At 64.3% G+C, this 45,037-nt stretch carries 38 protein-coding genes and 2 tRNA genes; 33 read left to right on the top strand and 7 right to left on the bottom strand.

Annotated elements, in window-relative coordinates; all coding sequences use genetic code 11:
• Nucleotides 1–246: 246 nt before the first annotated feature.
• The 30 genes from HUK82_RS02770 (at nucleotide 247) to recO (ending at nucleotide 33,843) form a co-directional block, all read left to right on the top strand.
• Nucleotides 247–331: transfer RNA gene (locus tag HUK82_RS02770), tRNA-Leu, on the top strand.
• An 89-nt stretch (nucleotides 332–420) separates the two neighbouring features.
• Entirely contained in the window at nucleotides 421–1,761 is a 1,341-nt protein-coding gene (gene tig / locus HUK82_RS02775; RefSeq protein ID WP_176612497.1) for a trigger factor, read from the top strand.
• Nucleotides 1,762–1,981: 220 nt separating this feature from the next.
• Nucleotides 1,982–2,620 (top strand): ATP-dependent Clp protease proteolytic subunit, encoded by a 639-nt coding sequence (locus HUK82_RS02780; protein WP_176612498.1) that lies wholly within the window; start codon nucleotides 1,982–1,984, stop codon nucleotides 2,618–2,620.
• 133 nt (nucleotides 2,621–2,753) lie between these two features.
• On the top strand, nucleotides 2,754–4,019 hold the full coding sequence (gene clpX / locus HUK82_RS02785; protein WP_176612499.1) for an ATP-dependent Clp protease ATP-binding subunit ClpX: 1,266 nt from the start codon (nucleotides 2,754–2,756) through the stop codon (nucleotides 4,017–4,019).
• A gap of 234 nt (nucleotides 4,020–4,253) precedes the next feature.
• Complete coding sequence (lon, locus tag HUK82_RS02790; protein ID WP_373318299.1) at nucleotides 4,254–6,629, top strand: endopeptidase La; 2,376 nt, start codon at nucleotides 4,254–4,256, stop codon at nucleotides 6,627–6,629.
• Nucleotides 6,630–6,829: 200 nt separating this feature from the next.
• A complete protein-coding gene (locus tag HUK82_RS02795; RefSeq protein WP_176612501.1) occupies nucleotides 6,830–7,114 on the top strand; it encodes an HU family DNA-binding protein in 285 nt (94 codons plus the stop codon).
• Nucleotides 7,115–7,213: 99 nt separating this feature from the next.
• Nucleotides 7,214–7,285 (top strand) — tRNA-Val (locus HUK82_RS02800).
• A gap of 394 nt (nucleotides 7,286–7,679) precedes the next feature.
• Nucleotides 7,680–8,045, top strand: coding sequence for an NADH-quinone oxidoreductase subunit A (locus HUK82_RS02805; protein ID WP_176612502.1), 366 nt, complete (start codon nucleotides 7,680–7,682; stop codon nucleotides 8,043–8,045).
• Between the two features lie 39 nt (nucleotides 8,046–8,084).
• Nucleotides 8,085–8,663: a NuoB/complex I 20 kDa subunit family protein gene (locus HUK82_RS02810; RefSeq protein WP_176612503.1), complete on the top strand. Its 579-nt coding sequence runs from the start codon at nucleotides 8,085–8,087 to the stop codon at nucleotides 8,661–8,663.
• A 10-nt stretch (nucleotides 8,664–8,673) separates the two neighbouring features.
• A complete protein-coding gene (locus HUK82_RS02815; protein WP_176612504.1) occupies nucleotides 8,674–9,321 on the top strand; it encodes an NADH-quinone oxidoreductase subunit C in 648 nt (215 codons plus the stop codon).
• A gap of 10 nt (nucleotides 9,322–9,331) precedes the next feature.
• Nucleotides 9,332–10,582, top strand: coding sequence for an NADH-quinone oxidoreductase subunit D (locus HUK82_RS02820; protein ID WP_176612505.1), 1,251 nt, complete (start codon nucleotides 9,332–9,334; stop codon nucleotides 10,580–10,582).
• A 5-nt stretch (nucleotides 10,583–10,587) separates the two neighbouring features.
• On the top strand, nucleotides 10,588–11,244 hold the full coding sequence (locus tag HUK82_RS02825) for a complex I 24 kDa subunit family protein (RefSeq protein ID WP_176612506.1): 657 nt from the start codon (nucleotides 10,588–10,590) through the stop codon (nucleotides 11,242–11,244).
• A gap of 2 nt (nucleotides 11,245–11,246) precedes the next feature.
• Nucleotides 11,247–12,572 carry an NADH-quinone oxidoreductase subunit NuoF gene (gene nuoF, locus HUK82_RS02830; RefSeq protein WP_176612507.1) on the top strand — a complete coding sequence of 442 codons (1,326 nt, stop codon included), beginning with the start codon at nucleotides 11,247–11,249 and terminating at the stop codon, nucleotides 12,570–12,572.
• A 6-nt stretch (nucleotides 12,573–12,578) separates the two neighbouring features.
• Nucleotides 12,579–14,648 carry an NADH-quinone oxidoreductase subunit NuoG gene (gene nuoG / locus HUK82_RS02835; RefSeq protein ID WP_176612508.1) on the top strand — a complete coding sequence of 690 codons (2,070 nt, stop codon included), beginning with the start codon at nucleotides 12,579–12,581 and terminating at the stop codon, nucleotides 14,646–14,648.
• A 40-nt stretch (nucleotides 14,649–14,688) separates the two neighbouring features.
• Nucleotides 14,689–15,690, top strand: a complete 1,002-nt coding sequence (gene nuoH, locus HUK82_RS02840) for an NADH-quinone oxidoreductase subunit NuoH (RefSeq protein WP_176612533.1) — start codon at nucleotides 14,689–14,691, stop codon at nucleotides 15,688–15,690.
• Nucleotides 15,690–16,178 (top strand): NADH-quinone oxidoreductase subunit NuoI, encoded by a 489-nt coding sequence (gene nuoI, locus HUK82_RS02845; RefSeq protein WP_176612509.1) that lies wholly within the window; start codon nucleotides 15,690–15,692, stop codon nucleotides 16,176–16,178. Before nuoH ends, nuoI begins: the two co-directional genes overlap by 1 nt.
• Before the next feature lie 86 nt (nucleotides 16,179–16,264).
• Nucleotides 16,265–16,972 (top strand): NADH-quinone oxidoreductase subunit J, encoded by a 708-nt coding sequence (locus HUK82_RS02850; protein WP_176612510.1) that lies wholly within the window; start codon nucleotides 16,265–16,267, stop codon nucleotides 16,970–16,972.
• A gap of 4 nt (nucleotides 16,973–16,976) precedes the next feature.
• Nucleotides 16,977–17,300, top strand: a complete 324-nt coding sequence (gene nuoK / locus HUK82_RS02855) for an NADH-quinone oxidoreductase subunit NuoK (protein WP_176612511.1) — start codon at nucleotides 16,977–16,979, stop codon at nucleotides 17,298–17,300.
• Between the two features lie 5 nt (nucleotides 17,301–17,305).
• The gene (nuoL, locus tag HUK82_RS02860) at nucleotides 17,306–19,249 is read left to right on the top strand and encodes an NADH-quinone oxidoreductase subunit L (protein WP_176612512.1); all 1,944 of its coding nucleotides are present in this window, start codon (nucleotides 17,306–17,308) and stop codon (nucleotides 19,247–19,249) included.
• A gap of 34 nt (nucleotides 19,250–19,283) precedes the next feature.
• Nucleotides 19,284–20,711, top strand: a complete 1,428-nt coding sequence (nuoN, locus tag HUK82_RS02865) for an NADH-quinone oxidoreductase subunit NuoN (protein WP_176612513.1) — start codon at nucleotides 19,284–19,286, stop codon at nucleotides 20,709–20,711.
• Complete coding sequence (locus tag HUK82_RS02870) at nucleotides 20,704–21,471, top strand: biotin--[acetyl-CoA-carboxylase] ligase (protein WP_246495155.1); 768 nt, start codon at nucleotides 20,704–20,706, stop codon at nucleotides 21,469–21,471. Before nuoN ends, HUK82_RS02870 begins: the two co-directional genes overlap by 8 nt.
• 356 nt (nucleotides 21,472–21,827) lie before the next feature.
• Entirely contained in the window at nucleotides 21,828–23,474 is a 1,647-nt protein-coding gene (locus tag HUK82_RS02875; protein ID WP_176612514.1) for a ribonuclease J, read from the top strand.
• Nucleotides 23,475–23,744: 270 nt separating this feature from the next.
• On the top strand, nucleotides 23,745–25,061 hold the full coding sequence (proS, locus tag HUK82_RS02880; protein WP_176612515.1) for a proline--tRNA ligase: 1,317 nt from the start codon (nucleotides 23,745–23,747) through the stop codon (nucleotides 25,059–25,061).
• Nucleotides 25,061–26,308 carry a lipoprotein-releasing ABC transporter permease subunit gene (locus HUK82_RS02885; protein ID WP_176612516.1) on the top strand — a complete coding sequence of 416 codons (1,248 nt, stop codon included), beginning with the start codon at nucleotides 25,061–25,063 and terminating at the stop codon, nucleotides 26,306–26,308. Before proS ends, HUK82_RS02885 begins: the two co-directional genes overlap by 1 nt.
• Nucleotides 26,301–26,987 (top strand): ABC transporter ATP-binding protein, encoded by a 687-nt coding sequence (locus HUK82_RS02890; RefSeq protein ID WP_176612517.1) that lies wholly within the window; start codon nucleotides 26,301–26,303, stop codon nucleotides 26,985–26,987. Before HUK82_RS02885 ends, HUK82_RS02890 begins: the two co-directional genes overlap by 8 nt.
• 63 nt (nucleotides 26,988–27,050) lie before the next feature.
• The gene (gene dnaE, locus HUK82_RS02895; RefSeq protein WP_176612518.1) at nucleotides 27,051–30,476 is read left to right on the top strand and encodes a DNA polymerase III subunit alpha; all 3,426 of its coding nucleotides are present in this window, start codon (nucleotides 27,051–27,053) and stop codon (nucleotides 30,474–30,476) included.
• A 90-nt stretch (nucleotides 30,477–30,566) separates the two neighbouring features.
• Nucleotides 30,567–30,905: a hypothetical protein gene (locus HUK82_RS02900; protein ID WP_176612519.1), complete on the top strand. Its 339-nt coding sequence runs from the start codon at nucleotides 30,567–30,569 to the stop codon at nucleotides 30,903–30,905.
• Nucleotides 30,906–31,177: 272 nt separating this feature from the next.
• Entirely contained in the window at nucleotides 31,178–31,963 is a 786-nt protein-coding gene (rpsB, locus tag HUK82_RS02905; protein WP_176612520.1) for a 30S ribosomal protein S2, read from the top strand.
• 159 nt (nucleotides 31,964–32,122) lie between these two features.
• Nucleotides 32,123–33,028, top strand: coding sequence for a translation elongation factor Ts (tsf, locus tag HUK82_RS02910; protein WP_176612521.1), 906 nt, complete (start codon nucleotides 32,123–32,125; stop codon nucleotides 33,026–33,028).
• Nucleotides 33,029–33,075: 47 nt separating this feature from the next.
• Nucleotides 33,076–33,843 (top strand): DNA repair protein RecO, encoded by a 768-nt coding sequence (recO, locus tag HUK82_RS02915; RefSeq protein ID WP_176612522.1) that lies wholly within the window; start codon nucleotides 33,076–33,078, stop codon nucleotides 33,841–33,843.
• A gap of 4 nt (nucleotides 33,844–33,847) precedes the next feature.
• Here the strand turns inward: recO and HUK82_RS02920 are convergent, their stop codons facing one another.
• Nucleotides 33,848–34,279: a hypothetical protein gene (locus tag HUK82_RS02920; RefSeq protein WP_176612523.1), complete on the bottom strand. Its 432-nt coding sequence runs from the start codon at nucleotides 34,277–34,279 to the stop codon at nucleotides 33,848–33,850.
• Between the two features lie 56 nt (nucleotides 34,280–34,335).
• Here HUK82_RS02920 and parC point away from each other — a divergent pair, with 56 nt between their 5' ends.
• Nucleotides 34,336–36,525 (top strand): DNA topoisomerase IV subunit A, encoded by a 2,190-nt coding sequence (gene parC, locus HUK82_RS02925; protein WP_176612524.1) that lies wholly within the window; start codon nucleotides 34,336–34,338, stop codon nucleotides 36,523–36,525.
• Nucleotides 36,526–36,642: 117 nt separating this feature from the next.
• Complete coding sequence (locus tag HUK82_RS02930) at nucleotides 36,643–36,852, top strand: (2Fe-2S)-binding protein (RefSeq protein ID WP_176612525.1); 210 nt, start codon at nucleotides 36,643–36,645, stop codon at nucleotides 36,850–36,852.
• Nucleotides 36,853–36,874: 22 nt separating this feature from the next.
• On the opposite strand, the gene HUK82_RS02935 is transcribed toward HUK82_RS02930, so the two are convergent.
• From HUK82_RS02935 to HUK82_RS02945, 3 genes are all read right to left on the bottom strand, one after another.
• Complete coding sequence (locus HUK82_RS02935) at nucleotides 36,875–37,594, bottom strand: arginyltransferase (RefSeq protein ID WP_176612526.1); 720 nt, start codon at nucleotides 37,592–37,594, stop codon at nucleotides 36,875–36,877.
• Between the two features lie 141 nt (nucleotides 37,595–37,735).
• Nucleotides 37,736–38,731 carry a porphobilinogen synthase gene (hemB, locus tag HUK82_RS02940; RefSeq protein WP_176612527.1) on the bottom strand — a complete coding sequence of 332 codons (996 nt, stop codon included), beginning with the start codon at nucleotides 38,729–38,731 and terminating at the stop codon, nucleotides 37,736–37,738.
• An 88-nt stretch (nucleotides 38,732–38,819) separates the two neighbouring features.
• The gene (locus HUK82_RS02945; protein ID WP_176612528.1) at nucleotides 38,820–40,289 is read right to left on the bottom strand and encodes an amino acid permease; all 1,470 of its coding nucleotides are present in this window, start codon (nucleotides 40,287–40,289) and stop codon (nucleotides 38,820–38,822) included.
• A gap of 159 nt (nucleotides 40,290–40,448) precedes the next feature.
• Between HUK82_RS02945 and glyA the strand changes: the two genes are divergently transcribed.
• Nucleotides 40,449–41,741, top strand: coding sequence for a serine hydroxymethyltransferase (gene glyA / locus HUK82_RS02950; RefSeq protein ID WP_176612529.1), 1,293 nt, complete (start codon nucleotides 40,449–40,451; stop codon nucleotides 41,739–41,741).
• A 32-nt stretch (nucleotides 41,742–41,773) separates the two neighbouring features.
• Here glyA and HUK82_RS02955 read toward each other — a convergent pair whose 3' ends face one another.
• The 3 genes from HUK82_RS02955 to HUK82_RS02965 all read right to left on the bottom strand — a co-directional run.
• Nucleotides 41,774–42,808: a M14 family metallopeptidase gene (locus HUK82_RS02955; protein ID WP_176612530.1), complete on the bottom strand. Its 1,035-nt coding sequence runs from the start codon at nucleotides 42,806–42,808 to the stop codon at nucleotides 41,774–41,776.
• Nucleotides 42,805–43,977: an acetylornithine deacetylase gene (argE, locus tag HUK82_RS02960; protein WP_176612531.1), complete on the bottom strand. Its 1,173-nt coding sequence runs from the start codon at nucleotides 43,975–43,977 to the stop codon at nucleotides 42,805–42,807. Before argE ends, HUK82_RS02955 begins: the two co-directional genes overlap by 4 nt.
• Before the next feature lie 46 nt (nucleotides 43,978–44,023).
• A partial coding sequence (locus HUK82_RS02965; protein WP_176612532.1) for a DEAD/DEAH box helicase occupies nucleotides 44,024–45,037 on the bottom strand: 1,014 nt, incomplete at its 5' end.

The raw sequence follows: 45,037 nt of genomic DNA on the forward strand, positions 1-45,037 counted from the left end.
GGCGGCGGCGGGTGTGTGGATGCATGGCGAGGCCGGGCTGCGGGCAGGCGCGTGGATCGTCGCGGAGGATCTCGACCGTACGCTGGGCGATGCGCGCCGCGCCGCGTCGCGCGATATCGCGCCGACGCCGTGTCCGGCGGAAGGCTGGTGACGTGAACGTGCGGCTGTGTCGCCGCCTGTCGTCCGGGCGACGCTTGCCGCGAGCAGGAGTCTGCGGTAAAGCCGCGCGCTTGTGGTCCCGGCCCTGCGGGCGTGGTGAAATTGGTAGACACGCCAGATTTAGGTTCTGGTGGCGCAAGTCGTGGGGGTTCAAGTCCCTCCGCCCGCACCATAGCCCGGACCAGAATGAATTGTTGAACCTGATGTGGATTGGCCCAGAGCGGTCCCATCGCGAGCAAGACCGAGAGGATGGCCTGGCCGATGCAGGTTACTGAAACGCTTTCCGAGGGCCTGAAGCGCGGCTTTACCGTGACCGTGCCGGCGGCGGAGATCGAGTCCAAGCGCGCCGCGCGTCTGAAGGAAGTCGGGGCGTCGATGCGCCTGCCGGGTTTCCGTCCGGGCAAGGTTCCGACGTCGATCGTGCGTCAGCGCCACGGCGCGGCGGTGCAGGGCGAGGTCCTGGAACAGACCGTCAACGACGCCACCCAGTCGGTGCTGAACGAGCGCGGTCTGCGCCCGGCGACTCAGCCCAAGGTCGATCTGGTATCCGGCGCCGAGCCGGATGCCAACGGCGATCTGGAGTTCAACATCGAGCTCGAGGTGCTGCCCGAGATCGCCCAGCCGGACCTGTCCGACCTGTCGCTGACGCGCCTGAAGGCAACGCCGAACGCGGAGACGGTGGACAAGGCCTTGGCCGATATCGCCAAGCGCCAGCGCAGCTTCGAGGACATCGAAGAGACGCGTCCGGCCGTCCAGGGTGACGTTCTGATGGTCGATTTCCTCGGCAAGGTCGAGGGCGTGGCGTTCGATGGCGGCACAGCCGAAGACGTGAACGTCGAGATCGGGGGCGAGGGCTTCATCCCCGGTTTTGCCGAGCAGATCGAAGGCATGAGCCCGGGCGACGAAAAGGTCATCACCGTGACCTTCCCGGCCGACTATCAGGCGACCGAGCTGGCCGGCAAGGAAGCGACGTTCGACATCAAGGCCAAGGGTCTGAAGCGCGCGATCGACCCGGCGCTGGATGACGAACTGGCCAAGAAGATCGGCTTCGAGGGGCTTGAGCAGGTCCGTGAGCTGATCACCAAGCAGGTCGCCGACGAGTACGAGCAGCTGTCCCGTCTGCGCATCAAGCGTGAGCTTCTGGACGCGCTGGCGCTCAAGACCGATTTCGAGGCGCCTCAGGGCATGGTCGAGGCCGAGTTCGCGCAGATCTGGGCGCGCGTCGAGTCTGACCGCAAGGCCGGTCAGCTGGACGAAGAGGACGTCGGCAAGGACGAGGACACGCTGCGCGCGGATTATCGCAAGATAGCCGAGCGCCGCGTGAAGCTGGGTCTTCTGCTGGCCGAGATCGGCCGCGCCAACCAGATCACCGTCTCCCAGGACGAGATGATGCGCGCGGTTCGGGCCGAGGCCATGCGCTATCCCGGGCAGGAGCAGGCTGTGTTCGAGTTCTTCGGACGCAATCCGCAGGCCGCCGAGAGCCTGCGTGGCCCGATCTTCGAGAACAAGGTCGTCGATTACGTGATCGAGCTGGCCAAGGTCGAGGACAAGGAGGTCACGCCGGAGGAACTGGCGGAAATTCCGCCGGCCGACCTGTCGTAATCTGACCGGCTGATCAGTTGGCAACGGGGCGCTTCGGCGCCCCGTTTTGAGTCCGGGGCGGGACCGTCACGCGAAAATCGGCTGTATTGTCGAGCCACGGGGTGGCAACGGCGCTTTTTGTCTCTATCTTGTCAAAAGACCGGCACGGTCGGCCGGACCTTCGTTGGCCCCGGAGAGCAGGCCGGCCGAGAGGCCGAATCACAGGATCGGGAAGAAGACTATGAGGGACCGCGACCCCGTCGAGATTTTCAACAACGCGCTGGTGCCGATGGTGGTCGAGCAGACCTCGCGCGGCGAGCGTGCGTTCGACATCTACTCCCGCCTGCTGCAGGAGCGCATCATTTTCCTGACCGGCCCGGTCTATGATCAGGTCGCGTCGGTAATTTCGGCGCAACTGCTGTATCTCGAGAGCGTCAATCCGTCGAAGGAAATCTCGTTCTACATCAACAGCCCGGGCGGCGTCGTGTCGGCCGGCCTCGCGATCTACGACACGATGCAGTATATCCGCAGCCCGGTCAGCACCGTGTGCATCGGGCAGGCGGCGTCGATGGGATCGCTGCTGCTGGCGGGTGGCGAGAAGGGGCATCGCTACGCCCTGCCGAACGCGCGCGTGATGGTGCATCAGCCCTCGGGCGGCGCGCAGGGACAGGCGAGCGACATCGAAATCCAGGCGCGTGAGATCCTGACGATTCGCCAGCGCCTGAACGAGATCTACCGCACGCACACGGGCCAGACCCTTGAGGATATCGAGCAGAAGCTCGAGCGTGACAGCTATATGTCCGCCGATGAGGCGCAGGCTTTCGGTATCGTCGATCAGGTGGTGCAGCGTCGCGCCGTCACGCCGACAGAAGGGGGCTGACCCCGGACGCCGGGCAGCCTTATGAGGGTGTCCGGTTTATGGCCTTGATGGCGGCGCGCCTCTGGGCCAAGATTTTTGATCCCGCGCTCGGGAGCGAGGCCGATCGGGGCTTCTGGCGGGGATAGGAGCGGTTATGAGTAGCAAATCCGGCGATTCGAAGAACACTCTCTATTGCTCGTTCTGCGGCAAGTCGCAGCACGAGGTCCGGAAGCTCATCGCCGGTCCCACCGTTTTCATCTGTGATGAATGCGTCGAGCTGTGCATGGACATCATCCGTGAGGAGCACAAGACGCACCTTGTGAAGTCGCGGGACGGCGTGCCGACTCCCAAGGAGATCTGTAAGGTTCTCGACGACTACGTCATCGGCCAGTTCGATGCGAAGAAGGTGCTGTCGGTCGCGGTGCACAACCATTACAAGCGGTTGGCGCACGCGCAGAAGAACAACGACGTCGAGATCGCGAAGTCGAACATCATGCTGATCGGGCCGACGGGCTCGGGTAAGACGCTTTTGGCCCAGACGCTGGCGCGCATCATCGACGTGCCGTTCACCATGGCCGACGCGACCACGCTGACCGAGGCGGGCTATGTGGGCGAGGATGTCGAGAACATCATCCTCAAACTGCTGCAGGCGGCCGACTACAATGTGGAGCGAGCCCAGCGCGGCATCGTCTATATCGATGAAATCGACAAGATTTCCCGCAAGTCAGACAATCCGTCGATCACGCGCGACGTCAGCGGCGAGGGCGTTCAGCAGGCGCTGCTGAAGATCATGGAAGGCACCGTAGCCTCCGTGCCGCCGCAGGGCGGCCGCAAGCATCCGCAGCAGGAGTTCCTGCAGGTTGACACCACGAACATGCTGTTCATCTGCGGCGGCGCGTTCGCTGGGTTGGAGAAGATCATCGGCGCGCGCGGGAAGGGGTCGGGTATCGGGTTCGGTGCCGATGTCCAGACACCGGAAGAGCGGCGCACGGGCGCGGTCCTGAAGGACGTCGAGCCTGAGGATCTGCTGAAATTCGGCCTGATCCCGGAGTTCATCGGTCGTCTCCCGGTCGTCGCGACGCTTGAGGATCTCGACGAGGCGGCCCTGATCGAGATTCTGAGCAAGCCTAAGAACGCTCTGGTCAAGCAGTATGCGCGTCTGTTCCAGATGGAAGGCGTAAAGCTGACGTTCACCGAGGATGCGCTCAAGCAGGTGGCGCAGCGGGCCATCGCGCGCAAGACCGGTGCGCGTGGTCTGCGCTCGATCATGGAGAGCATTCTTCTGTCCACCATGTTCGACCTCCCGGGCCTCGAGAATGTCGAGGAGATCGTGGTCAATCGCGATGTTGCCGAGAACAAGGCCCTCCCGGTCTATGTCTACGGCAAGGGGAACGAGCAGCCGGCGGAGCAGTCCGCCTGAGCGACCGCGGGCTTGCTCTCTTTTGCGCGCAGGTCGGAGGTGACTTGTCCCGGCTTGCGCGAGTTCCGATATACAGTAGCGTGACAGGCGCAGTGGCGATGTCACGGGCATATGCGCAGGCCAGAGTCGGCTGCGCGCGGCCGGATCGTCCAGCAGGAGGTCAGAACCATGACTGAATCCGAAAACCAGACTCCCGAAGGCAACGAACAGAGCGCGTCGACGGGCGACTCGCCTATGATGGCTGTCCTGCCGCTGCGCGACATCGTCGTTTTCCCGCATATGATCGTGCCGCTTTTCGTCGGGCGTGAGAAATCGGTACGCGCTCTCGAAGCCGTCACCCGGGAAGACCGCCAGATTCTTTTAGTCGCGCAGAAGAACGCCTCCCAGGACGATCCGTCCGCGGACGACATCTATCGTTACGGCACGATTTCCACGATCCTGCAGTTGCTTAAGCTGCCCGACGGGACGGTCAAGGTTCTGGTCGAGGGCGGTCGGCGCGCGCGGATTTCCGCGCTTCACGATGTGGACGGACATTTCGAGGCCGAGATCGAGGATGTCGAGGAAGTGCCGGCGCAGGGCAGCGAGGGCGAGGCGTTGGGCCGCACCGCCGTGTCGCAGTTCGAGCAATATATCAAACTGAACAAGAAAATCGCCCCGGAGGTGATGGTCTCGCTCAACCAGATCGAGGATCTTTCCAAGCTGGGCGATACCATCGCCTCGCACCTCAATCTGAAGATTTCCGAGAAGCAGGAAATTCTCGAGACGACTGCGGTGTCCAGCCGGCTGGAGCGCGTGTTCGCGCATATGGAGTCGGAAATTGGCGTACTTCAGGTCGAGAAGCGCATCCGCAACCGTGTCAAGCGGCAGATGGAAAAGACGCAGCGCGAGTACTACCTGAACGAACAGCTCAAGGCGATTCAGAAGGAACTGGGCGAGGGGGAGGACGGTCGCGACGAGACCGCCGAGATCGAAGACAAGATCAACAAGACTCGCTTCACCAAGGACGCCAAGGAAAAGGCACTGGCCGAGCTGAAAAAGCTTCGGGCCATGAGCCCGATGTCGGCCGAGTCGACGGTGGTGCGCAACTATCTCGACTGGATGGTGTCGATCCCGTGGAAGAAGCGCTCGAAAGTACGCAACGATCTGACCGAGGCCGAATCCGTGCTCGACGCGGATCATTACGGGTTGGACAAGGTCAAGGAGCGGATTCTCGAGTATCTGGCGGTGCAGAGCCGTTCGCAGAAGCTTAAGGGGCCGATCCTCTGTCTCGTCGGCCCCCCGGGCGTCGGCAAGACGTCTCTGGCGCGGTCCATCGCCAAGGCGACCGGGCGGCAGTATGTGCGGATGTCGCTTGGTGGCGTGCGGGATGAGGCCGAAATCCGGGGTCACCGCCGGACTTATATCGGCTCGATGCCCGGCAAGATCATCCAGGGGATGAAGAAGGCCAAGACCTCCAACCCGTTGTTCCTGCTCGACGAGATCGACAAGCTTGGGGCGGACTGGCGCGGCGATCCGTCGTCGGCGTTGCTTGAGGTGCTCGATCCCGAGCAGAACAGCACATTTGCCGACCATTACCTTGAGGTCGATTACGACCTGTCGGACGTGATGTTCGTCACGACGTCGAACAGCCTGAACATGCCACAGCCACTGCTGGACCGGATGGAGATCATCCGCCTGTCGGGGTACACCGAGGACGAGAAGGTCCAGATCGCGCGTCGGCATCTGATCGCCAAGCAGACGGAGGCCCACAGCCTTAAGCCCGAGGAGTGGTCGCTGAACGATGAGGCCCTGCGCGAACTGGTGCGGTCCTATACGCGGGAAGCGGGCGTTCGTAATCTGGAGCGTGAGATCGCCAATCTGGCGCGCAAGGTCGTGAAGGAGATCGTGACCGGGAAAGCGAAGAAGGTCGCGATTACCGCACGCAATCTGGAAAAATATGCCGGGGTGAAGAAGTTCCGGTACGGCGAGACCGAGTCCGAGGACATGGTCGGTGTCGTGACCGGGCTGGCCTGGACCGAGGTCGGTGGTGAGATTCTGACCATCGAAAGCGTGATGGTGCCGGGCAAGGGCGGCATCAAGCACACCGGCAAGCTCGGCGACGTCATGCAGGAGAGCGTATCGGCGGCCCTGTCCTACGTCCGCAGTCGCGCGGTGATGTTCGGCATCAAGCCGACCCTGTTCGAAAAGCGCGATCTGCACGTGCACGTCCCGGAGGGCGCGACACCCAAGGACGGTCCGTCGGCCGGTGTGGCCATGGCAACCTCCCTGATCAGTGTGATGACCGGCATACCCATCCGCCGTGATGTGGCGATGACCGGCGAAATCACGCTGCGGGGGCGGGTGCTTGCGATCGGCGGCCTTAAGGAAAAGCTGCTCGCAGCACTGCGGGCCGGCATCACGACGGTGTTCATTCCCAAGGACAATGAAAAGGACCTGGTGGAGATCCCCGAGGCGGTGAAGAAGCATCTCGAGATCGTGGCGGTATCGCATGTCGATCAGGTGATCGGGCGCGCCCTGGTCAGGCCGCCTGAACCCATTGAGTGGGAGGAGCCGGAGGACGTCGTGGCGACTCCGGCCTCCACACGTCCCGTGCCGATGCTGCCTCACTGACGGCGGGGTCCGCCGTTCGGTGCCCACCGGACGTGCGGACGCGTGCCGTCATGACCTGACCATAATGGCCGGTTTAAATGATCGGAGCCGTTTTTCGGTGCTGTCCTTGGTTGACGCGACGAAAAACGGCTTCATAGTGCGGGCACAAAGCGCTCCGGGACGTTGATGGCCGGGGCAGCTAGAAACTTGAAAGGCGAAAGATGGAGAAGCCACTCAACAAGCAGGAGCTGATTGCAGCTGTTGCTGAAAGCGCGGACCTGCCGAAGGCGAAGGCCGGCGAAGTCGTCGACGCGGTGTTCGGTGCCATCGAAGGCGCTCTGGCGAAGAAGCAGGAAGTCCGTCTGGTCGGTTTCGGCACGTTCGTGACCGCCACGCGCAAGGCGGCCAAGGGTCGCAATCCGCGCACGGGCGAAGAGATCGACATCCCGGCCTCGACGTCGGTCCGCTTCAAGCCTGGCAAGGGCCTGAAGGACGCCGTGAGCTAAAGCAGCTTGCTGCGAGAGGGTGTGGCTGCCACGCCCTCGGCGCGGGTCCGGATCGGGCCCGCGTTGATACCGTCTCTGACGGTATACCCCGTATACTGGGGGCGATTAGCTCAGCGGTAGAGCGTCTCGTTTACACCGAGAGGGTCGGCGGTTCAAATCCGTCATCGCCTATACGGACGTGGCCATTATCTCGCTTCTCGGCGTCATGATCGCCGATTGGCTAACCTACACGTGATGGATAGACACCCGATTCGCAGTGCGCGCAGGCGACGTTCAGTGAGTCAAAGCCCTGCCAGTCACGCCGACGGTCGCGGGTTCGATTTCCGTCATGTGCTCTATTTTCTCAGATAAATCAGAAGACTACACCGTGTTAGCGTCCACAGCGCATGAGAGCGTTGGCGCGCGCGCATGCCTTTGTGTCGTTTTCAGGGCTCACAACATTGTGGTTGCTGAAACACGTTCCGGTGCTCTGGCGGTGTGTGCCGGTTGGGGGTAGATTTGCATGAAAGCCGGGGCATTGATGAATGTCTTCCCGGAAAACCCCGCTCTGTCGAGGTCGTGGCCCATGCATGATGTGATCGCCTCCTATTTCCCCGTGCTGGTATTCGGTGTCATTGCCGTCGGCATCGCCGGGGCCATGCTGGGCGGCTCTTTGTTGGCCGGGCACCAGAAGCCCTACGCCGAGAAGACGTCCGCGTATGAGTGCGGGTTCGAGGCGTTTGATGATGCCCGGCGACGTTTTGACGTTCGGTTTTACCTCGTCGCGATCCTGTTCATCATCTTCGATCTCGAGGTGGCGTTCCTGTTTCCGTGGGCCGTGAGCCTGTCGCATGTCGGGTTGTTCGGCTTTTTGTCGATGCTCGGTTTCCTGGGCATGCTGACGGTCGGCTTCATATACGAGTGGTGCAAGGGTGCGCTGGACTGGGATTGATCAAACGCAGGCCGGAATGTCCTTGCAGGAGTTTGCGCGATGAATGGTGTGGGTAAAGCGGACAATGCCGCTGCGGAAGCGGTGGTGTGGAATCGGGAGGCGCTGTCGCCCGGTCCCGAACAGGATGCCGTGATCGACAGCGTCAATCGCCATATTACCGAGAAGGGCTTCGTCGTCGCCAGTCTCGACAAGATTGTGAACTGGGGGCGTACGGGCAGTTTGTGGCCAATGTCGTTCGGTCTGGCGTGCTGCGCGGTGGAAATGATCCACGCCTACATGCCGCGTTATGACCTCGACCGGATGGGCATCATTCCGCGCGGTTCGCCGCGACAGTCCGATGTCATGATCGTGGCCGGGACACTGACCAACAAGATGGCGCCCGCCCTTCGTCGGGTTTACGACCAGATGGCGGAGCCGCGCTGGGTGATTTCGATGGGGTCATGCGCCAACGGGGGTGGCTACTACCACTACTCCTACTCGGTGGTGCGCGGATGTGATCGGATCGTTCCAGTCGATGTCTATGTGCCGGGCTGTCCGCCGACGGCCGAGGCCCTGATCTACGGGATCATGCAGTTGCAGAAGAAAATCCGCCGGACGGGGACGATTCTGCGTGGCTGAGGGAATGTCTATGTCGGACGTGGTTGTGCCTTCGGGGCAGGGCGCTCTGGGTGCACTGGCGTTCGCCCTGTCGACGCGTGTCGCGGGGATCGTATCTGCATCGCTGGAGAAGGGTGAGCTGGTCGTCCGGACGCATCGCGACCGGCTTCTGACGCTGATGGCGTTCCTGCGCGACGACCCGCGTTTCGCGTGCGAGCAGTTGATGGACTTGTGCGGCGTGGATTATCCGGGCCGGGCCGAGCGATTCGAGGTTGTCTACAATCTTCTGTCGGTCACGCATAACCATCGCGTGCGGGTTGTCATCACGACCGACGAAGCCACGCCTGTGGCGTCGGTTCATCGTCTGTGGCCATCGGCGACATGGTGGGAGCGCGAGTGTTACGACCTGTTTGGTGTCCTGTTTGCCGGACAGCCGGACCTGCGACGGATCCTGACCGATTATGGCTTCGAGGGGCATCCGCTGCGCAAGGACTTCCCCCTTACCGGCTACGTCGAGACGCGCTACGACCCTGTCCGCAAGCAGGTTGTGTATGAGCCGGTTAAGCTTACGCAGGACTTCCGCAATTTCGACTTTGAGTCGCCGTGGGAGGGCATTCTGACGCTCCCGGGGGACGAGAAGGCTCATGAAACCCGTCAGGGTCTCAAGCGACTGGATTGAGGAGAGAGCGATGAGCGACGTAATCATCCAGCCGGACGTTCCGGAGACTTTGCTGTCGGACGACGCTGTCGAGGGCAAGGTGCTCAAGCGTGTCGAGATCGACAGTCATGCGCTGAATTTCGGCCCGCAGCACCCCTCCGCGCATGGCGTTCTGCGTCTCATCCTGGAAATGGATGGCGAGGTCGTCGAGCGGGCGATTCCGCATGTCGGGCTGCTGCATCGTGGCACGGAAAAGCTGATCGAATACAAGACGTATGCCAAGGCGCTGCCGTATTTCGATCGCCTGGATTACGTCTCGCCGATGTGCGAGGAGCACTCGTTCGCGCTGGCAACCGAAAAGTTGCTGGGCATTGAGGTACCCGATCGCGCCAAGTGGATCCGCGTCATGTTTGCGGAAATCACACGCGTTCTGAACCATATTCTCAATCTGACGTCGTTTGGACTGGATTGCGGCGCGCTCACCCCGGCCCTGTGGGGCTATGAAGAGCGCGAGAAGATGATCGAGTTTTATGAGGCTGTGTCGGGTGCGCGGTTTCACGCGAACTACTTCCGGCCCGGCGGTGTGTCACGCGATCTGCCTGATGGGCTCGAAGCTCGGATCGCCGAGTGGACCGTCGAGTTTCCGAAATGGATCGACCAGTTCGAGTCGATGCTGACGGAAAACCGGATCTGGAAGCAGCGCACGGTCGGCATCGGCGTGTTCACGACCGAACAGGCTCTGGCCTGGGGTTTTAGCGGGCCGTGTCTGCGGGCGTCGGGTGTCCCGTGGGATCTGCGCCGGAGCCAGCCTTACGACAATTACGACAAGGTCGACTTCGACGTGCCGGTGGCGCGGCATGGTGACTGCTATGATCGCTATCTGGTTCGCGTGGCGGAAATGCGCGAAAGCGTCAAGATCGTTGCCCAGTGCCTCGACCGGATGCGTCCAGGACCAATCAAGACGCAGAATCCCAAGATCTCCCCACCGCCGAGGGCGGAGATGAAGCGCTCGATGGAAGCGCTGATCCATCATTTCAAGCTGTTTACCGAAGGTTACCATGTGCCGCCCGGCGCCACCTATACGGCGACGGAAAGCCCGAAGGGCGAGTTCGGCGTGTATCTGGTCGCGGACGGCAGCAACCGGCCCTATCGGTGCAAGATCCGTCCGACGGGATTTGCGCATCTTCAGGCCATCGACGAACTTTCGCGCCGCCATATGCTGGCGGATGCCGTGTCGATCATCGGGTCTCTCGACCTGGTGTTCGGCGAGATTGACAGGTAACGCCCATGTCGTCCCGATCCCCCGCAGAAGAGGCCCTCCAGCCCGCCGAGTTTGCGTTCGACGCCGAGAGTGAGGCGCAGATCGAAACGATCGTCGCCAAGTATCCGCCGGCACGCAAGGCCAGTGCGGTCATCCCGCTGCTCTATGTGGCGCAGAACCAGATGGGCCGCCTGAGCGGAAGCGCATGGCTGCCGCGCGTCGCCATGGACCAGATCGCGGCACGTCTGGAGATGGCGCCGATCCGAGTCTACGAGGTGGCCTCTTTCTATTTCATGTTCAATGTCCGGCCGATCGGACGGTATCACCTGCAGGCCTGCACCACGACGTCGTGCTGGCTGCGTGGTTCCGATGACGTGGTGGCGGCCTGCAAGACCGCGACCGGTATCCGTCATATGGGCGGGACAAGCGACGACGGTCTGTTCACGCTGACGGAGGTCGAGTGCCTGGGGGCCTGCGCGAACGCTCCGATCCTGCAGATCGACGACGAATACTATGAAGATCTCGACGGGCCACGCACTGTCGAGCTAATCGAGGCGCTGCGGCGCGGCGAACGTCCGGCGCCCGGCCCGTCGATCGATCGCATGGGGTCCGCACCGTCCGGGGGGCGTAAGGTTCTGCTGGACGACGATGTTCCCGTGTCTGTGCCGGGTGAGGGTGTCTGATCATGCTTGCTGATTCCGACCGCATCTTTACAAATCTCTACGGGCACAATGACTGGCGTCTGGCGGGCGCGCGGGCGCGCGGCGACTGGGACGGCACCGCCGACATCATTGCCCGTGGTCGCGATGCGATCATTAACGAGATGAAGGCGTCCGGGCTTCGGGGACGGGGTGGTGCGGGCTTTCCGACCGGCGTCAAATGGTCTTTCATGCCCAAGACGATCGGCGATCTGCCGCATTATCTGGTCATCAATGGCGATGAATCCGAGCCGGGGACCTGCAAGGATCGTGAAATCCTGCGCAATGAGCCGCACAAGCTAATTGAAAGCGCGCTGATCGCGTCGTTCGCGATGGGTGCGCATACGTCATACATCTATATCCGTGGCGAGTTCGCTCTTGAGGCGCGACGCCTGCAATATGCTATCGACGAAGCCTACGCTGCGGGCCTGATTGGCAAGAACGCGGCCGGGTCCGGGTGGGATTTCGATTTTTTCATTCACCGCGGCGCCGGCGCCTATATCTGCGGCGAAGAAACGGCCCTGCTGGAAAGCCTCGAGGGCAAAAAGGGACAGCCCCGTATGAAGCCGCCGTTTCCCGCGGCGATGGGACTGTATGGTTGTCCGACCACGGTCAACAATGTCGAGAGCATTACCGTCGCCGCCACGATCCTGCGTCGTGGCGGGGCGTGGTTTTCGGCACTGGGGCGTCCGAACAACGCGGGCACCAAGCTGATGGCCATTTCGGGTCATGTGAATACGCCGTGCGTGTTTGAGGAAGAGCTTGGCGTTCCGATGCGCGAGATCATCGAAAAGCATGGCGGCGGCGTGCGTGGCGGATGGGACAACCTGCTGGCGGTCATTCCCGGCGGGTGCTCGGTGCCTGTTTTGCCCGCTAAGACGTGCGAGACGGTGCTGATGGATTACGACAGCCTGCGCGCCGAGCGGTCCGGCCTTGGTACTGGCTGCATGATCGTGATGGACAAGTCGACCGATATCATCAAGGCGATCGCTCGGTTTTCCCAGTTCTTCAAGCATGAGAGCTGCGGCCAGTGCACGCCGTGCCGTGAGGGCACCGGCTGGATGATGCGCGTTATGAACCGCATGGTCGAAGGCCGCGCCGAGATCGATGAAATCGACATGCTGGAGCAGGTCACGCGGCAGGTCGAAGGTCATACCATCTGCGCGCTGGGCGATGCGGCGGCGTGGCCTATACAGGGTCTGATCCGACATTTTCGCCCCGAAATGGAAGCGCGGATCATGGCCTACAAGGCAAAGCACGGCGGCCCTGTATCTGTGCAGGTGCCTGCCGACATGGCCGTGGCAGCGGAGTAAAGGCGGATGGTCAAAGTTCAGGTCGACGACGTCATCGTTGACGTGCCGCCCGGCAGCAGCGCGCTTCAGGCCTGCGAGGCCGCTGGCAAGGAAATCCCGCGCTTTTGCTATCACGAGCGTCTGTCCGTCGCGGGCAACTGTCGCATGTGTCTGGTGGAAGTGGTGCGTGCGCCCAAGCCGGTCGCGTCGTGCGGTTTTCCGGTGGGCGAGGGGATGATCATCAAGACCGACACCGAGGTTGTGCGTCGCGCGCGCCGTGCGGTGATGGAATTCCTGCTGATCAATCATCCGCTGGACTGCCCCATCTGCGACCAGGGCGGCGAGTGCGATCTGCAGGATCAAGCGTTCGGATACGGCTCGGGCCGGTCGCGCTATCTTGAGGAAAAGCGCGCCGTAGTCGACAAGGATCTTGGTCCGCTGGTCAAGACGGTGATGACGCGCTGCATCCAGTGCACGCGCTGTGTCCGGTTTTCGACCGAGATCGCGGGAACCCCGGAACTGGGTGCGGTCTCGCGCGGCGAAAGCCTGGAGATCACGAACTATGTCGAAAAGGCGCTGACGTCCGAGCTGTCCGGCAACCTAATCGATATCTGCCCGGTGGGCGCGCTGACGTCCAAGCCTTATGCCTTCCACGCCCGCCCGTGGGAGATGAAGAAAACCGATGCCATCGACGTGATGGATGCCGTGGGCACGAACATCCGGCTTCAGGCGCGGGGCGCGTCCGTGATGCGGATCATGCCGCGCGTCAATGACGCGGTGAACGAGGAGTGGCTTGCCGATAAGGGGCGTTTCTCCGTCGATGGGCTGACGCGCCGTCGCCTCGATACGCCGTGGGTGCGGGTGCATGGCAAGCTGACGAAAGTGTCCTGGCAGGATGCGTTCGTCGCCATCGCGCAGCGGTTGAAGGTCGTCCCGGGTAACAGGATCGGCGCGATCGCCGGTGATCTGTGTGACACGGAGAGCCTGTATGCGCTGCGTCTGCTGATGGAGAGTCTCGGGTCTGCCAATCTGGACTGTCGTCAGGACGGCGCCCAGTACGACGTGAGCAACCGTGCGTTCTATACCTTCAACAGCACGATCGCCGGGATCGAGGAGGCCGACGCGCTTCTGGTCGTCGGTGCGGTGCCGCGGCACGAAGCCCCGGTCCTGAACGCGCGCATCCGCAAGCGCTTTCTCGCCGCCGGGCGTGACAAGTTTCCGATTGCCTATGTCGGTGCGCCGCCGACCGATCCGACCTACGACTATGACCTGATCGGGGAAGGTCCGTCCGCTCTTGCCGATCTTCTCGATGGACGTCATGCGTTCGCGGACGTTCTGGCCGGTGCGAAGAAGCCGATGATCATCCTCGGGCATGGGGCGCTCACCCGTCCGGATGCGCAGGCAATCCTGGCGGCGTGCTGGGCGCTGGCCGACAAGGTCGGCGCTCTGACCCCCGACTGGCACGGCTTCAACGTGCTTCATACGGCGGCGTCGCGCGTGGCGGGTCTGGATCTCGGTTTCCTGCCCGGCGCGGGCGGTCGCACGGCGGCCGGCATGATGAGCGGCGGTGTCGATGTCCTGTGGCTGCTGGGTGCGGACGAGATGGACATGCACCGGATCGGGCCCGAAACCTTCGTGATCTATCAGGGGCATCACGGCGACGCGGGTGCGGCACGTGCGGACGTCATCCTGCCCGGCGCCGCCTACACCGAGAAATCTGGCACTTACGTCAACACCGAGGGGCGGGTGCAGCGCAGTTTTCAGGCGGTGTTCCCGCCGGGCGACGCGCGCGAAGACTGGCGAATACTGCGCGCTCTGTCGGAGACGCTGGGGCATGCGCTGCCGTTCGATACGCTGGACGCGCTGCGCGCGCGGATGGAGGCCGAGCACCCGGTACTGGCACGTCTGGATACGGCGCCGCGTTTCGGCGGGGCAGGGTTGGCGGCCCCGGCCGCGGAGGGTGCCATCGGATCGGAGCCTTTCCATCCGGTGATCGCGGATTATTACGAGACGAACGCGGTCAGCCGCGCCAGTCCGACCATGGCCGAGTGTTCGCGCGTCTATGCGCGCCCGGCTCTGGTGCAAGCGGCGGAGTAAGGACGTGATCGCGACGCTTTCGAACTTCCTGTTTCACACGATGCTCGGCCATGTTGTGCTGGTGGCGCTCGAGACGCTTGCGGTGCTGGTGCCGCTGCTGCTGGGCGTTGCCTATCTGACGCTGGCCGAGCGCAAGGTGATGGCGGCCATGCAGTTGCGCAAGGGGCCGAACGTCAACGGACCGTTCGGCGTCCTTCAGGCCTTTGCCGACGCCATCAAGATGCTAACCAAGGAGACGGTGATCCCGTCCGGCGCGAACCGTTTTCTGTTCCTGTTCGCACCCTTCCTGACTTTTTCGCTGGCGATGGTGGCGTGGGCGGTGATCCCGACCGGCAACGGGATCGCCGTGGCGGACATCAATGTCGGCGTTCTCTATCTGCTGGCGATCTCCTCGCTGGGGGTTTACGGCATTCTGATCGCCGGCTGGGCCTCGAACTCGAAGTATGCGTTTCTCGGCGGGTTGCGCTCGGCGGCCCAGATGGTGTCGTACGAGGTGTCGATTGGCCTGATCATCGTCTCGGTCCTTCTGGCGGTCGGCAGCCTGAACCTGAATGATATCGTGCTGGCACAGCGGCATGTCTGGTTCTGCCTGCCGATGTTTCCGATGTTCATCCTGTTCTTCATTTCGGCATTGGCAGAAACCAATCGCGCGCCGTTCGATCTGCCGGAAGGCGAGAGCGAACTGGTGGCCGGCTTCTTCGTGGAATATTCGGCGCTGGCGTTCGGCCTGTTCTTCCTAGGCGAATACGCGAACATGTTCCTGATGTCGGGCATGACCAGCATCCTGTTTCTGGGTGGCTGGCTGCCGCCCGTCGGTATTGCGCCGTTCACGTGGATTCCCGGCCCGATCTGGCTGATCGTGAAGATCCTGTTCTGCCTGTTCTGCTTCATCTGGGTGCGCGCGACGTTCCCGCGCTATCGCTATGATCAGCTGATGCGTCTGGGGTGGAAGGTGTTCCTGCCGCTGTCGCTGGCATGGATGATCGGCACGGCGGGCTTCCTGATGGCAACCGGGCTGCTGCCCCACCAAGGAGTAAGCTGATGGGTGCTCTCGAGAAGACGGTCCGCACCTTTCTGCTGACCGAGCTTCTGTCCGGTATGGGCCAGACGCTCAAGGCATTCTTCGCGCCCAAGGCGACGATCAACTACCCCTACGAGAAGGGGCCGCTGTCGCCGCGTTTTCGTGGCGAGCACGCGCTGCGTCGTTATCCCAATGGGGAAGAGCGGTGCATCGCCTGCAAGTTGTGCGAGGCGACATGCCCCGCCGAGGCCATCACCATTGAGGCCGAGCCTCGTGACGACGGCTCGCGCCGGACCACGCGCTATGACATCGACATGGTGAAGTGCATCTATTGCGGTCTGTGCGAGGAAGCCTGCCCGGTCGATGCGATCGTCGAAGGGCCAAACTACGAGTTCGCGACCGAAACGCGCGAGGAGCTTCTCTATAACAAGGAGAAGCTGCTGGCCAACGGTGACCGGTGGGAAAGCCTGCTGGCACGGCGTCTCGAACTCGACGCGCCGTATCGTTGACAGGGTGATTCTATGATGATCGTCGCGATGCGGTGTCTTCAAACGGCCGGGCGCCCGGCCCCCCACCTGGGGAGGGAAATGGCCCGATGACGGCTCTCGTTTTCTATGTCTTCGCCACCATTCTGGTCCTGTCGGCCACGATGGTGATCAGCGCGCGCAACCCGGTTCATTCGGTGCTGTTCCTGATCCTAGGCTTCTTCAACGCAGCGGGGCTGTTCCTTTTGGCCGGCGCCGAGTTTCTGGCGATGCTTCTGATCATCGTCTATGTCGGCGCGGTGGCGGTGCTGTTCCTGTTCGTGGTCATGATGCTCGACATTCGCGTCAGCGAGGCACGTGAGGGATTGCAGCGTTACGCCCCGTTTGGGGCCGCTGTGGGAGCGGTCCTGTTTGCCGAACTTATTCTTGCCTTCGGCCATTGGCGTATCGCCCCGGCGATCGACGCCGTGCCGCATCTCGGACAGGCCGCGGGCGAGACCAATACCGCCGCGCTGGGTGATCTGATCTACACGCACTACGTGCTGTTGTTCCAGGCCTGCGGCCTGGTGCTGCTGGTCGCGATGATCGGTGCGATCGTGCTGACGCTGCGCGAACGTCCGACCGGCCGTCGGCAGGATATCGAACGCCAGCATGCCCGCACCGTGGCGGACACGCTTGAACTGCGTCGTCTGCCGCTCGGGCGGAGTGTGCGCGAACTTGGCGGCTTCGCACGTCCGACATCCTACAGCGAGGCGGCCGCCAAGGGGTCCTACGATCCCCACGCGCCGGTTCTGAGCGATGAGTCCAGGGGGGAGTGACACGATGACGCATGATCTCGGCGGGGTCGGTCTGGGCCCCTATCTGACCGTCAGTGCCATCCTTCTGGTGCTCGGCGTGTTCGGCATCTTTCTGAACCGCAAGAACATCATCATCATTCTGATGTCGATGGAGCTGATCCTGCTGTCGGCAAACCTGAATTTCGTCGCGTTCTCGTCGGCTTTGGGTGATCTGTCCGGGCAGGTGTTCACGTTGTTCGTCCTGACGATCGCCGCGGCGGAAGCGGCCATCGGACTGGCGATCGTCACAGTGTTCTTCCGCAATCGCGGCTCGATCCAGGTCGAGGACGTGACGATGATGAAGGGTTGAGGGGCATGACAAGTTCAGCCGCGATTTTTGCAATCGCCGTTCTGGCCCCGCTGGGCGGATCGCTGATTGCGGGCTTGTTCGGCCGTATCATTGGTGATCGTCCGGCCCAGGCCATAACCATTGGTCTGATGGCTGCGGCCTGCGCCTCCGCCATCGCGACGCTGTTCAGCGGCGTGCCGCAGGACATGGGCACGGCCGTCGTGTCCCTGGGCCACTGGATCGACGCGGGCGGGTTCCACGCCAACTGGTCGCTGCGGGCGGATATGCTCTCGCTGAGCATGGTGGCGATGGTGACCACCATTTCGCTGTGCGTTCACATTTACAGTGTCGGGTACATGAACCACGAGGAGATGCCGACCTATCGGTTCTTTTCGTATCTGTCGCTGTTCACCTTCGCGATGCTGATGCTGGTTACGTCGAACGACCTGATCCAGCTTTTCTTCGGCTGGGAAGGAGTGGGCCTCGTGTCCTATCTCCTGATTGGCTACTGGTATGACAAGCCCAGTGCGGTGGCCGCTGCGATCAAGGCCTTCGTGGTCAACCGCGTGGCGGACCTGTTTTTTCTGGTTGGTATCGCGCTGCTGTTCCTCCAGTTCGGTTCGGTGACATACGACAATATCTTTGCCGTCGTGCCGGCCCAGGTGGGGGCGACCTATCATCTGTTCGGTACTGACTGGCCTGTCTTCGAGGTGATCGGCACGCTTCTGTTCATCGGCGCGATGGGCAAGTCGGCGCAGCTCTTCCTGCACACGTGGCTGCCCGACGCCATGGAAGGCCCGACGCCGGTATCGGCGCTGATTCATGCCGCGACGATGGTTACCGCCGGTGTGTTCCTGATGGCCCGGATGTCGCCGCTGCTTGAATTCGCGCCGGGTACGAAGACGCTGATCGTGCTGATCGGTGGCACGACCTGCTTCTTTGCCGCGACCGTCGGGCTGGTCCAGCCGGACATCAAGCGCACGATCGCCTATTCGACCTGTTCGCAGCTTGGCTACATGTTCATGGCGGCCGGTGTCGGCGTGTATCAGGCGTCGATCTTCCATCTGACGACGCACGCCTTTTTCAAGGCGCTTCTGTTCCTGGGCGCGGGCTCGGTCATCCATGCGATCCATGGCGAGCAGGACATGTTCAGGATGGGTGGCCTGTGGCGCAAGATCCCCTTCACCTATGCGGTGATGTGGATCGGATCGCTGGCCCTCGCCGGGGTGTTCCCGTTCGCGGGCTACTGGTCCAAGGACGGAATCCTCGAAGCCATGTGGGCAGCCCAGAGCGGTCCGGCGACCTATGGCTGGGCAATGGGCGTTGTGACGGCGTTCATCACGGCGCTTTATAGCTGGCGTCTGATTTTCCTGGTGTTCCACGGCACGCCGCGCGACGCGCACCTAAGCGAGCACGCGCATGAGGGCGGGATCGCGATCGTGTTGCCTCTGGGTATCCTGGGTGTCGGTGCCGTGCTTGCCGGTGTGTTGCTGGACCGGTTCTATATCGGCACGGCTCAGGCGCAGTTCTGGCAGGGCTCGATCGTCAATGGCGCGGGCGCGGCGGTCATGAACCGCATGGAAGAGGTTCCGGGCCTGATCGCGCTGGCGCCTTCGATCGCCGGCCTGCTGGGTATCGCGGTCGCGTATCTTGCTTACATGGCGCGGCCCGAGCTGCCGGCGTCCCTCGCACGGTCGTTGCGGCCGGTGTACCTGTTCCTGTTGAACAAATGGTATTTCGACGAGCTTTATGACGTGCTCTTCGTCCGTCCCTATCGCGCCCTGGCGCGCATCCTGTGGAAGGGCGCGGATGAGGGGGTCGTCGAGCAGGTGCCCGTCGGTCTTGCCCGCCTGACCGTCGGCACCGCGGTGCAGGCGGCCCGCACGCAGAGCGGCTCGATCGCCATCTATGCTTTCACCATGCTGATCGGCCTCGTGGTTCTGACGACCACGCTGCTGTTCGTCCATTGATCGCCCACGTAGCGGGCCGAGGCAGGTTGACGTCATGAACTGGATCATCGCCTTTCCGGAGCTTGTGCTCACTCTCTGCGGGCTTGTCATTCTGACCGTCGGAGTGGTGCAGAAAAAGTCGACCAATCCGTTTGCGGCGTGCTCGATGCTGACCATCGCGGCCTTTGCGATCACGGGCTTTCTGGTGACCGTGTCGCCCGACGGAAGCGGTTATGAGCACGTGTTCGTCAATGACGGCTTCGCGCGGTTCATGAAGGTGCTATCGCTGATCGGGGGGGCGCTCGCCACGATCATGACGCTTTCGTATCGCGGCACGTCAGGCGGCGGCCGGTTCGAACTGCCGGTGCTGATCCTGTTCTCGACGATCGGCACCATGCTGATGGCGTCGTCGGACAATATGATGACCCTGTTCGTCGGGCTGGAGCTGTCGTCGCTGGCGATCTACATCCTGTGCGCGTTCGACCGCGATTCCGTGGTGTCGTCGGAATCGGGCCTCAAGTATTTCATTCTCGGATCATTGGCGTCCGGCCTGCTTCTGTATGGGATTTCGCTGACCTACGGGTATGGCGGCACGATGGAATACGGGGCGATACGCACCGTCCTGATCCAGTCGGGCGGTGCGTCGCTCGGTCTGATGCTCGGGATCGTGTTCCTGATCGCGGGCCTTGCCTTCAAGCTGTCGGCCGTGCCGTTCCACATGTGGACGCCCGATGTCTATCAGGGGGCTCCGACGCCGGTGACGGCCTATCTGGCAGGCGCGCCGAAAATCGCGACGTTCGCCCTGATCCTGCGGATCATGGCCGGTCCGTTCGGTGCACTGGCGCCGCAATGGCAACTGCTGATCGAGATGATCTCGGTCCTGTCGATGGTGTTCGGTTCTCTGGCCGCCATACCGCAGACCAACATCAAGCGTCTGATGGCATATTCATCGATCGGTCATATGGGTTATGCCCTGATGGGTCTGGCGGCGGCGACGCCAGGGGGCATTCGAGGAACATTGGTCTACCTGACCACCTACCTGTTCATGAACGTGGGTGTCTTCGCCGGTATCGCGGCCATGCGGCGCAAGGGGCACGAGACCACGGACATCGCCGATCTTTCTGGGCTGGGGCGCACGTCGCCCGGATTGGCGCTGATGATGGCGATCTTCATGTTCAGCATGCTGGGGATGCCCCCGACAGCCGGTTTCTTCGGCAAGCTCATGGTGTTTTCCGCTGCTTACGGCGCCGGGCTGTATGGTCTGCTGGCGATCGGGGCGATCACCAGCGCGATCGGCGCGTATTATTACCTGCGTATCGTCAAGGTGATGTATTTCGATGCCTCGGCACCCGCGTTCGACACGCGGTCGCCGTCCCTCGCGTTCCTGTCGGTCAGCATGGGCATCGTGACCGCGCTGTTCGTCCTGGTCCTTGGTCCTGTGACCAGCGCCGCCCAGGCGGCCGCGAGCGCCCTGATTGGCTGAGGACGGTCTGGAAGCCACGCTATCCCCGCCGGGATGGCGTCTTCAGTGTTACACCGCGCTCGGTTCGACGTCCGATGTCTGCAAGGAGGCGGCGGAACGGGGGGAGGCGGGCGGCCGGGCCGTGCTGGCCCGTGCACAGACTGCCGCGCGTGCCAGTCGCGGGCGCACCTGGCAGGAGCCGGAGGGTAATCTGGCGCTGTCGGCTCTGCTCCGGCCCCCCGCTGACGATCAGGCGGGCTACTGGCCGTTCATCGCGGCCCTTGCGTTTCACGACGGTTTGCGGGCCCAGGCCGGCGCGGCGGGGCGTTTGTCGCTCAAATGGCCCAACGACGTTCTTCTGGACGGTCGCAAGCTGGGCGGGATCCTGATCGAACGCGGGCTGGACGGCGCGGGCACCCCATGGATGGTGATCGGCTTCGGTGCCAATCTTCGCCATGTGCCTGACGTCCCGGGCCGCTCCGTGGCCTGTCTGGCCGAGACCGGGGCGCGGGCGCCGGACGCCGTGGCCGTCGCGTTGGACGTGCTACCGGCCCTGACGCGCTGGGAGGCGGTTGCGCGGGAACAGGGCTTCGGCGCCATACGTGCCGAATGGCTCGGCCGTGCGCACCCGATAGGCACGCCGCTTGCGGTTCGGTGTGGTACTGATTATGTAGAAGGTTCGTTCCAAGGTCTCGACGAGCAGGGGTTTCTGCTTCTTCGGTCGCCGGACGCCGGAATTCTCCGCATTTCCACGGGGGACGTGCTTCTGCTGGCATCCTGAGGGTGACCCTCTGCCGGCATCACGACCTCGTCGGTTCGTTCGCGGACAGTATCAGCGCATGGCCATCCGGGTCGGTGCATAGTCGGGGTATGGTCGCCCTCGGGCGCCACAAGCAAAGGGACAGAGGCATTTTCCAGGGCTGCGACGATGACCGTCGAGAGGACGCGCACACGATGACGACATGCCAAATAGGCGCGTTATCGGCCGCTCCGGCTCCGGCCGCAGATCCTGGCAAGGCCGTCGGGACGCAGGCATGTCGTGCCCGTATTTCACGAGACCAACGTCATTCTGGCGCGACGCTTTTCGTGGCCAGCTGAAGATCACAACAATCGAAATGCAACAACAAAGGACTAACAATGAGCGAAGCGCGTAGCGGTCTGGCCTTTCTGCCTCTGGGCGGAACGGGCGAGATCGGTATGAACCTGAACCTGTATCGACTGGACTCCACATGGCTGGCGGTCGACTGCGGTATCGGGTTCTCGGGAAATGACACGCCGGAGGCCGAGGTTCTGATGCCCGACCCGGCGTTCATCGATGGGCACCGCAAGAATCTGGCTGGTCTCGTCATCACGCATGCGCACGAGGACCATATCGGCGCCATCGCGCATCTCTGGCCGCGTCTGGGCTGCCCGATCTATGCGACGCCTTTTGCAGCCGCGGTGATCCGCCGCAAGCTGACCGAGGCGCACCTCCAGCAGCAGGTCAAACTGCACACTATCCAGCCTGGCGGCACGTTCTCGGTCGGGCCGTTCGACATGGAGTTCATTCCCGTCACCCACTCGGTGCCGGAGGCCCAGGCGCTGGTCCTGCGCACTCCTTACGGCACGGTGCTGCATACGGGTGACTGGAAGATCGATCCGCAGCCGATGGTTGGACCGCCGTGCGATCTGGCGCGGTTCGAGGAGTTGGGGCGCGAAGGCGTTCTGGCGATGGTCTCCGACAGTACCAACTGCATGACCGAGGGCGATTCCGGGTCCGAGGTCTCGGTGCGGGCCAGCATGACCGAGTTGATCGGCAGCCTGTCCGGCCGCATCGCGGTGACCTGCTTTGCCAGCAACGTCGCGCGTGTCGAGACGATTGCCAAGGCGGCAGAAGCGGCGGGCCGGACGGTGGTTATCGTCGGCCGGTCGCTGCGTAATCTCGATCTCGCGGCGCGTGAGTGCGGCTATCTGCGCGATGTGGCGCCGTTCCTGTCCGAACAGGACGCCGCCGACATTCCTGATGACGAGTTGCTGATGATCGTCACGGGCAGCCAGGGCGAGCCGCGCTCGGCACTGTCGCGCATTGCCGCGGACGCCCATCCGAACATTGAGCTCGGGGCCGGTGACACCGTCATTTACAGCAGTCGCATGATCCCGGGGAACGAGCAGGCCGTGATCGCCGTGCAGGACAACCTGACGCGTCGTGGCGTCAAGGTTCTGACTGACCGCGACCATCTGGTGCACGTGTCCGGCCATGCGACCCGGGGCGACATCCGCAAGCTTTACGGTCTGGTGAAGCCCGCGCATGCCATTCCGGTGCATGGCGAGTGGCGTCACCTGACCACGCATGCCGCGTTGGCGAAGGAGATCGGCATCCCGGCGATCCTGCTGGAGGACGGGGATGTGCTCAACCTCGCGCCCGGCGCGATGGAGGTGGTCGATACGGCCCCGACGGGGCGCCTCGCGCTTGATGGCGGACGCCTGTTGCCGATGACGGGCGGCGTTCTGGCCGCACGTCGGAAGATGCTGTTCAACGGCATGGTGCTGGGCAGCTTCGCCGTCGATGACGAAGGGTATGTGATTGGCCACCCGAAGGTCAGCGCGCCTGGTCTTCTGGACCACACGGACCCGGAAACCCAGCGGGTGACCAATGAGTTCGCGCTGGCGATCGACGAAATCCCCGACGAACTGCGTCGTGAGGACGACACGTTCCGTGACGCGGCCAAGACCGCCCTGCGGCGTGCCTTGGGACGCAAGTTGCAGAAGCGACCCCTGGTCGACGTCCATCTTCTGCGCGTCTGAGACGCAAACGGGGGCGGGCCGGTTTATCCTGCCTCGCCCCCCGCTTCTGGACGCGTATTCCCTAAACCCGGCGGTGTGATCCGACTTCCGGTGACGCGCACGATAGGTGCGCACCGGGGGGCTTGTCACCCCGCTGCGGCCTCCTGCGCGTTCACACTTGCTTGTGCGTTGCGGCGGCGGGTTTTGCGCTGTCAGAGATATCGTCCCGGCGCGGGATGGTTTACATGCTGGTCACGTTCTTTTTCGTATCCCCTGCTTCTGGACGATAACATGCGGCTGTCACGCGCTTTTCTGGCGACCCTCAAGGAAAACCCGGCGGAGGCGCAGATCGTCTCGCACCGCCTGATGCTGCGCGCGGGCCTTGTGCGCCAGACGGCCGCGGGGATTTATGCATGGTTACCGGCCGGGCTGCGGGTGCTGCGTAACATCAGCCAGATCGTGCGCGAGGAACAGGACGCGCTCGGGGCACAGGAAGTGCTGATGCCCACGCTCCAGCCGGCCGATCTGTGGAAGCGCTCGGGGCGCTACGACGCCTACGGCCCGGAAATGCTGCGTATTCGCGATCGGCACGAGCGCGACCTGCTGTATGGACCGACGAATGAGGAGATGATCACCGATCTGTTTTCGCAGGCGGTGAAGTCCTATCGCGAACTGCCGCAGGTTCTCTACCACATTCAGTGGAAATTCCGCGACGAGGTGCGTCCGCGCTTCGGTGTGATGCGCGGGCGTGAGTTCCTGATGAAGGACGCCTACAGCTTCGACGCAAGCTACGATGATGCTGTGGCCACCTATCGTCGCATGATGCTGGCCTATCTGCGCACGTTCCAGAGGCTTGGCGTCAAAGCCATTCCGATGGTAGCCGACACGGGTCCGATTGGTGGCGATCTGAGCCATGAGTTTCTGATCCTTGCCCCTACCGGCGAGAGCGGCGTGTTCTTCGATGCGGGGTTCGAGGAACAGGACTGGCTGGCCGAACAGGTCGACACGGACGATCACGCGTCGCTCGGCCGCTTTTTCGAGCGGATGACGTCCTTCTATGCCGCGACCGACGAAAAGCACGACGAGGCCGCGTGGGACCACGTGCCGGCCGACCGTCGGCGCGAGGGACGGGGCATCGAGGTCGGACACATCTTCTATTTCGGCCGGAAATATACTGAATCGATGGGCGTCAGCGTTACGGGGCCGGATGGCGAGGCGTTCCACCCCGAAATGGGCTCCTACGGGATTGGTGTGTCGCGTCTGGTGGGTGCGATCATCGAAGCCAGCCACGACGATAACGGCATTATCTGGCCGGATGAGGTCGCGCCGTATCGCGCCGCGATCCTGAACCTGAAAGCCGGCGATGCGGCATGCGATTCCGTGTGCGAAGCGCTGTATGCCAGTGATCCGGACAACCTTCTCTATGACGACCGTGGCGAGCGGGCGGGTGTGAAGTTCGCCGACGCCGACCTGATGGGGCACCCGTGGCAGATCATCGTGGGTCCGCGTGGGGCTGCGGCGGGGACGGTTGAACTGAAGCGCCGTTCGACCGGCGAGCGTATCGAGGTGCCGGTGGCCGACGCACTGGCGCGGATCGCGAAGGCCTGATGTTCGGGTCGTTCGAACGGGCGGTCGCCGGACGGTACCTGCGCGCCCGGCGGGGTGAACGCTTCGTCTCCGTCATTGCGATTTTCTCGCTGATCGGCATTGCCCTGGGCGTTGCCACGCTGATCATCGTCATGGCGGTGATGAACGGCTTCAAGTCCGATCTGCTGAACCGTTTTGTCGGGCTGAACGGCGACCTGTCGATTTACGGACCCGGACAGCACCTGAGCGAGTATGATGCGCTTGCGGGGATCGCGCGCCGTGTGCCCGGCGTGACGGCCGTCATCCCGTCCGTCGACGGGCAGGTGCTGCTGAGCGCCGGCACGTTCAGCGGCGCGGGCATCGTGCGTGGCGTGTCGGCCGAGGGGCTGAAAACCCTGCATGCCATCAGCGATTCGATCGTCGATGGCACGCTCGACAATTTTCGGGGGGACGATGCGATCGCGATTGGTGCGTCGCTGGCGGCGAAGACCGGCCTGACGGTGGGTGGCAAGCTGACCCTGATCTCTCCCAATGGTGCCGCGACGATCATGGGAACGGTGCCGCGCGTGCGTGCCTACCGGATCGTGGCGATCTTTGATGCGGGCGTGAACGATTACAATTCTTCCTATGTCTTCATGCCGTTGCAGGCCGCGCAGGTCTATTTCCAGATGCCGCATGAGGTCTCGCAGATCCAGATTTCGACGGTCGATCCTGTGAACGTGCAGCCTGTGACACGGGCTATTGCGAATGCGGTCGATAATCCGGGCCTCCGCGTCCTGGACTGGACACAGAGCAACAACGCGTTCCTTGGTGCCGTGCAGGTCGAGCAGAACGTCATGTTCCTGATCCTGACGCTGATTATTCTTGTGGCTGCTTTCAATGTGATCTCGTCGCTGATCATGATGGTCAAGGACAAGACGCGTGACATCGCCGTTCTGCGCACCATGGGCGCGACGCGTGGGGCGGTGATGCGAATCTTTCTGATGTGCGGGGCTTCGGTGGGTGTGACAGGCACGGTCGCCGGTACGATCCTGGGCGTCGTGTTCTGTATGAACATCGAACGGATAAGGCAGTTTTTGCAACGGATCACCGGCACCAACTTGTTCAATCCCGAGGTCTACTACCTGGAGCATCTGCCGGCGAAACTCGTCTGGGGGCAGGTGACCGAGGTGATTCTGATGGCGCTCTTGCTGTCGTTGCTGGCCACCCTGTATCCATCCTGGCGCGCTGCGCGCACCGATCCGGTGGAAGCCCTTCGCCATGAGTGAGGGCATGGCACCTCTGGTTCTGCGCGACGTGCGCAAGACCTATCGCAGCGGCGACGAGACATTGACCGTGCTCGACGGTGCGGAGTTTGCGATCCGCGCGGGCGAGATCGTGGCACTTGTGGCGCCCTCGGGCACCGGCAAGTCGACGCTGCTGCATCTGGCCGGGTTGCTCGAAGCGCCTGACGCGGGGGCCGTGTTCGTCGGCGGGCAGGACAGCGCGCGGATGAACGATGCCCAGCGTACGGCAATCCGGCGGCGCGAGATCGGCTTCGTGTATCAGTTCCACCATCTGCTGGGCGAGTTCACGGCGCGCGAGAACGTCGTGCTGCCGCAGTTGATCGATGGCCGATCCAGGCGAGAGGCACGTGCGCGGGCCGACGACCTGCTCGGGGCATTCGGACTGGGCCACCGTCTTGACCATCTACCCGGCAAGTTGTCGGGCGGCGAGAAGCAGCGCGTGGCGATCGCGCGCGCGCTGGCGAACGCACCGGGCGTCCTGCTGGCTGACGAGCCGACCGGCAATCTGGACGTGCACACTTCAGACGTCGTGTTCGACGAACTGTTGCGCACGGTGCGCAATGCGGGCGTCGCGGCGCTGATCGCCACGCATAACATGGATCTGGCGGGGCGTATGGATCGTGTGGTCGGCCTTCAGGACGGGCGGATCGTCGCGCTGTAGAGAGGGCCGCACGCCTGTTTGCGACGATGACGGACGACCCGTGGGTGGGCTATGGTGCGCGTCATGTCTCATGCTGATTTCGTTCATCTGCGCACGCACTCCGCCTACTCGCTGAGTCAGGGAGCCATTCGGGTCGCTGAAATCGCGAGCCTGGCGCGGCAGCACGATATGCCGGCCGCCGCGATCACGGACTCCGGCAATCTGTTCGGCGCTCTGGAATTTTCGCAATATTGTTCGGGCAAGGGTGTTCAGCCGATCATCGGCTGCCAGATCGGCCTGCCGCCCCGTGGTGAGAAGCCCGGAACGCCAACGGAACCACTGGTGTTTCTGGCCCAGAACGACCAAGGCATGGCGAATCTTCAGTTCCTGTCGTCCGAAGGCTTTCTGAGAAGCGATTCGTCCGACCCTTTCGTCTCGCTGGACACGATATGCGCGCATGCGGAGGGGCTGATCGTCCTGACCGGCGGCACGCGCGGGCCGCTGTTTCGTCTTCTTGCCGAAGGCCAGGAAGACGAGGCCGCCCACATCATGCGCCGTCTGACGGACGCGTTCGGTGACCGGGTCGCCGTCGAGCTGCATCGGCACGGCCTTGGCATCGAAGAGGCGGTGGAGCCCGGTCTGATCGCGTTGGCCGAGCGGTTCAGCGCGCCACTTGTGGCGACGAACGAGTGCTTCTTCACCCGCCCGGAGTTGCATGAGGCGCACGACGCCCTGCTGTGTATCGCGCAGGGGCGCACGATGGCGGAGAAAGACCGCTGGCGCGTCACGCCGGAACACTGGTTCAAGCCCCCGGCGATGATGCGTGCCCTGTTCGCGGATTTGCCCGACGCGTGCGACAATACGATCGAGATCGCACGGCGCTGCGCGGTAAAGGTCGAGACCCGAAAGCCACTTTTGCCGGTCTGTCCGAAAGTCGAGCCCGGCGCAACCGAGGACGAGACGCTGCGCGCGATGGCCCGGGATGGGCTGGAGCGTCGGCTGTCGATGATGCCCGGGGTGACGGACGACGTGCGTGCGCAATACGGCGCGCGTCTGGAGTTCGAACTCGACATCATCGCGAGCATGGGTTTCCCCGGCTATTTCATGATCGTTGCCGACTTCATCCAGTGGGCGAAGGCGCACGATATCCCGGTGGGTCCGGGGCGCGGGTCGGGTGCCGGATCCTTGGCGGCCTGGGCGCTGACGATCACCGATATCGATCCGATCCCGTTCAATCTTCTGTTCGAACGGTTTCTGAATCCGGAACGCGTCTCGATGCCGGATTTCGATATCGATTTCTGTCAGGACCGCCGGGACGAGGTCATTCGCTACGTGCGCGGCGAGTACGGCGGCGACCGGGTGGCGCAGATCATCACGTTTGGAAAATTGCAGGCCAAGGCGGCGGTTCGCGATGTCGGGCGTGTTCTCGGTCTGCCCTACGGCATGGTCAACCGTGTGGCCGAACTGATTCCGAACAACCCGGCCAACCCGGTTACGCTGGCGCAGGCGATCGAGGGGGAACCTCGCCTTCAGGAGATGCGTGATGGAGACGAGGCCATTCGCCGTCTGCTGGAGATCGCGCTGCAGCTTGAGGGCTTGTATCGGCATGCCAGCACGCATGCGGCCGGCGTGGTGATCGGTGATCGGAAACTTGTCGATCTGGTGCCGCTGTATCGCGATCCCAAGAGCGATATGCTCGTCACCCAATACAACATGAAATATGTCGAGCAGGTCGGGTTGGTGAAGTTCGACTTCCTCGGTCTGACAACGCTGACAATCCTCCAGCGTGGCGTGGGTTTTCTCAACCGGATGGGTGTGCATGTCGACCTGTCGACACTCCCCCTCGACGACGCCGCGACCTACGAGATGCTGGCGCGCGGCGATACGGGCGGCGTGTTCCAGTTCGAAGGTGCTGGCATGCGCGATGTTCTCAAGCAGATGCGTCCGACGCGGCTGGAGGATCTGATCGCCGCCGTGGCGCTGTATCGGCCGGGGCCGATGGCCAACATCCCCGATTATTGTCGACGCAAGCATGGTGAGGCATGGGAGCCGCCGCACGAGGAGATTCGCGAGATCCTGGAGGAGACCTACGGCATTATGGTCTACCAGGAGCAGGTGATGCAGATCGCTCAGAAGATGGGCGGCTATAGCCTTGGTGGCGCCGATCTGCTGCGCCGCGCGATGGGCAAGAAAATCCGCGCCGAGATGGACAAGCAGCGCGAGATCTTTACCGCAGGCGCGACCGGGCGTGGCATCACACCGGAGAAGGCCGTTGAGGTCTTCGACCTGATGGCAAAATTCGCCGATTATGGCTTCAATAAATCACACGCTGCGGCTTACGCTCTGGTGTCCTACCAGACCGCGTGGATGAAGGCGAACCACCCGGTTGCGTTTCTCGCCGGCTGCATGTCGCTTGCCCGGGAAAAGACCGACAAACTTGCCGCCTTGCGTCAGGAGGCGGAGCGGCTGGGCATTCGCGTCCTGCCGGTCGACATCAATCGCTCCGACGCCGACTTCACGGTCGAACAACAGGACGACGGCACGTACGCCATTCGCTACGCGCTTGCGGCGGTCAAGCGGGTCGGGTTCGCGGCGATGGAAACGATTGTGGCCGCGCGGGGGCGCACGCCGTTTCGCGATCTGGCGGACCTCGCCGCGCGTGTCGATCCGAAGCAGCTCAACAAGATGCAGTTCGAAAATCTTGCCAAGGCGGGGGCGTTCGACACGATCCTTCCCGATCGGCGCAAGGTGTTCAGCGCTGCCGAACTGGTGATCCGGCGCGCGCAGAGCCATGCGCAGGAAGCGGCGAGCGGTCAGATCGGTCTGTTCGGCGGCGGCGGCGCCCAGGTCGATCCGCTGTTGCTGCCCGACGTCGCGCCGTGGCCGGAATTCGAGCGGCTTGCCATGGAGGCCGAGGCGATCGGCTTTCACATGACGGCGCATCCGCTGGATTCGTATGGTCCGATGCTGCGCCGAATTGGCGTCACCCGCTCCACGGCGCTGGAGACCGCCGCGCAGGCTGGGACGACGCGTGTCAAGATCGCGGGTTGCGTCGTGGATCGAAAGGAACGCCCCACGCGCACAGGCGGCAAGATGGCCTGGGTCAGGCTGTCGGATGCGGGTGGCGGGTGTGAGGTGACGTTGTTTTCGGAGGTGTTGTCGCGCACCCGCGACGTTCTTGTGGCCGGGCGTGCCGTGTTGGTCACGGCCGAGTTGCGTCTGGATGGTGACGCCTTGCGCATCACCGCGCAGGACGTCGTCGACATCGAGCAGGCGGCGGCGGAGGCCGGGGTCGAGATGCGCGTCTGGTTCGACCGACCCGACGCGGTGTCCGGTATTCAGGAGGTTGTGGAGGCGCACAGGGGCGGACGCGGCCGGATCGTGCTGCTGCCGTCGGTCGCCGAGACGCGGGACGTGGAGGTCCGGCTGGCCGCGCGCTACAGCGTCACCCCGCGCATGATCGAACGGCTGCGCTTGGTTCGGGGCGTGGAGCGGGTGGAGCAGACCTAGGCGCACTCTTATTTTTTAAGGCGTCGTTAATCTTTATGTTGCAGCCTGGGCGCGGGCGGAAATGCGCGTCAGAAACGCGGAGGCGGCGTGATGCACGGTGTGGGTGCGGTTTCGGTCGGGCAGTCGGTGGCGTCGGTGCAGGCCGGCCCGGGTGCCGTGGCAACGTGGGGCGCGACAGGCGGCGCGGCCGCCTCTGTCGACCAGCGTCCGATCCTGAACCCCGCGCAGCATATCGACCCCGCGCTCGGGCTTGTGGTGACGCAGTTCTACAACGAGGCCGGCGACGTCACGCAGATCTACCCGAGTGCGCAGGCGATGCGCCACTACGCCGTCTATGGTGTGGGCACCAGCGGCGGGTCCGCCGGGGACGACCACACCCCCGCGGTCTCCGGGAACGGTGCGACCGTCCTCACGGTCGGTTCCGGCTAGTCCCCGCTGTCGAAGTCGGGGGTCAGCGGCCTGAGATCGCGGATATCTGCGTAGGGGTCCGGTCCGGCGTGGGTGTTCGTGCATGCCTCGCTGCGGGTGAAAACGGCGCTTCACCGCGCTTTTCGGCTTGATATTCCCGGGCAAACGGCCCATATGCGGCCGCGGTGGCTCGTTGCCATCAATTCGCACGCGGAGTCTACCGTCTGGTGCTGGTCCTTGCGGACCGGTGACGCTCCGCGGAGGATCAACCGGAACGTAAGGATGTGCCTGTCATGGCGATGCCCGATTTCACCCTGCGTCAGCTGCTTGAGGCTGGCGTTCACTTTGGTCACCACACTCGTCGTTGGAACCCGCGCATGGCGCCGTTCCTGTTCGGCGTGCGTAACCAGGTGCACATTATCGACCTGCAGCAGACTGTCCCGATGCTGGACCGCGCCCTGAAGGCGATCCGCGACACCGTTGCTGGTGGCGGCCGCGTCCTGTTCGTGGGCACCAAGCGCGCCGCTGCTGACCAGATCGCCGAGGCGGCTGGCCGTTGCGGGCAGTATTACGTCAACCATCGCTGGCTCGGCGGCATGCTGACCAACTGGAAGACGATCACCGGCTCGATCAAGCGTCTGCGCCAGATCGACGAAATGCTTGGTGGCGACACGCACGGTCTGACCAAGAAGGAAATCCTCGACATCACCCGCGACAAGGAGAAGCTTGAGCGTTCGCTGGGTGGTATCAAGGAGATGGGCGGCCTGCCCGACATCCTGTTCATCATCGACACCAACAAGGAAAAGCTCGCGGTCGAAGAGGCCAACAAGCTGGGCATTCCGGTTGTCGCGGTGCTGGACAGCAATTCCGACCCGGCTGGCATCACGTATCCGATTCCGGGTAACGACGACGCCATCCGCGCGATCGCGCTGTATTGCAACCTGGTGTCGGGCGCGGTTCTAGACGGCATCACGGCCGAGCTGGGCGCTTCGGGTCAGGATTTCGGTGCGTCCGAGGAACTGCCGGTCGAGACCGTCGTGACAGAAGAACCCGTCGCTGAAGCCGCTCCGGCGGAGTGATGTGTCCGGCGGTGCGCCCGGTGTCGGGCGCCCGCCACTGATATGCCGATGTGCCCGCGTGCTCGATGTGCCAGACCCGGCATCTGACGAGTAAGGCGGGCACGTTGTGTTTTTCCGGCCGGACCCTTTTTTGTCCGGTACGAACTGGGAGAGAGAGACATGGCGGAAATCACCGCGGCTCTGGTGAAAGAACTGCGCGAGAAGACTGGCGCGGGCATGATGGACTGCAAGAAGGCCCTCAATGAGGCCGCTGGCGACATCGAGGCGGCCGTTGACTGGCTGCGCACGAAGGGTCTGGCCGCTGCCGCGAAGAAGTCCGGCCGTGTGACGGCCGAGGGTCTAGTCGGCGTTGCCTCCGCCCCCAAGGTTGCGGCGATGGTCGAAGTGAACGCCGAGACCGACTTCGTTGCCCGCAACGAGGCCTTCCAGGGCTTCGTCGAGGCGGTGGCCAAGGCGGCGCTGGAGGTTGGTGACGACCTTGAGACGCTGAAGGCCGCGCCGCTGCCGACCGGTCGCACGGTGGCCGAGGAACTGACCCACCTGATCGCCACGATCGGCGAGAACATGGCCATCCGCCGCGCCCGCGTGCTGCGCGTGCCGTCCGGTGTGGTTGCGAGCTACGTCCATTCCGCGCTGAAGCCCGGTCTGGGCAAGATCGGCGTTCTGGCGGCGATCGAGGCGCCGTCCGAGAGCGATGCGCTGGAACTGCTGGGCCGTCAGATCGGTATGCATGTCGCCGCGACGCGTCCGAGCGCGCTGGACATCACGGGTGTCGACCCCGAGGCGCTCGAGCGTGAGCGCGTGGTGCTGGTCGAGCAGGCACGCGCGTCGGGCAAGCCCGAGGCGATCATCGAGAAGATGGTCGATGGCCGTATCCGCAAGTACTACGAGGAAGTGGTGCTGCTGGAGCAGGTGTGGGTGCATGACGGCGAGAGCCGCGTGAGCGCGGTCGTGAAGAAGGCTGGCGGCACGCTGGTCGGCTTCGAGCGCTTCCAGCTTGGCGAGGGCGTCGAGAAGGAAGAGGCCGATTTCGCGGCCGAAGTCGCGAAGGTCGCCGGCGTCTGATGCCGATGCCGGTTTCCGACCGGGCTTGAGACGGGGCGGCGCTTCTCATGGAATGGGAGGCAGCCGCCCTTGTCTTATCCGCCGTTCCATACGGCGAGGGCGGGGCGCTGGTACATGTCCTGACCGAGGAACACGGGGTGTTTCACGGTCTGGTAAGGGGCGGTGCGTCCCGCACGCAGTCCGCGCTGTGGCAGACGGGCAATCTGGCCCGCGTGCGCTGGCGGGCCCGCTTGAGTGAACAGTTGGGGCAGATCAGCGGCGAACTGATCCACGCCTCCTGCGCGCGGCTGCTGGATGCGCCGTTGGCGATGGCGATGATCGCGTCCTGCTGCGCTCTGGCGGACGGTATCCTGCCGGAACGCGAGGCCTTTCCCGACCTGTTCCTCTCGCTCGTGCGTCTGGTCAGCAAGCTCAGCCTGGACCCCGACTGGGTCGGCAGAGGTGGCGTGGCGGCGCTGCTGAGATGGGAGGCTGACCTTCTCGCGGCGTCGGGGTTTGGCCTCGATCTGACCTGCTGTGCCGTAACGGGTGACACGCGGGACCTGTCCTATGTCTCGCCGCGCACCGGGCGCGCGGTCTCGGTCAGTGGTGCGGGTGTCTGGCGCGACAGACTCCTGCCGTTGCCGTCCCTGTTCATGAATGAGGACGAGGCCGGGTCGCCCGACGACTGGTGCGCGGGTCTCGCGCTGACCGGGTTTTTTCTCGCGCGTGATGCGTTTGGCCAGCGTCATCTGCCTCTGCCGGCCGCCCGCGACCGACTGCAGGCGCGCATGGATACCCTGGCCGCGTCATCGGTACCGGCGACCGACGTCTGATCGGTCAGAGCGTGTCGCCACCCGCGTGAATCGGGCGGGTCGGTCCCGGATCGGCATTCGTCGCCCATACGCTCCAATCCCAGCCGGGATGGCGGTTGTTCTCGGCGACCATCGCCGATTCTTCCGCCGCCGTTGTCGGACGCGACTGGCGGTAGGCCAGATAGGCCACCGTGGTTCCCATATAGACGCAGCCGCACAGGACCGGATCGGCATACAGATAAGTCCGCCCCGCAAGGCTGGGGCGCCAGGTCATGGTCGCCGCCGGCAGCAGGTCGAGCATCACCTGCCGGGCGGTCGTATCGGCCGGATGGGCGGTAAATCCGGCAGCCGCGAGAGCGTCGCCGACATGGTCGAGGCGGCCGTACGGCGCACAGCCGCCGAGCACGGCCACAAGCGCGAGCGTGGCGGGCAGGGTGCGCCGATGGCGGCGGGGCATGGTGGACAAATCCGGTCTCTCCGCTATGTGTCTCGGACGAAAACAGGGGGTGGCGCATGGATCCGGCGGGAAAAATCGAAGAGACCAGGCTCTCCGAGGCATTGAGCGAGCGCTATCTCGCCTATGCCATGTCCACCATTATGTCGCGCTCGCTCCCCGATGTTCGGGACGGGTTGAAGCCTGTGCATCGCCGCCTGATCTATGCGATGCAGCAGCTCCGACTTGATCCCACGGCAGGGTTTAAAAAGTGTGCACGCGTCGTCGGTGACGTGATCGGTAAATATCATCCGCACGGCGACGCTTCGGTGTACGAGGCGCTCGTGCGGCTGGCGCAGGATTTCGCCGTTCGCTATCCGCTGGTCGAAGGGCAGGGCAATTTCGGCTCGATCGACGGCGATAACGCGGCCGCGATGCGATACACCGAGGCGCGGCTGACGGCGGTTGCCAAGGCGCTTCTGGACGGGATCGATGACGACGCCGTCGACTTCCGGGCCACCTATGACGGCGAGGACGAGGAACCGATCGTCCTGCCGGGGGCGTTTCCCAATCTTCTGGCCAACGGTGCTGCCGGTATCGCGGTCGGTATGGCCACCAGCATTCCGCCGCATAACGTGGGTGAGGTCTGCGCCGCAGCACTTTTGCTGGTCAGGAAGCCCGAGGCGACGACGGCCGACCTGCTGGCGCTGATGCCGGGGCCGGACTTTCCGACCGGGGGCCTTCTGGTCGAGGACGCGGACGCGATCGCGCGTGCGTATGAGACGGGCCGGGGCTCGTTCCGGATGCGGGCGAAATGGTCGGTTGAACAGGGGCGTTTTGGCACCTGGTGCATCGTGGTGACGGAAATTCCCTATCAGGTGCAGAAATCGCGCCTGATCGAGCAGATCGCCGAGTTGATGGAGCAGAAGAAACTGCCCCTGCTGGGTGATATCCGCGACGAAAGCACGACCGACATCCGTCTGGTGCTGGAGCCCCGCACACGCGGGGTCGAGCCCGAAGTGCTGATGGAGACGCTGTTCCGTGCCACGCCGCTGGAAAGCCGGTTCAGCCTGAACATGAACGTGCTCGGCGCCGACCGGGTGCCCGGCGTGCTCGGCCTTCGCGCGGTCCTGCGGGCGTGGCTCGATCATCGTCACGAGGTTCTGGTCCGGCGCAGCCAGCATCGTTTGCGCGCGGTGGAACGGCGGCTGGAAATCCTGAACGGCTTTCTGGCGGTCTATCTGAACCTCGATGACGTCATCCGCATTATCCGCGAGGAGGACGACGCCAAGGCCAGCTTGATGGCGACGTTTTCCCTGACGGACCTGCAGGCGGAGTCCGTCCTCAATATGCGGTTGCGCAGTCTGCGCCGGTTGGAGGAGATCGAGATCCGCAAGGAGCACGGCGCCCTTTCCGAAGAGCGCGCCGGTCTTGAGGCGCTTCTAGCGGACGAGGGGCTGCGGTGGAAGCGGATCGGCAAGGAGATCGAGGCCACACGCCGCCAGTTCGGCGATGGTGCCTTGGGGGCCCGGCGGACGGAGCTTGCCGCGCCGCCCGCCCCGGTCGACCTGACTGCGGCCGTTGCCGTGGAGCGGGAGTCGCTGACGGTCCTTTTGTCTGAAAAGGGCTGGATTCGCGCGGTGAAGGGCCACGGCATCGACGCGGCTTCGCAGAAATTCAAGGAAGGGGACAAACTGGCGCGGGCGGTCGAGTGCCAGAGCACGGACCGGCTGTGCGCGTTTGCCACCGACGGGCGTGCGTTCACGCTGAAAGCCGCCGATCTGCCGCGCGGGCGAGGGGACGGCCAGCCAATTCGTCTTCTGATCGAGTTGTCCAATGACGAGGAGCTGATAGCTCTGTTCGTCGTGGGCGATGGGCGCCGTCTGGTCGCGTCGTCGGCCGGGCGCGGCATGGTCGTGCGCGACGACGATCTGGTGGCCGAAAAGCGCACCGGCAAACAGGTGCTGAACACCAAGGACGGCGAGAGCGCCCTGGCCTGCATCGCGGCCGAGGGCGATCACGTCGCCGTTCTGGGCCGAAACGGTCGCTTTCTGGTGTTCCCGCTTGAGCAATTGCCCGAGATGACGCGCGGTCTGGGTGTCGCGTTGCAGAAATACAAGGATGGCGGTCTGCGGGTCGCGCGCGTGTTCACGGCGTCGGCCGGGCTGGTCTGGAAAGAGGGCGGCCGGGCGCGGGCGATGACCGATCTCGCCCCATGGCTGGGCAAACGGGCCGATGGCGGCAAGCCGGCGCCGAGCTGGGCGAAGTAGGCGCGCGCCATCCCCTGCGCGTGTCGCGCGCGCAGGGGTGCGATGCACAATTGGTGTTGCGAAGCATTCGCGTTGTGGTTAAGAACGACACGCAACAACTCCTGCGGCGTCGATTCCATGATTGTGTGCTCGTGTAACCGGTTGACCCATCACGATGTTGAAGCCGCGGTTGATGGCGGCGCGACACGTCCGAAAGAGATTTACGCGTCGAAGGGATGCAAGGCGCAGTGCGGCAACTGCACGTCGGGGATTGTCTGTCTGCTGAGACAGGCCCTGATGCAGCGCGGCAATGTGTTCGACCTGTCGGCGGGGCTGGCGGCGTCCTGAGCGCCGCGTCCCACTGAGGGGGTCAGGTGGCGGCCAGGTCCCGCCACGCCCCGCGTACCAGAATTTCGGCCGGCCGGAACCGGGCCTTGTAGGCCATCTTCCGGCTCTCGGCGATCCAATAGCCGAGATAGACGTAGTCCAGGCCCAGCGTTGCGGCCTGTTCGATCATCCACAGGATGGCGTTCGTGCCCAGCGACAGCCGCTCCAGCTCCGGGTCGAAGAAGCTGTAGACCGCCGACAGACCGTCGCCCAGGCGGTCCATCAGGCTGACGCAGACCAGCAGATCGTCTTGCGTTCGAAATTCGACCAGTGTCGTATCGATCGGCGTATCTTCCACCATCGCGCGGTAATCGTAGAAGTTCATCGAGGCCATATCGCCGTCGGCGTGGCGGCTTCTCTGGTAGCGCTGGAACAGGGCGAACTGTTCGGTCGTTGCGTGGGGGGGGACTTCGAACCCGTCGATCGCGCCATTGCGACGGCGGACGCGCGACTGCGAGCGGTCGGGCTGAAAGCGCGCGACGGGGATGCGGATGGGCACGCAGGCACTGCAACCCGAGCACACCGGGGCGTAGGCGATCGTGTGGCTGCGCCGGAAACCCGCGCGCGACAGGCGGTCATGCAGCGCGTCGGCATTGGGGCCGGACAGTTCCGTGACGACCTTGCGCTCCGTCCGGCCCTCCAGATACGGGCATGGCAGGGGAGAGGTCGTGTAGAAGAACTGCGGGTTGGCTGCGAACGTCATCGATCTCCCTCGGGCGGGCGTCCCGGGCTGGCCGGGCGGGGTCGTCGAGTCATCACATTGTCACACACCGTACTGTAGGGGGCGCCGCGCGGTTTTGCACCTCTTTCCTTGCGCGGCGCCCTGATCCGGGAGCGGCGCGGGTCAGCCCGCCCGCAACCGTTGCGCGGCCTCGACCGCGAAATAGGTCAGTACGCCCGACGCACCGGCGCGGATGAAGGCCAGCAGGCTTTCCATCATGGCCCGATCATGGTCGAGCCACCCGTTGCGGATGGCCGCCATCAGCATCGCGTATTCGCCAGACACCTGATAGACGAACGTGGGCACGGCGAAACGTTCATGCACACGGCTGACGATATCCAGATAGGGCATTCCTGGCTTGACCATGACCATGTCGGCGCCCTCGCGCAGGTCCATCTCGACCTCGCGCAGGGCTTCGTCACTGTTGGCCGGGTCCATCTGGTAGGTCTTCTTGTCACCCTTGAGCAGGTCGCCCGAGCCGAGCGCGTCGCGGAACGGGCCGTAGAACGCGCTGGCGTATTTCGCGGCGTAGGACATGATCCGCGTCCCGACCATGCCCTGTTCGTCCAAAGCCCGGCGCATGGTGCCGATACGGCCGTCCATCATGTCGGACGGAGCGAGGATATCGATCCCCGCCGCCGCCTGGTTGAGCGCCTGTCCGGTCAGAACGGCGACGGACTCGTCATTGACGACGTAGCCATCGCGCACCAGTCCGTCATGGCCGTGGCTGGTGTAAGGGTCGAGGGCTACGTCGCCGATCAGCCCGATGTCGGGAAACTGGCGCTTGAGTTCGCGGGCAGCGCGGCACATCAGGTTTTCGGGGTTGAGCGCCTCGGTCCCGTGCTCGTCGCGGACCTCCATCGGCGTGACGGGGAACAGGGCCAGCGCGGGAATGCCGAGCGTGGCCGCCGGTTCGACGTGGGCCGCGAGACGATCGATGCTGACCCGTTTCTGGCCGGGCATCGACACCACCTCGGTCTCGACGTTCGTGCCTTCGGTGACGAAGATCGGCCAGATCAGGTGATCCACGCTCAGGCGATGTTCGGCGACCAGACGCCGGGTGAAGCTGTCCTGCCGGTTGCGGCGAAGACGCGTGTGCGGAAACTGGCCGACGGTCATGGCGACCCCTCTGTTACGAAGTATTGGGGGACGCAGACTATCGGTCTCCGGCGGCCTTTGAAAACCCTGCCCTGCCGGATGACAGCCATCAACGACGGGCGTGACGCAGGACGCTGTGGCGGCGGCCATAGCCGGCGTAGATCGCCAGACCGATCGCAAGCCACACGATCAGACGCAGCCAGGTCAGCCCGTCGAGCGACACCATCATGACGCCGCAGGACACGATGCCCAGGATGGGGATGATCGGGCCGCCGGGGACGCGGAAGCGGCGTTCCATCTCGGGCGCTGTTCGTCGCAGGATCATCGTGCCGCCGCACACCATGACGAACGCCAGCAGGGTGCCGATCGAGGTCATGTGGCCGAGTTCGGAAATAGGCAGGAACGCGCACAGTACCGAGGTCAGCGCCATGAAGAACAGGTTTGTCAGCCACGGCGTGCGCAGCCGCGGGTGAACCCGGCTGAACACTGGCGGCAGCAGCCCGTCACGCGACATGGCGTAGAAAACGCGGCTCTGCCCCAGCAGCAGGACGAGCATCACCGAGGTATAGCCGCAGATGATGCCGAGCTTGATGGCGGTTTTCAGCCAGCTGAACGGCGTCACGTTGATGGCGGTGGCCACGGGGGCGGCGTCGCCGAGCATGGCGCGGTAATTCACGAGGCCGGTCATGACGAGCGAGAAGCAGACATAGGCCAGCGTGCAGATCGCAAGGCTGCCCAGGATGCCGATCGGCATGTCGCGCGACGGATTGCGGGTTTCCTGCGCGGCGGTGGAGACGGCGTCGAACCCGACATAGGCGAAGAAGATCGTCCCCGCCGCCCGCAGGATGCCCGAGGCGCCGTAATGGCCGAAGGTTCCGTCGTTGGCGGGCACGAACGGCGTGTAGTTCGCGCTGTTGATGAACGGCAGGCCGAAGGCGATGAAGGCGGCGATGATGGCAAGCTTGATCACGACGATCACGGCATTGACGCGCGCGGACTCGCTGATGCCGCGGATCAGCAGGAACGACACGGCACACACGACCACCACGGCGGGGAGGTTGGCCAGTCCGGCGACCTGATGTCCGTCGGCCAGCGTGACGGTCTGGAACGGCGACGCCAGCAGGCGTGGGGGCAGATGGAGCCCGATCTGGTCCAGAAGGGACACGACGTAGCTTGACCAGCTGACGCCCACCGTGGCCGCCCCCACCGCGTATTCGAGCACGAGGTCCCAGCCGATGATCCACGCCGCAAGTTCGCCCATGGTCATGTAGCTGTAGGTGTAGGCGCTCCCGGCCATGGGGATCATGCCCGCCAGTTCGCTGTAGCACATGCCCGCGAAGCCGCAGGCGATCGCAGCGATGATGAACGATAGTACCACCGCCGGTCCCGCGTTTTCCGACGCGGCGATCCCGGTCAGGGAAAATAGGCCGGCACCGATGGTCGCCCCGATCCCCAGGGCCACGAGTTGCCACGGTCCGAGCGACCGGCGCAGCGTTGCCTCGCCGGAGCCTTCGTCCGCGATAATGGGCTTGCGGCGCAGCAGTGCGGACGGCGGCGGGGCGTGAAGCGTATCGGGCATCGATGTTCTTTCTTGGCGCCGGGATCGGTGGCGCGGAGAGGGCGGGAATGGCTGAAAACGCGTCGTTACGCTTTCTATTATCGTGGCGGACGCATATATGCATCAGCCATAGCGGGTCCGATGGGGCCCGCGCGTCCTGCCGCACGGAGAATTGCCCCGATGTCCGACGAGTCCAGCCTGCATCGTTATTTCAACGCCCCGGTGGCGGAGGTCGACCCCGAGGTCGCCGCTGCTCTGCGCGGTGAAATGACGCGCCAGCGCGAGGGAATCGAACTGATCGCCAGCGAGAACATGGTTTCGCGGGCGGTACTCGACGCGCAAGGGTCCGTTCTGACCAACAAATATGCCGAAGGGTATCCCGGGCGCCGCTACTACGGCGGTTGCTTCGAGGTGGACCGCGTCGAGACACTGGCGATCGAGCGCGCCAAGCAGATCTTCGGCGCGGACTTCGCCAACGTGCAGCCCCACTCCGGCGCGAATGCCAATCAGGCCGCCTTCATGGCGCTGGCCAAGCCGGGCGACACCATCTTGGGCATGAGCCTGGCGGCCGGCGGTCATCTGACGCATGGCGCGGCCCCGAACTACTCCGGCAAGTGGTTCCGCGCGGTGCAGTATGGCGTTCGCCAGCAGGACGGCGAGCTCGACTATGACGAGATGGAGCGTCTGGCACGCGACGAAAAGCCGCGCATCATCGTCGCGGGTGGATCGGCCTATCCGCGGATCATCGATTTCGCCCGTTTCCGACGCATCGCCGACGAGATCGGCGCGGCCCTGATGGTCGACATGGCCCATTTCGCGGGGCTGGTGGCGGCCGGCCTGTATCCGAACCCGGTGCCGCACGCCGATATCGTGACGTCGACCACGCACAAGACGCTGCGCGGCCCGCGCGGCGGCCTGATCCTGACCAACGACGCCGACCTGGCGAAGAAGATCAATTCGGCCGTGTTCCCCGGGTTGCAGGGTGGTCCGCTGATGCACGTGATCGCGGGCAAGGCGGTGGCGTTCGGCGAGGCCCTCCAGCCGTCGTTCCGCACCTATCAGGAAAGCGTCGCGCGCAATGCCAAGGTGCTGGCCCGCACGCTGCTGGACTGCGGGTTCGACATCGTCACCAACGGAACGGATTCGCATCTGATCCTGGTGGACCTGCGGCCGAAGAAGGTCACGGGCAAGGCAGCCGAAGCGGCGCTTGAGCGTGCCGGGATCACGGCGAACAAGAACGCCGTGCCGTTCGACCCGGAGAAGCCCGCGATCACGTCGGGCATCCGTCTGGGCAGCCCGGCGGCGACGGCGCGTGGCTTCGGAGAGGCTGAATTCCGCGAGGTCGGCGTGATGATCGACGAAGTGCTGACCGGGTTGGCGACGTCGGGCGAAGAGGGCAACCAGGCGGTCGAGGCGGCCGTTCATGAGCGCGTCAAGGCACTGTGCGTGCGCTTCCCGATCTATCAGAGCTGAGACCGTCGCGCATCGGGTGGGTGGGGATGTCTTCAGCCCACCCGATGCGCCAGTCGCACGGCGGTCTGGCCCTGACCGGGCCGCAGGTTCGGCATGACCAGCAGGCAGTCATTATAGGGGGTGCGGATTTCGTCCGTGCCGTCACGCGCCAGGACGGTTCCCCCGTCGGCGATGATGTCACCGTTGCGAAACGGGTGCAGGAAGGTAAAACCGCTCGTCCGTGCGGTGATCGTGTCGGTAACGCGAACGCTCCGTCGCGGATCGGGCAGGATGGCGGTCGCGGGCGATGCTTCGCCCCGGATACCGCATCCGTGTCGGAGCATCGTCCGTACCGCCCGGAGTGAACAGGCAGCACTGCGCACATGCCAGTGCTGACCGGCCTCCAGCAGACAGGCCCGGACGGGTTTGTCCCGGGACGGGAAGATGGCCCCGTCGATCAGTCGCGCGCCGCTTGCATGGCCCTGATCCTCGACCACCAGCGTGCCGGGCGCCAGCGTGCTCGCCAGTGCCGCGCCCGACCGTCCTTCCGCCGCGAGAAAGATCGGCGCACCGGCCCACAGCATGGTGTGCAGGTCGAGCAGAAGATCGGCCGAGCGCAGGACGGGCGCGACTTCACGCGCGCGATCGAGCTCGGCCGACTGTCCGCTGCCGTCGAGGATCACGGGCGCCCAAAGGCGGTTCATGTCCTCGTCGATGAACCGTGAGGCAACGGGGTTGGCGCGGTCGAAACGGGCGAACGCGGCGAGATTGAGAAACACGAAACTCAGGCGTCCGCGCGCGGGCCGCACGCCTCGGCGCAGCAGACGGTCGACGGCCACGGCCCCGGCATATTCGTTGCCATGCATCAGGCAGGACACCACCACATGCGGTCCCGGGTGGCGGGTTTCGAAATGCATGACGCCAGGAATGCCCGCGTTACCCCGTTCCCAGCGCGTCAGGTCGGGGGGGCGGAGGGCAACGGCGAAATCCGGCAACGGCGGCGGAGGTGGCGGCAGCGTGTCCCGGAACAGGCTTGCCTTGACGCGCGCCGGTCCTTCGGATCCACGCGGGCTGGCGCCGCAGCTCATGCGGCAAAGGGGCGCGCGGCCATGGCGCGCAAAAAGCGATCGCACGCGACGAGCTGCGATTCGGCAATCCATTCGTCCGGTCGATGGGCCTGGGCGATGTCACCGGGTCCGCACACGATACTGGCGATGCCCGCACTCTGGTAAATCCCGGCCTCGGTGCCATAGGACACGCGGCCTGACGTGTTCGCCCCGGTGACCTGCCGGACACGGTGGGCGAGCGGCGCGTCATCCGCCAGGCTGAGCGGGGGCAGTTCGGTCAGGACCTCGACACTGAAACCAGTCTGCGGGAAGCGGCTCTGCATCCAGGGCTCGATCGTCTCCCCCAAGAAGCGGCGGAAACGGTCGAGTTCGGCGTGGGCGTCGTCGCCGGGCACCGTGCGCCATTCCATCTCGAACGACGCCTGTTCGGGAATGATGTTCAGGATCGTCCCGCCCTGTGCCACGCCGGCCTGAATGGTCGTGTGCGGCGGGTCGAACCCTTCCACCCGACGCCCTGCGTGCGCCAGCCGCCGTGCCTCGGCGGAAATCCAGGCCAGTGCCTCGCCCATCGCATGCAGCGCGTTGACGCCGTCCCCGGGCGCGGAGGAATGGCCGGGCTGGCCCACGACGGACACACGAACCGCGAGCCGCCCCTTGTGGGCGATGACGGGTGTCATCATCGTCGGCTCGCCCACGACGCACAGGGCCGGGCGCACGTCGCGGGCCTGCAGGTCCTCGGCCAGGACGCGGGCGCCGTCACAGGTTATTTCCTCGTCAAAGGTCAGCATCAGGTGGATGGGGTGCGGCGCGCGCAGCGCGATGAAGTCGGGTACTGCGGCCAGCATCGACGCCACGAACCCCTTCATGTCGGCGGCCCCGCGCGCATACAGGCGTCCGTGGTCCGCGTGCAACGTGAACGGATCGCGCGTCCAGGCCTGACCGTCGACCGGCACCGTATCGACGTGGCCGGCAAAGCCGATGCCGCCGTCGGTCTGGGGACCGATGATCGCGTGCAGGTTGACCTTGCCGTCCTGAGGACCGCGAGAGCGCGTGGCTGTCAGTCCATGGGCGCCTAGATAGGCCTCGACCCAGACGATAAGCGGCAGGTCGGGAAGGCGGCTTGTCGTGTCGAACGCGACGAGCCGTGCCAGCATCTCGGTCGTGGTGAAAATCGTCCGGTCCGCACTCATGGTCACCGAGAGTACAGCATCGGGCGGCGGCGGCAATCCCGTCCGGTCACCCCAGCGGGGCGTCCGCCGTCACGACACGTAGGCGCTGGCCCAAATGTTTTTCGATCGCCCGCAGCATCGCGCGTTCGTCCGCGCCGCAGAAGGTGATCGCCATGCCGCGTCGGCCCGCGCGGCCCGTGCGCCCGATCCGGTGAATGTAGGCTTCGGGCGTTTCGGGCATGTCGACGTTCACCACCAGATCGATCTCGGCGATGTCGATGCCGCGCGCGGCGACGTCGGTTGCCACCAGACACGGTGTGGCGCCGCTGGCAAAGCTGCGCAGCGTGCGGGTCCGGCGTGTCTGCACCAGATCGCCGTGCAAAGGCTCGGCGCGCAGGCCGGCCTGCCGCAGTTGGCCGGCTAGCCGGTCGGCGCCCTGACGGGTGCGGGTGAAGAACAGGATACGGCGGAAACGGCCGTCTTGCGCGATGCGCGCGGCGCAGGACGGCTTGTCCGCGGGCTCGGCGAAGAGGATCCGCTGCCGGATCTGGCGCGGCGTCTCGCCCGCCGCGTCGAGCACGATGCGCTGCGGTCGATGAAGGCAGCGCGCGGCAAGTTCGGCCACCGCCGGCGGCATGGTCGCGGAAAACAGCAGCATCTGGCGGTGCGCGGGCAGGGCGGGCAGGATTTCCGCCATGGCGTCGAGAAAGCCTTCCTCCAGCATCCGGTCGGCCTCGTCGAGGACCATCGCCGCGACGGCGCCGAGATGCAGCGCCTTTTGCGCCAGAAGGTCCATCACGCGGCCGGGGGTGCCGATCACGACGTCGACGCCGTCTTCCATGGCCGCGACCTGGTGGTCGAGCGGTGTGCCGCCGATGGCCAGGCGCGCCCGGATACCGCCCTGCCGGCCGAAATCGCGAAACACGGCGGCGACCTGTCCCGCGAGTTCGCGCGTCGGCACCAGCACCAGCACACGCGGGGTCGCGGCCAGACGGGGCACCGGATTGTCCGTCAGTCGCTGGATCAGCGGCAGGGCGTACGCCGCCGTCTTGCCGCTGCCGGTCCGGGCGATGGCCTCGAC

The sequence above is a fragment of the Ameyamaea chiangmaiensis genome, from assembly GCF_013376175.1.
Classification (GTDB): domain Bacteria; phylum Pseudomonadota; class Alphaproteobacteria; order Acetobacterales; family Acetobacteraceae; genus Ameyamaea; species Ameyamaea chiangmaiensis.

Coding starts and splice junctions, on each gene's coding strand:
- nuoH (WP_176612533.1), top strand. CDS start 14,689: ATGCTCGGCCATGTTGTGCTGGTGGCGCTCGAGACGCTTGCGGTGCTG.
- HUK82_RS02825 (WP_176612506.1), top strand. CDS start 10,588: ATGTCGTCCCGATCCCCCGCAGAAGAGGCCCTCCAGCCCGCCGAGTTT.
- hemB (WP_176612527.1), bottom strand. CDS start 38,731: ATGACCGTCGGCCAGTTTCCGCACACGCGTCTTCGCCGCAACCGGCAG.
- tig (WP_176612497.1), top strand. CDS start 421: ATGCAGGTTACTGAAACGCTTTCCGAGGGCCTGAAGCGCGGCTTTACC.
- dnaE (WP_176612518.1), top strand. CDS start 27,051: ATGTCTCATGCTGATTTCGTTCATCTGCGCACGCACTCCGCCTACTCG.
- lon (WP_373318299.1), top strand. CDS start 4,254: ATGATGGCTGTCCTGCCGCTGCGCGACATCGTCGTTTTCCCGCATATG.
- rpsB (WP_176612520.1), top strand. CDS start 31,178: ATGGCGATGCCCGATTTCACCCTGCGTCAGCTGCTTGAGGCTGGCGTT.
- clpX (WP_176612499.1), top strand. CDS start 2,754: ATGAGTAGCAAATCCGGCGATTCGAAGAACACTCTCTATTGCTCGTTC.
- argE (WP_176612531.1), bottom strand. CDS start 43,977: ATGAGTGCGGACCGGACGATTTTCACCACGACCGAGATGCTGGCACGG.
- glyA (WP_176612529.1), top strand. CDS start 40,449: ATGTCCGACGAGTCCAGCCTGCATCGTTATTTCAACGCCCCGGTGGCG.
- HUK82_RS02935 (WP_176612526.1), bottom strand. CDS start 37,594: ATGACGTTCGCAGCCAACCCGCAGTTCTTCTACACGACCTCTCCCCTG.
- recO (WP_176612522.1), top strand. CDS start 33,076: ATGGAATGGGAGGCAGCCGCCCTTGTCTTATCCGCCGTTCCATACGGC.
- nuoK (WP_176612511.1), top strand. CDS start 16,977: ATGACGCATGATCTCGGCGGGGTCGGTCTGGGCCCCTATCTGACCGTC.
- nuoN (WP_176612513.1), top strand. CDS start 19,284: ATGAACTGGATCATCGCCTTTCCGGAGCTTGTGCTCACTCTCTGCGGG.
- nuoG (WP_176612508.1), top strand. CDS start 12,579: ATGGTCAAAGTTCAGGTCGACGACGTCATCGTTGACGTGCCGCCCGGC.
- HUK82_RS02805 (WP_176612502.1), top strand. CDS start 7,680: ATGCATGATGTGATCGCCTCCTATTTCCCCGTGCTGGTATTCGGTGTC.
- parC (WP_176612524.1), top strand. CDS start 34,336: ATGGATCCGGCGGGAAAAATCGAAGAGACCAGGCTCTCCGAGGCATTG.
- HUK82_RS02815 (WP_176612504.1), top strand. CDS start 8,674: ATGTCGGACGTGGTTGTGCCTTCGGGGCAGGGCGCTCTGGGTGCACTG.
- HUK82_RS02850 (WP_176612510.1), top strand. CDS start 16,265: ATGACGGCTCTCGTTTTCTATGTCTTCGCCACCATTCTGGTCCTGTCG.
- HUK82_RS02780 (WP_176612498.1), top strand. CDS start 1,982: ATGAGGGACCGCGACCCCGTCGAGATTTTCAACAACGCGCTGGTGCCG.
- nuoF (WP_176612507.1), top strand. CDS start 11,247: ATGCTTGCTGATTCCGACCGCATCTTTACAAATCTCTACGGGCACAAT.
- HUK82_RS02885 (WP_176612516.1), top strand. CDS start 25,061: ATGTTCGGGTCGTTCGAACGGGCGGTCGCCGGACGGTACCTGCGCGCC.
- HUK82_RS02810 (WP_176612503.1), top strand. CDS start 8,085: ATGAATGGTGTGGGTAAAGCGGACAATGCCGCTGCGGAAGCGGTGGTG.
- HUK82_RS02795 (WP_176612501.1), top strand. CDS start 6,830: ATGGAGAAGCCACTCAACAAGCAGGAGCTGATTGCAGCTGTTGCTGAA.
- nuoI (WP_176612509.1), top strand. CDS start 15,690: ATGGGTGCTCTCGAGAAGACGGTCCGCACCTTTCTGCTGACCGAGCTT.
- proS (WP_176612515.1), top strand. CDS start 23,745: ATGCGGCTGTCACGCGCTTTTCTGGCGACCCTCAAGGAAAACCCGGCG.
- HUK82_RS02900 (WP_176612519.1), top strand. CDS start 30,567: ATGCACGGTGTGGGTGCGGTTTCGGTCGGGCAGTCGGTGGCGTCGGTG.
- nuoL (WP_176612512.1), top strand. CDS start 17,306: ATGACAAGTTCAGCCGCGATTTTTGCAATCGCCGTTCTGGCCCCGCTG.
- HUK82_RS02930 (WP_176612525.1), top strand. CDS start 36,643: ATGATTGTGTGCTCGTGTAACCGGTTGACCCATCACGATGTTGAAGCC.
- tsf (WP_176612521.1), top strand. CDS start 32,123: ATGGCGGAAATCACCGCGGCTCTGGTGAAAGAACTGCGCGAGAAGACT.
- HUK82_RS02820 (WP_176612505.1), top strand. CDS start 9,332: ATGAGCGACGTAATCATCCAGCCGGACGTTCCGGAGACTTTGCTGTCG.
- HUK82_RS02875 (WP_176612514.1), top strand. CDS start 21,828: ATGAGCGAAGCGCGTAGCGGTCTGGCCTTTCTGCCTCTGGGCGGAACG.
- HUK82_RS02920 (WP_176612523.1), bottom strand. CDS start 34,279: ATGCCCCGCCGCCATCGGCGCACCCTGCCCGCCACGCTCGCGCTTGTG.
- HUK82_RS02890 (WP_176612517.1), top strand. CDS start 26,301: ATGAGTGAGGGCATGGCACCTCTGGTTCTGCGCGACGTGCGCAAGACC.
- HUK82_RS02945 (WP_176612528.1), bottom strand. CDS start 40,289: ATGCCCGATACGCTTCACGCCCCGCCGCCGTCCGCACTGCTGCGCCGC.
- HUK82_RS02955 (WP_176612530.1), bottom strand. CDS start 42,808: ATGAGCTGCGGCGCCAGCCCGCGTGGATCCGAAGGACCGGCGCGCGTC.